Below are 57671 nucleotides of genomic sequence, written 5' to 3'. Positions count from 1 at the left end.
CCTCTCTGCTCTCTTCTATGCCAAACCAATCAGTAAGAGCCTCCAGTACCTTTCTTGCGATAGCTTGTTTTTCATTTGGATTTTTAATCTCTATGATCATTTTTCTATATCCTTTCATACCACTTTTTCATAGTTTTTCTTCATCTCTTTAAGATTCTCTATGATAAATTGAAGTTCAGGTAAAATCTATTTGGATTCTTTGAGCAAACCCTGTCCCCATCAAACCTGGCCTGATTATGAATTATATAACTCTGTCCGATTATTATCATCATGATAATAGCAATAACTGCTATTAATATCTCTTTCTTTCTATTCATGCCACTCCTGTAGATTCCCCTCATAAAACAGTTAACTGATATACTATCATCGCAGCTATTCCAATAAGTACACTAAACACCATAGGAACATTCAAAAGGCTGTGTACTCTTACGCCTGCATCAGTGGCTGCATCTAAATTGTCCTTTCTGGCAAAAGAGCTCTTGAAAGCCTCAAGGTTTCCCTGATTATTGGCAATTGCCTTAAGCAGTAGCCAAACCAGAAATACACATATTACTGAAATAAATCCATAAAGTATTACTGAATATAGCATGATGCCTGTCTGGCTTCTTACGGCCTCCTGTTCCTGGACAATATCTATATTCTGTGCCTCCAGGCTAAGCTGCATAGCTAAAAAGATCGATACATTTACAAAATTGAAAAGGGAATGCATTATAACAGAAGTCCAGGTGCTGCCACTGGCATGATTGGCAAGGGCAAAAATCACCCCAAGCACAAAAGCATAGCAAAACTGATTAAAGTTTAAGTGCATGATTCCAAACAATAGTGCGGATACAACAGCAGCCTTTATAATCGGGAAAATACCTTTTAATCCGTCAAATAAAAAGCCTCTGAAGGCAATCTCTTCACAAATCGGTGCCATAACTGAGACAACTATAAGTGCCAGTATGGCTGGGCCCCCTAACATGTCACTGGAATTCTGGACAACAGTATTTTTAACAAATAGCTGAGAAAATAGATTTGTAAAAATATATATTGGTGTAGTTGCCAGTGTCAGAAGAACTGAAAGCAAAACCGTAGTAATTTTAATTTTATGAAAGCCAAGTCTCTTAGAGATATTATCACCCTTGGACTTTATATAAATGATAGTTGGCAAAAGTATTGCAATCTCGCATAAAACAGTACACATTGTAGATGGCAGCTGGATTCCCATATTGGGGAGAATCAGACTCAGTGTATATATTACTATATTTCCCAATAACAAAATAACATATACCACACCCATTGAATTTATTTCATGTTGCTTCTCCATCTCAGTTTCCTCCTATATCGTATCTCTTTTATTTAATATGTATATTCTTATAGCTACTCAATAATTTTCTCAGGCCATTTACATATCCCAACCTCAAGAGCACGTTCTTCTTTAAGGTGAAAATCTGCATATTTGCAGTACCAACAGCCTTGTATTGAGGGTATGGCATCCTCTCTTGGTGTATATGCAGGACAGATATCCTCCGGCCAGACGCTTCCATCTCTTTTGGGTACTTCATATCTATTTGAATTTATTTCCATTTACCGCTCTTTCCTCCTCATAAATAGCACTTACTTCTTTGCTCATATACAATCTAACACGCATAAAAAAACAGACCCTTCCGAACACGGATAAAGGTCTGTTTTACACTGTATTGTTTTACATGGCGTCACATTTAAGTGCCTCAATGATACTGTCATTCCTACCGTAATGTTTTTCTCGAGACCTTCTGAACTCTGGCTGCAGCTGCTTCCGGAGAGATGTCGCCTTTTGCCAGATCTTCAAGGGCATCACGAACGGCTATATAAAGGTCTTCATAAGGTATTATCCTTGATCCAGCAACATTTGTTTTACCGTTTTCAACGATGTACTCAAGGTTCTTTTGCCCATCCTCATTAAGCCCCTGTACATTCAGTTCCATGTCAGTTCTGGAGGGCATGTACTCAAGATACTGGTTTACAAGAATCTCCTGCCCTTCATTAACAAGATAATTCATCCAGCGAAATGCTGCTTCCTTATCTTTTGACTCTGGATTCATACAAAGAATCACATCTGTAGCAGCTGTTACCGGTGCTACTACGCCATCACTATTCCAATCTATAAGGAAAACTTCATGATCCGCCCCTTCGCCATTAAAATTGGCGTAGGTCATCTCATCGGTTCGTGTATACATATTCATAGCCCAGGAACCATTTGCAAACATTGGGATACTACCCTTGAGCTGAAACATATCATTAACGTCGTCATACAGCGTCATTTTTATGGCTTTGTCCTGAAACACTCCGTTACTGAAACTCTCCTGCCATATCCTGAAGGATTCTATAATAGGCTCTGTTTCAAAGGATGCCTTGCCCTCTATGGCATCATATAATGCATCCATGTCACAGTCAGCTGCTATAGACATCCACATATCCTGATCAAGCCATGCGTCCTTAGCTCCGATTGCCAGCGGATAACTTCCGTTTTCGCGAAGTTTATTGCAAGTATCCAACATTTCTTCATAATTTGTCGGTACTTCGCAGCTGTATTCCTTAAGCATATTTATGTCTGCCCACATATACCCTGCATAGGTCTGTCCCAATGGCAGTCCGTAGATACAACCATTTTCATCACTTATATCTTCTATGCATGAACTAAAGAACTTATTCTGCCAGTCCTGCCCCCAGGCCTTAACACAATACGATGTAAGTTCTTCCTCAAATGCTCTGGTTGTATCAAAATCTGTACCGGTAGAGATACCAAAAACATCAGGGCCACTGTTTCCCATCAGTTTTACCCTGAGGTGATTTTGGTAATCCCCAGCACCCTCAAAAACATATTTGATCTTTATATCAGGGTTTTCTTTTTCAAATGATTCTATAATTTTGAAGATAGGACTGTTAGGGCCGACATCAGCAGGGTTCCAGGTCATAAAGGTTACCGTAGTTACTCCTTTACCGGTGCCTGCTCTGCACCCGGCGATAAAAGCTGCACATATGACTATAGATAATAAAAACAATGCTACTCGTTTCATATGATCATTCTCACCTTAAACTTATTGTCCTCAGCAATATATCTTATTTCACTGTTTGTCTTCTGTACAAAATCCAGAACGCTACGGGTTCCGATGCCATGTCCAACCTCGGTTGTGATCGGGTACCCCTCCTCGTTGAGTGTAATCTTTCCATCACAGGAATTGACGATTTCAAACAATAGCTGCTGCTTAAACCTGGCTGTAATCTCGATAAAACGGTCATTTTCCGGAACCTTTTCGCAGGCATGGATTGCATTCTCAAAGAGGTTACTAATAGCAATAGCAAGCTGCATCTCATCTACGCCCGGCTTATAAGGTATGTTCGCTGATACCTTTACCTTGATGCTTTTTTTCTCTGCAACTGCTACATAATGCATGATAGCTGCATTGACTGTTGGATTCTCGCAATAGCGCTGTCCTGTGCTTGGCTCCTGAGACAGCCTTTCCTCAAGACATTTTCTGGCCTCATCCACTTTACCATCCTGGATCAGAGATAAAATAAGAGCCTCAAAATGTCTCCTGTCATGTCGCATTGCCCTGTCCTGACTGAGCATCTCTTCTGTGGCACCAAGACGTTCCTTCATACTGTCTGCCGCCATTTCCAGCATGGCAGCATCAGCCTTCAATTTGTATTCCCGTTGTTTAAGAACAGTTGTATCCACCAGGGCATATAGCTTTCCAATTAGTTCGCCATCTGCATAAAGTTCTTTTTCTTCCGGAGAAAAGAACCTTTCACCTATTGCCAGGGTATCTCCTTTTACAATAGCCTCCTTAAGACGCTCCACAACACTTTCTGCGTCTTTTGTTATCTCCGGGAACAGCTCTTTTACATGCTCGTTATAGTACTGAAGCCTTCCGTCCGGTTCCATGGCGATAACTCCTTCAGAGAGCCTGTCCACAATGTATTCCCTTGCCATGTCAATAATTCCCAAAAGGTTATATCTGAATATTGCAATGAACATGGAAATCGTAACTGCCACATTTCCAAATACAGATATGTCAAAAAAGTAAGTGACAAAGAATATATGCGTGATCTGGCAGATAAAAAGCACAGCCTCAATGAGGAACCCTGAAATAATTATCAGGGCACGCTTTTTCGCGATTTTTCCTCTGTAGCTTTTAAGGCTCTTAAACAGCAGAAAAAATACGGTGATGATAACAGCCACCTGAACCTGCATAAACACCTGATGTACGATTCCGCTTCTATGCAAAAGAACTGGGAAAAGCCCATCCTTATCAAACCAAGTCTTTGAATAATACAGATTGTGATTTTCCAGTGTAAATACTGTCACATAAACCAACACGTTAAAAAGCACAAATGCCCTTACCAAAAGCTTTGGAACCCTTAGATGACAGAACTCTACTGTAAACATAAAAAGAGAGAATATGATCCATACTCTCCCGGCATACGAAAATTTCAGCGCAGCAATATATTCATCCTCGGTCTTCGCTAAAAGCTCTAATAGGTAACCTGTATTATTTACCAGCATCACCATACAGTTAATGAACAAATATCCATGAAGTTTATTCTTGAGGTTCTTAAATACAATGAACCCTTCAAGGAGCATGGCAAAGATACTGATAATGATGGCATATAAAAGAAAATCATGCATATATCTTTACTCCAATCTGTAATCCATATATTTGTCAGCAACCTCGGCATATCTGCTCTTGGAAACAGGCACCTCTTCCTTATTTCGAAGAGTTATGTCTGCCTTTGTAAGCTTATCAATGGCTCCGAGATTTACGCTTATGGACTCATGACACCTAATAAAATCTTGGCTGGCGTGATTCTCATCCATATATTCAGAAAAGCCTATCCTGAGGGTTGGAGTCGAAACCACCTCACCGTCTGCCATATGATAGCTGACCACATGGTTGCGGTAATCGATATACATTATGTCATCATGCCTTAAGGAGCACAGACCGCCCTTTATTTTCACCGTTACAGATCTTTTATCATCTGCCTGAACCCGGGACAAAGCAAGGTCAAGGGTTGAAAAAAGCTTGTCCTTAGCCACGGGCTTTACTATATAATTTATGGGATTTACATCAAAAGATTCCAGAGCGTATGAACTCTCAGATGTGGCGAATATTATCTGTGCATCCGGCTGATTCCATCGCAGTTCTCTCGCCGCCTGGATTCCTGTCAACATAGGCATTACTATGTCTAGCAGATACACCTGCGGTCTGAAACTCTCGCATTCCTGGATCAGTTTATCCGGATGGTCGAATACCCTGACTTCCGCATGGATTTCTTTTCCCTCAAGATATTCAGATAAATAGCCATGAATTCGCTCTCTGTCGGATCTGTCATCATCACATATTGCTATACGAAGCATTGTGAATTTTCCCCCTGTATTTCCATTCCATCATTTGTAATTATATCACCATAGCCAATAGTGCAGCTGTTTTATCCCAATCATTGTTCAGGCATGATCTTTGTGGGATGGGCCTTTGATATATATATCATACCATCATAAAGAGTCTCAGGCGATTGCCAAATCCTGTATGCCATGGGAAGAATCGCCATAACCGGGGAATATCAGTCACTATAAAGGCTGTAATTATGATAATTGGCAGCTTATTCTTTTTAGTCTTTGTTTTCATCTCAATTTTTTCCCCTTATATCGTATCTCTCTTTGTGAATATGAACGTTCCCATGACAGAGTATAATATCAGCCCTATCACAATAACCACGATTATATTCACATAGGAAACAGATACTCCGCTAATTCCAAGGTCTTTAGTCTTAGTCACAATAAAGTTCCTTGAAAGACCATATTTATCCATAAAGCCCGCAAGGGCCGGGATCCTGGACACGAGCTTTGTTTCAAGAAAACTAATAAGCATTCCGTGAAGATTTGCTGAACCAAAGATAGTAATAATGGTTGGTATGATGGTATTTCTGGTAATTTCATAAAGAGCCATCATAGCGATGCCAAATACTGTATGAAGCATCACTTCGAATGTTATGAAGCTTATAAGTGAGTCAATACGGCCAAAGTAAATACCCGGTGCCCAGAAAAGACTTCCAAACCATGATGCAACAAGTTCCCCCAGAAACATAAAAAGGGAGTACAGAAACACCACCGGGATCTTAGCAAAAAAAATGTTCTTCTTCCCGCTGCGGGTCGTCAGAAGGTTTTTTAAAAATCCGCTCTTTCTCTCTTCTTCTGAAAAAACAATTGCGAATACACCTACCATGATCAGAACGTATCCGGAAGATGCAAAGCTTGCATAGAACTCTCCGAAGGTTGAAGCAGACTCGGTTTCCATTCCTGCCAGAAGTCCGGTCAAAATTACAGTGGTTAAAAGCATCACATAAAAAACTCTTGTTTTAAATAATCTGTATAGGTTCATTTTTATAAGATTTAGCATGCCTTCTGTCCTTTCCTGATAATATCCAAATAGAATTCTTCGAGAGAATCAGCCTCGCCAATATAGCTGTTCTTTAACTCCTCAGCAGTTACCTCTGTTACAAGCTTTCCTTCTGAAATGATGCCAAATACCGTCGCAACCTTCTGAAGTTCTCCAAGTATATGGCTTGATATCATAATCGTCATGTTCTTTTCTTCATTAAGCCTCTTTATAAGCTCTCTCATCTCGATTATTCCCTGGGGGTCAAGTCCATTAATTGGTTCATCCAGTATGAGAAACTCAGGGCTTCCCAGTAGAGCCATGCCAATTCCAAGCCTCTGCTTCATGCCCAGGGAAAACTTTCCTGCCTTCTTTTTGGGTTCTCTTGACAATCCTACAAAATCAAGAATGTCCAGTATTTCTTTCTGGTCATGTAATCCCATTGAAATTGCTCTAAGTTTCATGTTGTCAAAAGCATTGAGATACCCGTATATTCCCGGACTCTCAATAAGACATCCGACCTTTGTAAGGTAATTATCGCCTGCAGTAACTTCAATCTCTCCACTGGTCGGAGTTGCGAATCCGACCAGCATCTTCATAAGTGTTGTTTTTCCTGCTCCGTTGGGACCAATGAGACCGTAAATCTCACCTCTGTCAATGTGAATATTCATATCCTTAACAGCCTCAAAGGAACCGTATTGTTTAGTCAGATTTTTTGTTTCCAGATAACTTCTCATTTTGTTCCTTCCTTTCTCTGCGAAAACAGTCATTTCTTCATATGCCTACTCTAACACGCAAAGAAAAACAGGCCTTAGCGTACACCGCATTAGGCCTGTTTTACACTGCATTCACCTACAACATTGAAGCCCACGTCTTCATCTATCTCTATGGAAATTGCAGCTATGATTGCATCATTCTCTTTCATGACAAACAAAGCATCTCTTGAAAGATCAAAATCTATGGTTTCTGTAGAAGGATAGTCCTCATCCCATGCGCAAAACTCTCTTCCAACCTGCTCTTTGTATAAAGTCATTAACTGCTCTCTGTCACTGTCTGTAGCTAATACTATGTTATTGGACATTTTCTCAATCCCCTTGTTTTTGATAAAAACTGTAGTGGTATTTATTTCTGAAACCGAGTCTGGAATAAAAATCCATGTCTGATATTACAAAAGCTCTCTTAGCACCTAACCTTTTTGCCCTACTCAGCGCTTCATGAATTACAGCCTTAGCTACTCCTCTTCCCCTATAGCTTGGGATAGTACAGACAGGCTCTACATACACGTAGTCCGTCTTGGGGTTATACCATAGACCGCATATGGAAATGAGTTCTCCCTCCTCATTGCATGCAGCCACACAGAGATCCCTGTTAAAGTGCCTACGCGCCCTTGGGGTAGCGATCCCTTCTTTTTCAAACTTTTGTTTATCTTCTCCGTGATCAAACCCTTGCCAAAAAAGCCATGATAGCTCATAAATATCCTTAACAGGATTCGGGTTCACAAACTTAAGGCCCTCTGGCAAAGGAGCTCCAAATTCCCTTTCCAGGTCCAGCTCCATGATATTTTCTGTTTGCTCATTCCTGATAAAGCCCTTGTTTAAGACCAAATCTATTTCATCTGTGTTGTCATCGCAGACTGCAAGGGAAAATCCAGAATCATCCATGAGATTGGTGCAGGCATAATCTAATATTTCAGGATATAACTGCTTATAATCAGGTAAGACTCCACAAAATCCCTCACCGAAATACATATCATAGATTGCTGCACCAACAACGTTACCATCATCAAGCCAAAGCCCAATGGACTCAATCAATTCCTTATTGAATTCCGGATGCTCATACATCCACTCAAATCTCGCCCAGTTCCAATTAATATGGCTTGTATCTCGAGCATTTAGTTCTATAAGGAAATCACATACTGCCTCATAATCATTATCTGCATATTTCTTGAAATACATTATTCCTACTCCTTATACACAATAAACCTGGGACCCTCTTCTCCGATCTCTCCACTCACTTCAAATCCACATTTCATCAGCACCCTTTGAGACGCCGAATTGTCAGGATCTGTCTCTGCCTCAACCGCCACTATTTCCGGATGTTTAAATGCCCATTTTATTGCCAGGCTCACAGCCTCTGTTGCATAGCCATGTCCCTGAAACTCATCTAAAATTCCGTATCCGATTTCAGGATTTTTCTCCTCAAGCCCCTTGAAACACAGATCTCCGATATGTGTTCCATCTGTCTTTTCAATCATCCACATGGCATACCAGTCCCACTGATCCGGATGCGTAAGGCACCCCTCCAGCATTTCACCATATGCCTTCTTAAGCTCATCATCCTTTTCCGCCTGGATTATTCTTTCCATCTGCTCCCTACTAGCGGGATATATCTTTATTCTTTCTGTTTTTATCATCATTCTCCTCTTTATTTCTCCTGATTTCATATTATCTTAAAACCAAAAACAGACCTACCTTTACACGGATATAGGTCTGTTTTACACTACTTTTAATTCTGCTATAGCATCTGACAAAACTCGCTGAGTCTATGCGTATTATCTTCTGAAGGTTTATCTTTCGGATCAATGAAAATCGCAGTCGCGGCAAAGCTGGTGATTCCAATGCAGTCCTTTAGCTTAGAAAAAGCTCTCTCTGCCCCGGAACCGCTTTGGCAGGCAAATGCAGCTATAGTCTTATTTTTCAAGTTCTCTTTATTCTCCAAAATAAACGTCCGAAGCGGAGGCGTGAACGTTCCTGCCCAAACAGGAAATCCAAGAATAATCTCATCATAAGCTGACACGTCCAGATCGTATGCCTCAAGCTCGGGCTTTTCTGCCATAACAGCACTCTTCCCACCCCAGAAAAACTTTGAGAATCCACTGGTCGAATACGCTTTCTTTGGAACAAGTTTTAATTTATCTGCTGGAAGTACCTTTGCCAGTTCATCTGCTATATACTCTGTGTTACCTTCTAATGAGAAATAAATTATAATCCTTTTCATGCCAGAACCTTTCTTGCTTTGTTGCACCATTTCAAATATGCCTCATAGGTTTCTATTCCAAACAGTATCGTAAGATAGAAATAAACATGATCTTCTTCATCAAGTGCTTTTTCAATATTAGCCTTATATACCTGTAATACCTTAAGGTCAGCCTTTATCTGTTCTTCAAAGACTTCTATATTCCTAAGTGCTGTCTCTTTACTTTCAACCCCTCCGAAAAACAGTTTCATCAAAGTCTCATATTTAAGATCGTTGCTTGCCTTCTCGTCTCTTACCCATGCTCTGAGTATCTCTTTTCCCTGACCGGTAATGCTGTAAATGATCTTCTCCCGGCCGCCACTGTCATTACCCTTAAGGCGCCTTACGCTGCCCTGTTTTTCCAGTTCCGCAAGAGCGGGATAAATGCTACCAAAGCTTCCCTTCCAGAAGAACCTTATACTTCCGTCGATCTGTTTTTTTATATCATATCCGGTCAGATCATCATGGGATAACAAGCCCAGAATCACCATGTCTATCTTTCTGTCTTTGGCCATTATTTCCACCTCCAACAGTATTTTAGAACTTTTTTCGGACATTCATCAACACAAGCTCCGCACAATATGCACTCGGTGCACTTTGAATTGCTGCCTTCCTTTGCCATATGTGCGACGTCAAGCCCCATTGGACATGCCTTTGAACACCTGTTACATGAAATACAGTCCGCTGCAGATGCTTCAACATGAAGCTGGGGGACATGAAGAAAACGACCTATGCTGCTCCCAATCACCATAAATGGCGCCATCCAGCAAAGATAATGGCATGTTGCTCTCCTTCCATGTATCAGTGACGGAAGAACCAATATCAGAAGTACTCCGTAATAGATAATATAGTTATGTATTTCTGTCACTGAAATACCGTGATCTGTCATGAAAAACGGATCTATGGTTACATGGTTTTTCCCGAGGATGAAAGTCACAACTATAGCGGAGATCCACAGTATCCAGATAACGTATTTAATCTTATTCCTCCAGCCCTGCTTCGCGGACTTATCATTGCATCTTGCTACACATTCCTGTAGCCCTCCTGCAGGACAGAGATATCCGCAAAAGGCACGTCCAAAGAACACCGAAAAAATAAGCAAGCTCATAAAGACTATAAAGCTTCCGTTCATGATATGTTCTGATGCTGCCATGATTATCAGGTATGGTGAAAAGTACCACGCTGTTATTGGAAACAGCAGGAATGATATGAAAATAATCGTTCTTCTTATTGTCTGACGCTTCATTGAACACTCCTTCGCATATATCAATTAGATATATCATTTTGATATATATTATACCTCAGATTACTGAAGCTTATCAAGTTCTTCTTCAAAGCTCTTTAAAACTTTGAGCATATCATCCTGCATTTCTTCAGAGATTCCATCCATGATTTCAGAAAACTTTTCTCCCATTGTCTCGTGTTTTTTCCTGTGTTCTGCCCTGGCCTTCTTCCCAAGCTTTGTGAGATACAGATTAAGCTCTGAATCAGAGTTTGGAGAAACTCTTTTCTCCACAAGTCCCTTATCAACCAGTTTGTAGACCATCTGGGATGCAGCACCTTTGGTAATCCCACGCACCTTTGCAAGACCTGTCACACTGATTCCTTCCTGATCACCTATTATCGCCACTGTATGAATCTCAGGCTGAGTCAACATAAGCCCTTTGCAGTACTTCTGAGGTTTCTTTTCAAACTGTGTATATTTATGGATTATCCGTTCCATTTGCCATGCAAGCTCTCTGTAATCCTTCATATCAACCCACTTCTTTTTGGTTATTAGTAAATATGTCTCTCACAATTATACCCGGGTAATAATCGCCTTACAATCTACATATACTCCTTATAGTATTCCAAAAACTCCGGAGTTTTTGACCAGTATTTTATTCCCCAGTTCTCGAAGTTCCACTCTTCCATATAATCATTGCACTCATAATCAATATAGAAAAGCTCTCCATCATGAACAACAAAATTCGTCGGGAAATAATCAATATTGGTCTTTGCAGGATATAGGAGTTCACACATTGCTTTTACCTGTCTTAATAATCAGGGTCCATCTGATCTTAACTACCAGATATATGCAATACGCCAGAAGCACTGCAAACTGGATAGTTCCAACTATTATGTTCAGTTTCATATTACCTTCATTCGTGATGAAACCGCAGAAATCATGAAATGCATGTAGCAAAATGCATGGCCAGATACTCTTTGTCCTGAGGATCACAAAAGCCATTACAACTCCGTAGGTAAATGCAAACGCCATCTGCAAAAGTGTTTCTGCAAGTCCAGCCCCACCCATTACATTCAGCAGATGACTCATTCCAAAAAGAACTGATGAAATAATGATGGCCTTTGTCTCCTTTTCATTCCACATATTGCAAATGATGCCCCTGAAGTATAGTTCCTCTGTCAGTCCTATCCCCAGTGTAAATATAAGATTAGGAATAAACAGTCCGCTGTCATCAGACATGATTCCACCGGCAAAAGCAGCCAGGGCTACAATTATAAGTGGAACGTAATACAAAAACCTTGTAGCCATACCGCTCACGGGCTTCTGAAAGCCAAGCCCTCTAAGACTGTGATCCTTGACAAGAAAAAATGCAATTGCTACTAATGCACAGCTCCATATAATAGCCGCCTGTGCTGTAATAGCCTTAAGACCCTCAAGCTGTCCCATGACCACCGCAGCCCCCTGGGCAAAGTAGAACAAAAGAACCGTAACTGTTGCTAAAACTGTATTCCTTACTAAATGCTTTGACATAATCCCTCCTGAAACACATGATTTATCTCATTTTGTAGATCACAATTCCCTTTGCCACAATCATCAGAAACAGCATTGAAACTCCATAGGCTTCCCTGCCCATTGCGAGAAGAAGTACTGCGGTAATTCCCACTATCACTGATATGGCTGTAATTATCCTGCTTCCCCTTTCCTGCCTCAGTCTTGTCAAAAGAATCTTAACTGCTCCGATGATTACCAACAAAATAAAAACAGCCCAGTAGAGCATACACTTCAGTCTTCCTGCCTGAACATAATCAGGAAGACTCACCGCATAATAGACACCATCGATCCTATTGGGATATATGGGCAGGACAATCATTATCATCGCAAGCACATCTATGATTCCAAGAAGCATATCGCAAATATATCTGATATTGTCCCTATTCTCTTTTTCGGCAATCGATACCATCTTTTCTGCCGACAAAAGTTCGTCTATAGATACTGAAAAGAATCTCGATATCTCTTTTAACGAATCTATGCTCGGGTACCCACGACCTGACTCCCACTTGGAAATTGCAGTCCTTGAAACATATAAAGCCTCTGCCAGCTCTTCCTGAGTCATATCTTTATTCTTTCTAAGTTCCTGCAGTTTTTCGCCAAACTCCATTTTACCCCCTGTCAGGCTTTTGCTTTGTCATCAATGATAAGAACAACAGCCCTGTATAAAAGAAATAATCCCGTACTCAAGAGAATTGATCCCATGATATCTGTCAGCCAATGAACTCCAGCTACGGTTCTTCCTACAACCATAAAAATGGAGAACAACGCAGAAAAGACGCATACATATTTCAGTACGACTTCATTCTTCATCTTTCTTTTCGCCTGAAACCAGAGCGTAGGCATGACGCTTAATACCAAGAGTGTTGTAGACGATGGATAAGATGCCTCCATAAATCCATCTATCAGGACCGGTCTGTAATTGATTGGGATCATTTCAAATATCAGATATCCAAATATCACTATAATATAGTATATCCCAAGTACTATTATGTCGTAATCGACTCTAAACAGGCTCTTCCTTTGTATCAACTGGGTAAGACCGATACCTGCAAATATCAGACATATGAATATAGGCACAAGTCCCAACCAGTCAGTTATGGTGTATATGACCATATGAACCCCGGTCAATTTGTGAAAATAGCAGTTGATCGTGGCAAAACCTATGTCTGTCCCATTTTGCCCGACAGGCTGAACATCAACGATTTGGATCAGTAATGTCCAGACTACAAATACAATTAAATACAATGCTCCAAATAATAAACTCTTAAATCCTTTTCTTTTCATTTCTCATAATCCTTTCTGTTTTGTTCGCGAGGCTATATGAACCGTAACAAGAATCATGAAAAAACTAAAGAAACGCTTGGTGACATGTATGACACGATTCGTATCATCTGCATAAACAAGCATATCACACAATAAAAATATGGTCGTCATCTACACGGATAACGACCTAAAAATCACTGATATTATATTTCTTGATTTCTCACTCTGTTGGAAGTGAGAGTGCTTTTTCATTAAACTCCATCTCTGTGACATAGTTACATCTTGCTTTAGAATCATAATCGCCAAGATAATCCTCCCACACAGGAGCTTTTCCTTTGCATCCGGACTTTACAAACTTTTCAATATCGCCGTAATAATCTATCTTTCTAAGCAGATGAGCATAAGATGCCATAAGTAGTCGAAACTGTTCTCTGACCTTTATTTCTCTGTCTTTAAGCAGTTCCATCATATTATCTATCGCCTCGTATCCGGTGTCCTCATATTTGAAAAATGCCACTATATCAGACATCGTCATTCCCGCACCTTTAAAACACTTGATCGCATTAAGTCGATCTATATGCTCACGCTTATAGACGCGCTTACCTGAAGCATTACGCGCTACTCCTTTTAATATCCCGATTTCTTCATAATATCTCAGCGTGGATGACGGAATCCCAAGATCTTTTGAAACATCCGAAATCGTATATTCATTCATATTCTTCTCCTCCCTAAAAATTTTAAAATACCTATTGACTTAAAGTATGCTTTAACTTGTATGATTTGAAAAGAAGAAAAAAAAGGAGGTTGCTTTATGTATATAGCAAAAGAATCAAGATACGACCATATGATCTACAATCGCTGCGGCTTAAGCGGCTTGAAACTGCCGGCAGTATCCCTTGGTCTATGGCACAATTTCGGAAACACATCTCAGTTTTCCAACATGAGAGAAATGTGCTTCACAGCCTTTGATAACGGTATTACACATTTTGATCTTGCCAACAATTACGGTCCGGAGCCGGGAAGTGCAGAAAGTAATTTCGGTAAGATCCTTAAAGAAGATCTTAAGCCTTACAGAGACGAACTTGTTATTTCTACCAAAGCCGGATATGCTATGTGGCCGGGTCCTTATGGTGACTTCGGAAGCCGAAAATATCTTTTAGCCAGTCTCGACCAGTCTCTCAAGCGTATGGGCGTGGACTATGTTGACATCTTCTACCATCACAGAATGGATCCGAATACTCCACTCGAGGAAACGATGGGAGCCCTTAAATCAGCTGTTGATAGCGGCAAGGCTCTCTATGTCGGAATATCCAATTACAATGGCCCTACACTCGAAAAAGCCACAGCCCTTCTTACCGAAATGAAGGTCCCTTTCATCATCAATCAGAATTGCTACAATATTTTTGACCGTACGGTTGAAAGAAACGGTCTTAAAGAAACTGCTCACCGTTTGGGCAAAGGTATCATCTGTTTTTCACCGCTTGCTCAGGGACTTCTGACTAACCGCTATCTGAATGGTATTCCGGCAGACAGCCGTGTAATGACAGACGGACGCTTCCTTAAGGCTGAACACGTTTCCGAAGATAAGCTCCGCCGTATCAAGGCTCTGAACGAAATTGCAGAAAGCAGAGGTCAGACTCTCGCAGAGATGTCAGTTTCATGGTTACTTCACGACGGAATCGTAACAAGTGTACTTGTCGGTGCTTCTAAACCTTCACAGATCCTTGACAATATTGCCGCACTCAAGAATATAAGCTTCACTGACGAAGAACTCCGCCGTATAGATGAGATTGCTTTATAAACCAATAACCAATAAAATTATGAGCCTCAGTCCTGATCGGGCTGAAGCTCATTTTTTGAAAAAGCCACCGGCAGGCATATATATGAAAATTCCGGTTGAACTGCACGAGCATTCAGATTTGAACTGCATGGTCATTTAGTGTAATTCAAAAGCGGTATCAAGATGGCTGTAGAACGAGTTCCTGGTTCATAGTCGTATCAGTTTATATCAACCGAAACATGACCCTTGCTATTTCCCGGAACCTTTAAGCCGCATCAGTGATTGGCTCAGCTACAGGTTCCTCAGATATTTTTTTATTAAGTTCCTTCAATGTTATAGCGGACATGATCACTACAGCGATAAGTGTTCCAACATCTGCAATAGGTGCAGAATATAATGCTCCTTCTACACCGAAGAACATGGGCAGGACTATTGCAAGAGGAACACTAAGGATAAATTCTCTAAGGAGTGAGAGCCCCATTGCCATAGAAGGTTTGCCAAGTGCTTGCAGGAAAACGCTTACCGACTTCTGGATGCATGTGAAGATTATCATTGACAAGAATATCCTAAATGCCTTTACAGCAAACTCGTTGTATAGTCCGTCTTCGCTTCCGAATATCGCGGTTATCTGAAGAGGAAATGCCTCAAAGAGGACAAGTGCGACCGCTCCTACTATTGCCTCTGCTTTTACTATTGTGGTAAACAGCTCTTTTACCCTATTATACTCTCCTGCTCCATAGTTATATCCTATGACAGGCTGAGATCCTGCTGCTATTCCGATGCATACAGAGATCACTATCTGGAATACCTTCATGACTATTCCCACAACTGTGAGAGGAATATCTGCACCATATTTGCTTCTTGCACCATAGGTGACGAGAACATTGTTCATTACTCCCATGATAACCACAATCGAAATCTGTGTAAGAAAACTGCTGATTCCAAGAGGCATAAACTTTGAAATAATATTTCTGTCGGGGATAAAGCTCCTTTTATCAAGCTTCACAGACTTTGCTCTCGTAAGATATACAAGGCCGCAGACTGCCGTCACTATCTGTCCGGTTATCGTTGCAAGGGCAGCTCCCATTATCCCCCAGCCAAGAACAAATATGGCAATCGGATCTAGGATTACATTAAGAAGACATCCGATCAGCGTTGTTATCATTGCGAACTTAGGACTGCCGTCCGCCCTGATGATCGAATTAATCCCATTTCCAACTACAAAGAAAGGAATTCCTATTATTATGAAATTAAAATACTCGTCGGCAAGAGCAAAATTGTTTTCTGTTGCACCAAATGCTGTTAGAATCTGATTCTTAAACACTGCAAAGACAGCTGTCATCACTATACCAGTAAGTACAAGCAAAGTCACAGCATTGCCAACACTTTTATTTGAACTCTCAATATCTTTTTTGCCCTGGCAGAGGCTAAGGTAAGCTGCACATCCATCACCTATCATAAGTGCGATAGCAAGTGAAATGACTGTTATCGGGAACACAACATTTGTAGCGCCATTACCAAGATAACCCACACCTCTTCCGATAAATATCTGATCCACTATGTTGTAGAGTGCAGATACGAGAAGCGACATGATACACGGGATTGAAAATTTAAGCAGAAGTTTTCCTATCTTCTCTTCTGCAAGATATCTGTTTGTGTTCTGATGCATTGTTTTACCTCCATAATCAAATAGGATTTCGCTTGCGAAATCCGCGCGCGAGCGGTATTGCGCAGCAATTAACTTTCATCTCCGCGAGCTGCGCATCCCACGGAGTGTCTTTTTATATCATAGGAAGCAATTTCCTATGATATAAAAAAAACGCATGCAAAGGTCTTCACTTCACACGCGTCCAGTTACAACCTGATTGCCGGAGCACCACCGACAACCAATATTCTATTTTCTTTAGCTCTGTTTTTTATTTTACTCATTTTAAGATTTGAAGTAATAGGCAACAATCACAAATAATCCTGAAGATTTTCAAAATCCATGCGCATTATAATAATATCATGCTTATAATCGGATGACATTTTCAAGAATCATTGTTCTTCAACCACTTTATCATGGAAACTTATAGCTTCTATATATACTTGGCAAAAGATTTTCTAGAAAGCTTCAGGTCAGCAATCAGTTGATACTATGTTCCTGACTTACCACTTACTCAAAGCTCTTTTCTTATTCACCCCATCAAACTTATGAACAGTCCTACAATCGCTGCCGGAATTAGTGCAAACAACAGCCCCGGGAATATAGCACCTTTTAAATGAAACCACTTCTGATGGTAAGCCTTGTCCATGTGCTCTGTTCCTTCCAGCCTGAACATTTTCATATTTGCAAATAGCACCCAGTCCAGAAAGAGTGTGTCATAGGCTCCAATCCATACCATGAGTCCAAAAGCGATCGCGAATCCCTGCCAAAATGTAACTGCCCCGGCAATCTTCGCGCATATGGTAAGAATAACTGTAAACATGATTATTCCACAGGACTTCGCCAGTACTACCTTTTTTGATTTATATGAAACATCCACTCTTTCATGTGTTTTGAAGTATTCTTCTTGAATATCAGGCGGGTAATTATGGATACAAGCCGGGCTGTACATTCTGTCTCCGTGAAAAGTCACAAAAAGAATTGTTGTAAATAATACTGCAAATACTATCGCTTCAATTACCAATACATACCAAACCATGTTACCTGCTTCCCTCCCTCATAATACCTGCACATCTTTTTCATACAAAAAGGCTCCCTGTTCTGTTCCATTTGCTATAACAACAACGCAGGGAAGAAATAGTATAAAGCAAACCACAATGCACTCTAATATTAGAACCATAGTCACCCCCGTATTACCCTCAAACTGCCATTTCCATAAATTCATCTATAGCGCTCAGTACCAGCTCCGCATATATTTCTCGATTTTCTCTGTTACCGTAATCATATCAGGAAAGATACCATCACTTCCATCAAACCCATCATAGTTCACGCATATAAGATGATATTTCTCTGATAACCTATCGATTACTGTTCCAAAGTTTGTCTGCCAGTCACAGCATTTCCCGGGAAGCAGCATAAGCGTCTTTCCTGACATATTCCCAATTTCTTCAAATTGCATTTTTCATACTCCTCTGTTTTGTAGTATTTCTGATTAAATCCACCATCTTATCCCAGCCTTCCTTGGCCTCTTTCACTATTGGGAATGCCGGATAGCAGTGGAACATGCCTTCGCCTACGATCATCTCATAATCCACTCCATATTTTTGCATGACTTTTTCGAAAGATGGAGCGCAGGCATACAACGTTTCTTCGGAGCCATAAACAAAAGTCACTTGCGGACAATTGGTAAAATCGGCCTTTTGAAGCCATATCATGTATTCAGGAACTGACAAATCGCCATGTCTCATGATATCCACAGCGGTTCTCATATAGCTTGCCGGAATTGCCACATCTTTTTTATCCAGTTCAAGCATTCTCTGCCACTCTTCGTCCGTTTCAACACAGGTTCCGGGCGAAATTGCGAGGATATATCCCGGCATTGGGGTGTCATCATGTCCATCATTGATGTATGGGACTATTCCAAGCGCAAGATTCCCGCCTGATGATGTGCCTAAAACTGAGATGTTCTCAGCATCATAATCCCTTAGCATCACTTTATATGTCTCATGGATCATGGCGTATGCTTTTGTCAGAGGATAATCGGTACAAAGTGGATAATATGGCACATACACATCTACGCCTGTTTCCCTGGCAAAGCGCAGTGCTTTCTTGACAGCGTCAGGTCTTGGCGCCATTACCATTCCACCGCCAATGATAAAAAGATTTGCATGAACTGCCTTAGCTTTGTGCTTCATTCTGATCACTGTGAAACCCATTACTTGGATCTTATCTATATCAAAATCAGAATCTTTCAGTTCAGGAATATAGTTTTTGGCATTTGTTTTTTTCTTCTCAGCAACAATTTCTGCGGCAGATTTTCCCTCCCACATCTTTTTGAGTCCTGCAGTTTTTACTACCCGTTTAAGAATTTCGTATTTAACGCTCATTACTTCGTTCCCCACATAAAAAATCTTATTTTTCAAAACAATGTACATATCCAGGCTGCAAGTACTGATGCTGCCGGGAATATGATCAACAGCTTTAATAACTGCCTCTTGATGTTATAGCCATACTTTCTATTCGCATACATACTTTCCACCTCAGGATAGTAATACTGGAAAAAATGGAACTTCATAAGCAGGAAGTAATCAAAAAAGACCATGTCGTAGATTTTGTAGGCAGCGAATATAAAGACGAATCTGAAAAAGAACTGTCCAAACGTGTAACCACTCCTGAAACCGTCCCAGATTGAGATAAAGCCTACCCCCAGTATCATCAGAAAACTGAATATCATTAAAGTCCAGCCGATTGTCCTGGCACCGTAGAATAATTCTTTTTCCCTTGGCAAAATAGCCTCCTGCGCCTCTTTCGGTGCTGAAGAAAAGAACTTCTTATCCTGAATAAATGCTACGGCAGAAAACATCATCAGTGTTATAGCCACGCAAAATATTATTGTCAGAAATATAGTTAGAATCATCTCTTATCCCCCTGCCTTATGATCTTCTCAATCCCCCTCACAAACTTTTCCGGCTTAAATGGAGCCAGCCCTCCGTGGCCTGTGTCCTTGATCTTTCTAAATATTGTATGTGGAAAGATCTTTTTTATATATTCCACATCCCACTTTCTATCTTTTACCTCTTTTTCTGCAACCCAATATTCTATGTATTTACAGTCAGTATGGATATACTTCGGCATGGAATAATTGTTGCAGGATTCAAATGTCCTCCAGATTGTTTTAGCGCTAATCATCTTAAGGACCTTTGCTGCGTACTGCACATCTTCCTCTGACAGTTCATCAGTAGAAAAAGCTTTTTCCAACAGCTCTGTTCCACCAAGTTTTCCTGTGTATATCAACAAAAAATCCTTTATTGCTATCAATCTTGTAACGATCCAAGGAAGCTGATATGGAGTAATACCACCATCGATTACTGCACTCTGTATTGTCACTTTGTTGCCTGCAAGCATCCTGACTACAATGCTTCCACCCATGGAGCAGCCGTAAAGACACGTCACATTGCTCAGTCCGTTCAGGTTCAGCCATTCTTCCAGTTCTGCTGAGATCTCTTCAACATTTGTGAAATCGCTCTTGTTGTCAGGGTCATACCCCGGAAGTGCAGGAATTATCAGATGGTATTTCTTTTCCAAAAGCGGAATCACATACTCGAAGTAATCCCACATAACCACGGACGGATGTAGCAACACTATGACCTTATCATTATCTTTTCCAAATTCATGTATCGTCATTTTTCCTATCATTCCTCTCTTTTAAAGGTCACAAAGATGAGCCCTGCAAACAGAGCACATAATACTGCTCCTGTCAGCATCCATAGGGATAATCCCAGATAGCGCAAACCACAAGCCGCTGTACATCGGGTTCCGTACCCATGAATAAATGCCATTGGTCTGAAGCCTGTTCTCTGTTATAGAATCATCCATATCTGACCGGACAGCTCCTATATACCATACACCGATTCCCATTATTATGAGTAATGTACCAACCACTCGGAAAATAAGTATCCATGAATCATACAGAATTCCTATCTTAAGCACATAGCCAAACAAGATAATTCCTATTACATTGACCATAGCAATTCCATAAACAATATATGGCCCGACTCCAAAGAGAGGGAGTTTCTGCCCTTCTTTCATGTAGTTCTTTAACATTTTCTGATCACCTCATCATGACATGCAGGCCCATCTGATAAATCCGAATGTCTGATAAACTCTACATGCCGTGTAAGTCCCGAATAGGCTTTTATCTTTCTGTCCATCCCTTATCCTCCAACTTTACTGAGGATTCGCTATCTTATCAGGTACGATCCAGTAATCACAGATATGGCCTCTGGTGGCCAAAGTATAATCTCTATGCAGCACCCCGTGAGAAGCTTCTACAGAAAGATACTCTATATCACAGCACATTGGCAGTACTTCCAGATATCCATTTTCCCTGGCAAATTTTTCTAAAGGACACCGGGTGAAATGATAATAACTGCCATCTTTATGCTTAGTATCATCAAAGTTAAAATCCCAGGTCTTATCCTTATACTGCGGATGTGCATCAGCCCAGTCCTGCATGGCATGAAATTTATCTTTTGCTTTCTTAAGATCTTCCGGTCTGTTTAAGTCTGCTCTGCCCATGATTTTACTGACCATCGGACTCTTTATGAATCTCTTTATCACAGTCCTGAAGCTTTCGACATCGATTTCTCCCTCAGCAGCTTTCCATATGGCCAGAAACACAAAGCAGGAATAGATATTACTCGCCATGGGATTATCTGCCCCAATATCATCCACCTTTTCAAGCATTTCTTTATATATTGTCTTTGATTCCTTAAGAGCTTTCTTTGTTACTTCAGATCCATATTGTTCCTTCAGGTACTTCTTAAGCATTATCGAAAAGAGCTTCAGATAAGTTCCTTTATACTTCATCATAACCGCGCCATCTACTCCTTATTTCTTTGCAATGACTGTAATCCACGGTTTACTCTCATGATGATCTGACTTAACCTTTGAAAAACCCGCTTCTTTCAGAGCCCCTTCGATTTCTTCTACTGTATGACACTTCATGCCATCAATGATGCTCTCAAACTGTAGACTCGCCTTATCAGTTCCATCAGACTCATTTACAATCATGAAGATTCCACCAGGCTTAAGTGCCTTGTTTACCTCTGAAAAGCATTTCTCAAGTCCCGGCCAGAAATAAATGGTCTCAAAAGCTGTTGCAAGATCATACTGCTCATTCATGTTCAGATTAGAAACGTCGCCCTGCTGAACCTTGCAGCGTCCCTTGCCTCGTACAATACAGCAGATATCCTTGCAGCAGGCTCCGTCATTATCCGCAATGACATCTGCAACTATCATTCTCTGTCTGGTTATTCTCATACCGCTCTCTTTTAAAGCCTCAACAATCTGCTCATTATTCATCATGCCATCACTTCCAGCCAAACATTATTTCGTTAGTTTAAGCTAACCCATTCTCAAAAGAAAAGCCCGCACTAACCGGGTGTTTTTAATAGATATTTAATATCATGAAAATCATTATCAGTTATCTTAAATGTTAGCATTCACTAACTCCATTTTCAATAGTACTGCAGTATTTTTCTGTCTCATCTCCTATCCTTATTCAGCAAGATCTATTGCCCCACTCATCAAGGAACTTCAATATTAGCTTAAAGCTGTCCTGTCAATCCCATGCTTTTACTCATAGGAAGGGGGATCTCGATGTCTTTACAGGAATCCGGAGAAATGTATCTGGAGACAATCCATGTGCTTTCCAAGAAGTCAGCAAATGTACGCGCAGTAGATATAGGCGAAGAACTCGGATATTCAAGACCATCCGTAAGCCGCGCCATGCACATCCTCAAAGCTGAGGGCTTTATTACAATAGATGACACCGGCTTTGTCAAACTCACAAAAGCAGGGCAGAAAATTGCGTCTCGGATTTACGAAAGACATACTGTCCTCACTCGTCTTTTCATCAATCTCGGGGTAAATGAAAAAACTGCTTCCTACGGCTCGGGAGATGGCCAATGGATGAGAGACTGGCAGGACAGGCTGGTTGCTGCAGGCGCATCCATCATTGGTGGTGAAGGCGTAATTGCGAACAATGCTCCGGATGATGATGCCGTTTCACAATGTGAGGATCTTGGAAGACAGCTCGCACAGGCGTAAATCTTTGCCCCTATAAAAGGCATTGGTACAAACGCCAATGCCTTTCTGTTTCTATTCACGTTATGCATCATAATGCATGAAATATACAGATTGTTAAAAATCTATAAGTAAATTATTCTGGAATATATTCCGAGTTATTGTTTATTCGTTTCCTTCTTAAATATCAAATGATTAAAAAAAGCAATCTTTTTAAATTCTTCCATAGTACTTGTTTTGATTTCCAATGCAAGCATTGATTGATACCATTCATTTGTATGCTTGATCTCATTATTCGAAGACAGTCCGAAGAATGTCCTTATTCCATAGCTATCGGAAAGTTTCATATCATGAGACAATGTTTCAATAAGTAACTCGTTACTATAAACACTTCTATTTCCAAACATGCTATCCTCGGAAATATTGTTCAGCAGTTCCAATGCTACGTTGGGATCATCAGCAAGCACAGCACTTCCCATAACTCTACCAAGAAGATTATGTTTGACTATAGAAAGAATTCCTTCCGGCTTTACTACTCTCACCAATTGATCTAAAACTGCTTCACTGTTTTCTACGTATTCCAAAACATTATGACAAAGAACAACATCGAAATAATTATCAGGAACGGCCTTAAGATAATCCACCCCTTGAGTAATCAGAGTATACTCATTATCTTCCGCTCGCAGATTGTACATTTCCTCATTCGGCTCAACAGCAACAACTTCGTGATTCTTTGCATAATAATTTGCTGTTATACAAAATCCTGCTCCAAAATCCAGGATTCTTACTCTTTTTTCTTCTGAAATATTCAGTTGTTCATAAATCAATTCGTAGAACATCTTTCCCCAGGGTTGTTCCACCATGTTTCTATAGTCCCTAATTGTTCCCATTTTTCCTACTTCCTTAGCATGTTTTACAGTAATTTTATATCTCTACCTCAAAAGGTGATTCGTTGTCAAAAATATCACTGTAGAAGCCAAACCAACTAAGCCCCTCCACAAGGCACTCCACATTGTAGCTTTCTTCCTCATCGAAAACTAATTCTTCACCGGAAGCCTTCTTTACCTCAAAGACATCAATGATATTTTCCATCAATACTGCATTGACCATCATTTCCAGATGCTCAAGTTCTTCATCGGTTATGGTACACTCAGTCCGGTATCCATTAATGACCATCTGCATATATTTTTCCATATATGCCCGTCTTTCATCTGCGTCTTCATTCCAGGCAATCCACCCAAGACCATGGGACCATAAATTGGCAATATCATATAAATACCAGCAAGTACGACAATTATCAAAATCAAATACATTGATTTTCCCTGTATCATACTCAATGTTATAGTTTCCATCGCTATAGTCAAAGTGAACCATTCCGTAGTTTTCGGAGTTCTGCGGAAGTTTGCGCAGTTCCTCCAGAATTTCATGCAGTCTGTCTTTAACTCGACGCCCCCTCTTCATATGTAAACAAAAGAAATCATCCGGAATAAGGCTCTCGAAATAGTCTTCATTGTACTTCTCGAAGAAATCAAAACGCTTATGAATCGGTCTGTAGTTCTTTGAAAGTGCATGTATTTTCCCTAAAACCTTGCCAGTAAGAAAGAAGTACTCGTCTATCGAAACTTCTTCAATATACCGGTAACCATGATCGGCTATCTGATCACCTTTTGCAGTCTCGAACATGGTAACTGCCTTCTCATCGATAATTTCAATACGATTACCTTTCACTGAGGGAATGGAATCTGCCACACTGGCTCCGCCTGCAGAAAGATAATGTACATACTCGATTTCCGCCTCATAATCTTTAATGCTTCTATCTGAAAGAGAAGACACTCTGAGTACCGAATCAGTCCCAATCATAAATACCAGATTCCTTCCGCCTTCATGCCCGGGGACTTCCTTGGCAGAGGCAGTATCGAATCCGTAAAGCTGCGCCGCTTTGACTAAAAAATCTTTTTTCATCATATGATTATTTTTTATCCTTTTCTTCTTGGTCGATTATCCAGGAATTCAAAGGTTTTTATCCGGAGATATCGCCGTACAACTCCCGCTGAATTTTTGCTGCCTCCTCGGAAAATGAAATCGTATGCCAATAATCCTTGACAGCAATCTCAATCACTTTAATTGGCTTTACCGGTGTTCTGGAAAGCCATTCCCATTCATCGACAAGTTCAAAGGAATCCGACGGCAGAACATATACATAGCCTTTTCCGTTTGGATTAATGGCCCCGTAGCGCAGGTAGCTTTTGATCCCGTCAGAATCAAATGATAATTTTCCCTCAGGACAGTCCGGGTAGAAGCGAAACGGCAGTGCAAAAGGAATTACTTCCTCCATCGTTGCTGCCGCGTAAATCCCCATTTGGGCTTCAACCTCACATTGTCCGTTCGCCTGTCGCGGCATCAGGATGTCAAATAAATACTGGCTGCCGTGGTATACCACCTTCGGTTTCTCCTTCATAGACAACCTCCACACTTTGCTTTAATTCTTCGTTCATTAAAACTGAAAGTTATTTTAGACTTAAGATTTACACACTATTGTCTATAACAACTTCCTCATAACAGCTACACCATTTTGCTCTATGATTTGGGAAAATCCAGCCTTTTCGTAAAGATGGATAGGTCCCGTAAAATCATACTCATCACGATGTTCAATAACTTTGGCATAACCTTCTACAGCAACATATCCCTTTGCCTTTGCATCTACACATACTTGTTCAATAAATGCTGAAGCTATACATTGGCCCCTATATTCAGGAGCTATTTCAAAACACACAATCGAGATTGTTTTTCCGCACATATTATCTCTGGCAAAATCCGGCACAAATCCTTTGTAACTATCAATATCGGCTGCATTACACCAGCCTATTGATATATCACCATCAAACGCCAGATATCCTCTTATATTACCTTTATCAAGCATCTCTACTGCATATTTTCTAATGGTTTCTTTTACACCATTCGCTTGGAACTCACTAACCATTTGCTTTATAGCTTTTTCATCTTGATTCGGCGAAGTACAATAACAAGGTCCATTGGGATTATTATCAGAAAATGCTCGATTATCAAAAAAATCAAGGTAATCGTCTTTTAATTCTAAGGACAATTTCTTTATAGTCACGTTTTTCATAACAATCTCCATCAATCGTAAAACTGGAACATATAACTTATAAATTCATTCTCATAGAAGCCACGCCATCAGTACAATTTACTTCTTCAAATCCCATGCGCTTGTATAATCCATATCCAACACTCATCACTTCTGGTTTGGTAGTAAATGTGACCTCTTTAAAGCCTAATTTTCTGCTTCTATCCAGCATCTCATTCATAAGAACTCTTGCATAACCTTTGCCGCGAAAATCTGGCTTAATATACAGTCTTTTTGCCTCACATGTGTCTTTATCAATACGCTTAATTGCTATAGTAGCTATAGGATTCTCATTTTCAAATCCGATCAACAATGCGCCATCTTTATAATATGTATCAAGATCAGCTAATTCTTTATCCAATGATACAAAGCAGCTCTCAGCGCATTTTATCTCAGAGTATTCCCTTATAAGCTTCTTCGCTTCTTCGTAATCCCCACAATCCTTTATTTCAAACATACCGCGCTCCTCCTCTGATAGTAAGTTTATACTGAAAGTTAATATGTTCTACTCGCCATATCCTTTTTTAAATTATATATATAAAATATTCCACATCCTTAGTACACTTATTTCAATCAAACAGAATGACGTTTGATACCTGTACAATTTCCTAACTCATCAAAACTAAATTCCACAATCCAGGGCATCAGAAATCTTATATTTTCAAAATCATCATAGCCAAAAGATTTATCATAAAAATTTATGATGGTGCTTAAGGCTGTACCATGACTTCCAACTACTATATTTTTCCCTGAATACTGTTCCAGAACATTATTAAGCGCAGATATATTTCTTTCCTGAACTTCTTTAAGACACTCTCCATCTGATAACTTGAAAGAAAAATCGCTCCATTGCTTTTTGGAAAAAGAAGTAAAATCTTCTATCCAACCACTATCGACCTTTCTCTCTCTAAAATCCTCAACTATCTCAACAATCATTCCATTTTTATCTGCAAAATCCTTAACTGTATCAACAGCTCTCTTAAATGGGCTTGAAACAACTATATCTATATTTTTATCAGCTAAAAACGCTGTAACTTTTTTCCTATCTTCCATTCCACGAGGACTCAACTCGCGAATTCTGTCATCATGATTTTCATAATTTGGCTCTGCATGCCTTACAAAAAATACTTTTGTCATTTTATCCCCTTAGTAATTTATGCTGGAAGGTTAGTTACATCTGGTCAGCGATATTTGTTCTCCTCTGTCTTATCTTGGGTAACAATATTCGCATATACAGACCATTATATCAGAAAAATCGTGAATCTCACCGGGTTGAAACAACTCTGAAATAGTTGTATTATCTAATAGAACATATATTCGATTAAATGATTTTTGGATTATTATGAGTAAGATTATTGAAGAAGTTTACTTTATAACCTTATTAACCTTCCTTATAGTCTGTCTCTTCAACCTCACTCCCACAGGAAGGACAATGCTTTACATCACTTGGCGTACTCTCGCTATATATAAAGCACTCATTGTAAGCCATCTGATAAAGCCTTGCTAATAACTTCTCATCTTTATTGTTCTCATAAAAACCTATTGGAGCGGAGGAATGGGTTCTGCGGTTCTTTTATGGGGGAAAAGATATCAAGGGCGGCTTATGCTTCACCCAGAGGTATCAATATAAAAGACATCTACAGCGGCGGCGATTATTTTTCACCTACGCCAAGGGATACGACACTGAAATAAGCCGGCATATCATCAATGTCCGGCTTTTTCAGTGTTATTATTGTATGAGATAAACCTTAAGGCATCCGTAGACATACCATGTATTCCTTCCTACTGTGCTGCTTCCTCCTTTATTTCAAGTAGAATCTCTTTCTATAACATCAGGGTAGGTAATGTAGCTCTGAATATGCAGATTAGGCTTATTTATCTTCTGCAAGATCATCTTCCCAGCTTCCTGTCCAATGTCATAAACATCTATATTTACTACTGTAAGCATAGGATCAAGAAGCTGTGAAAATGGATAATCATCAAAGGTTATGACGCCTACATCCTTTGGGATTGATAGCTTCATATCATGAAGTGCCTGCACGCATCCATAAGCAAGGTAGTTGTTGGCACATACTATCGCATCAGGTCTTTTCTTCTCAGTCATAAGCTGCTTTGTCATTTCGTAGCCATCCTTAGCAACGGATTTACCATACTGCACATAATTTCGTGGCTGCACCACGTCATGCTCTTTTAGTACGGAAAGAACACCTTCCAGTCTGTGCATAGATATTTTATCGTCCTCTGTTCCTCCGATAAAGGCAACAGACTGATATCCTTTTACCAGAAGGTGCTTTGCAGCGGCCTGACCGGCATGCCTGTTGTCGACATCAATCCAGCAAAAGTCACTTTCAAACTCGGGAACACCTATCACCAGATGCGGGATTTCCTCCTTTGCAATAAGATCATTAAGTTCAGGTGAAATCACAGAAGCATGGATGATGAAACCATCTGCCATCTTTGTCTCAAATGCATCCTTTACATAAGCAGGTGCATCATTACGGCTTATGCTCTTCACTATGAAGGCATATCCTTTTTTTGCCAGCATATGCTCCATTCCTGACATCATCTCAAACATATGCGGGTTCTGGAATCCTGCATTTCTCTCTATTTCAGTAATAAATGCCACGGATCTGTTTGTCTGTTTGGCAAAATTCCTTGCCCTCTGGTTAGGATGATAGTTAAGCTTATCCATCACCTGTAAAACCCTTACCGTTGTTTCCTCAGAAATAGAGTAGGAACCGTTCATTACTTTTGAAACTGTCGCTATTGATGTGCCTGCTTCCCTGGCAACATCCTTAATAGTTATTCCCATTTAAATTATCCCCTGCTTTTAAAGATCACAAAACCTTTGCCTTCAAGTTCTTTTCCTGCTAATCCTTTTTCAAGTAATACATTGTCAGGCTCAGCATCAATGCTCATTTTCTTTTCTGACATATTCAGATAGATTACTATTTTTTCATTACCCAGCATTCTCTCATAAGCATACAGCTTACTGCCGTTTTCTGCTGACAGGGTCCTGAAATCTCCGGCTCTTAAAACCTCTTCTGCCTTCCTTAATTCTATGAGAGCCCTATAGAATAAGAAAAGCTCATCTCTTTTCCCATCCCAGATCATAGGATGTCTGTAGTCTTTTTCAAGGATGCCCTGTATGCCTTTTTCATCTCCATAAAAGATGGACGGCATGCCGGGGAAAGTCATCTGGAAGATAACAGCAAGCTTATACCTGTCCAGATCTCCATCACATAATGAAAGGAATCTGCTGACATCATGGGTATCAAGGACATTCAGCTGACTGTATACTGTCTGCTTTCTGTATCTCGTGATCATGTCCACGACTCTGTTATTGAATTCCTCGGAATCAATGCTCTCTTCTGCAAAGAACCTTCTGCAATGCTTCCTGAAATCGTAGTTCATCGCAGAATCAAATATTGTTCCATCAAGCCAGTGGCAGGCAGTCTCCCAAACCTCACCGATGATGATTGCATCATTCTTTTCACTTTTTACCGCTTTGTAGAAGGCTCTCCAGAAACCATCATTTATCTCGCTGGCAACGTCAAGCCTCCATCCATCAATATCAAACTCTTTGACCCAGTATTTTCCTACATTTATGAAATACTCAGCTGTTTCAGGATTATCGAGGTCAAGCTTTGGCATCATTCTTTCATAGCCAAAGCATTCATAAGTAGGATATTCCTCAGGATCTTCCGGTCTTATGACAGGATATTTCAATCCGTAAAACCAGTCTTTGTATCTGGAATCCTCTCCATTCTGGACCACATCCTCAAAAGCAAAGAACTTCCAGCCGCAGTGATTAAATACTCCATCAATTATTACTTTTAAGCCATTTTCATGAAATGTCTCTACAAGCTGTTTGAACTCTTCGTTGCTGCCAAAACAGGGATCCACGTGATAGTAATCAACAAGGTCATACTTGTGATATTCGCCGGCGGCAAATATAGGGTTGATATATATAGCATTTATGCCAAGGTCCTTTAGATATGAAACGTTGTTTTTTATTCCCCTTATGGTTCCGCCAAGCTTTCCTTTTACCTCTATGCCGTTAAAGTCTGCACTGCTTTCCTGCTCACTGATATACTCTTTATCTGTGGCAAAGCTGTCCGGAAAGATATTGTAGATAACAGCATCCTTTGCCCATGTAGGGGGATTTACGATATCAGCCCTGTGGTTAAATGGAAGCTGGAAATATTCTGATCTGTCATCAACAAGTCCCCTGCAGAAGCAGTCTCCATAGTAATAGATCTGTTCATCTCCTGATCTAAGATTGAAGTAATAACACAATCTCTTATATGGATTTTCCAAGGTAACTTCAAAATAATCATACAGAGATGTGCTGTATACCTTTTCCATCTCCTGTTCTGAGAAAATGACCGGTGTCTGTCTGCATGCCCTGTCTCCAAAATAGAGCGTGCACCTGTCTATATCATCTCTTTTGGCTCTAAGCCTTATAGTTACATGTGTCTCATCCACCCCATAGGCATACTGAGACATCGGAATATGCAAAATTGCACTCTTGTCCATCGTTTATCCTTTCACTCCACCTGATGTAAGTCCTGTTGTCATGTTCCTTTGTAAAGCGAAAAATACAATCAGTATCGGGATAGATACAACAATCGATGCTGCCGCGAATATGGGCCAGCTGCCATTCATCTCCGTTGCCTGAAGCGAATACAGTCCTGCAGCAAGGGTATATGTATCTGATCCTGTCATGAAATTAATCGCAAATATGTATTCATTCCACACATAGATGAGTACCATCATTGCCGTAACAGCTATAGTAGGCTTCGCAAGAGGCAAAACCACCCTTATTACTATCTGTAAAGGTGTTGCTCCATCTATCATTGCAGCCTCCTCTATCTCATGCGGAATGGTGTCGAAATAGCCTTTCATGTTCCAGAGTGCAAAGACAGCCTCCGTTCCGGTATAGACTATTATCAGACCAACTTTCGTATTTATAAGTCCCATGGGGCTTAAGAGTTTATAAAGTGCTGTCATGGACAGCAGGGATGGAAAAGCATATAAAAGAATCAGAGTCCTTAAGATCAGCTTTCTCCCCACAAAACTTTTTCTTGAAAACACATATGCTGCAGGAATGCCTGTACCCAGCGCTATAACAAGTGTGCTTGTCGCAAGGATGAGACTGTTTTTAAGCCACAGCATAATCGGTTTTTCAACAAAAACAGCAGCATAGTTCTGCAGCGTAAAGTTCTTTGGTATAAATGAAAAGTTAGAACTAAGAAGACTGTTGTTTTCATTGAGCGACACGGATACCGCATATAAAATCGGTACCAGTGTCAAAAAGCATAAGATTATAAAAAATATGTTGAGAAAGATAAGCCCTATGGTCGTTTTGGTTTTTCTGGTCATCATTTATCTTTCCTCTTTCGGTTTCATGTTTGTCATAAATGAGAACATAATGAGTATTATGAATATGATCATTGAAACAGCTGAACTATAACCATAATTGTTAGTGATAAATGCCTTTTCATAGGCATATGTCATTATGGTGTGAACATCTGAACCGGTCTTTGCTCCGACCTGCTGTGTCAGAAGGTATATTACGTCAAACTGTTTAAATGTGGTAAATACCGTTATTACTACTGACGGACCGATGATGGGTCTTATCATCGGAACGGTTATGTAAAACGTCTTCTGAAGCCATCCTGCCCCGTCGAGGACAGCACTCTCGTAAAAGCTTCTGTCGATGCTCTGAAGAGCCCCGTCTATTATCGTTATCATAAACGGCAGTGCCAGCCAGAGATTGACAAGTGTACAGCAGGCGAAAGCCATGCCGTTACTGTTTAGCCATCTCACAGGCTCAAGTCCTCTTTGTGAAAGCCACTGGTTTAAAAGTCCAAACTGCGAGTTGAACATTCCTGTCTTCCACAGAAGTATGGATACATACCCGGGCATTGCCCATGGAAATATAAGAAGTGTCTTATATATGTTCTTAAGCCTTAATCCTTTTACATTAAGAAGGCTCGCAAGAACGAATGCCACCACAAGCTGCAAGACCATGTTTACTATGGTCCAGAGCACTGTCATTATGAGCGCCTGGATAAAGCCGTTATCAAAAACAAGAAGTGCATCCGCATAGTTCTTAAGCCCGATGATCTCAAAGCTATTCCAGTGATATACGTTCATATTTGTCAGTGAAATATATCCCGTATACAGTATTGGAAAAATAACTATAAGGCATATGAGAAGGAGTGATGGAAATGACCAAAGGTATGCTTTTAATGTATTTGTTTTTCTGTTTTTCACTTCTTCCATCTCCGATCACTTCATGCTCTTAATAAGATCCTCTGCCTCTTTTTGTGCGGCATCAGCACTTTCACTGATATCTTTTCCGCTCATGTTTACATCCGTAAGAAGATTTCCCATGACTGTCCACATAACATCCATTTCAGGGATATTAGGCATGGGCACTGCATTTTCTGCCGTTTCCTTCATCATCATTACGACTTCATCACCTTTGATATCATCATTTTCGTAGCAGCTCTTCATCGCCGGTGCACAGCCGCTTGCTTTTGCAAGCTTTATCTGAACATCAGGATCCATGAACACTTCCAGTACTTTCTTTACGGATTCAGGCTTGTTTTCTGCAGCTGCCTTGAGGACCTGGATTCCCTGAACTCCCATATAAGGTGCGATAGGTGTGCCCACTTCATCGATAACAGGCATTGAAGCCACGCCAACATCCATTCCGCTCTCTCTTACTGTCGGGATGATCCATGGGCCTCCGATTGTAGTATGCGCCATTCCTTCGTTAAACAAAGTGTTTACTGTGGCATATTCTGTCTCGCCAGGCATCATGTCTACAAATTTCTTATGATACTCAAGTGCCTTCTTAGCAGTGTCTGTATTAAGACCGGGAACACCATCCTTGCTTAGTATCTCAGCACCATAGCCGTTCATCCAGCCTGCTGCATAGTATGGTGTGCTGTGCTGTTCAATGAATCCATAGTGTCCACCGGCGGTATTTTCCTGCATGTATGCATACAGCTCTTCCGTTGTCTTTGGGACCTCGTCATCCTTAATATATTTTTTGTTATATAAAAACAGGAGTGTCTCATAATAGATGGGAAGCTGGTATACTGTTCCCTTGTAGGTTGCAGCCTCTATTGTAGTATCCATATATCCGTCCAGCTTCGTGCTGTCTATTATGTCAGTGATAGGAGCAAGTATGCCCATCTCTGCATATACACCGATCTTGTCATGAGCAAAAAGATACATGTCAGGGGCAGAATTAGGGTCATTGCCAACCATCTTAAGTGATTCCGTAACATCACTCTTTTTCTCAAGGACTACCTTTACGTCAGGCTCAAGAGTTTTCAGTTTTTCTTCAAGAACCTCAACAACTGCATCTTCCTTGTCATGCCATATGACAATCGTATTGGGATCTACTTTTCCCTTTGCGGATGTACCCCCGCACCCTGTAAGGGTTCCGATTGTAATTGCTAAACCTAAAACGATTGAAACAAACCTTTTCATTCTGCCCTCCAAAAATCAACCTTTTTTCTTTTTTGCAATTCCTACGCCTGCACCGGCAACAGCCAGTAATGCCAATCCTCCAACGATAGGAAGTGCTGCCTTCTTTGAACCTGAGCCTTTTGCGCTCACACCTGCAGGTTCTTCATAAGTAAGAGTGTATTTTTCTCCATCTTCAACAACCACCCATATATCCTTTTCCTTATCTACTGAGATATCGGTTGTCTGTATGTTTCCTTCATTTGCATTTACGATGATTGAATTAACCCATCCGGGAATTACGATCGTGTACCAACCATTCTCATCCTGAGTCATTGCTTCTCCGGGCCATGTGGTATATACGTTTGTTCCGTCAGGAGCTGACCATGCCCAGAGGCAGGGAGCCTTCCAGTCTGAAGGAACAATAGCATGTACTGTCACATCCTTTGCAGCAGCTTTTTCCGGATCAACATAAGAAAATGTGCTGTTACCATCTGCCTCTACTGTAACCCATACTTCTGAAGGATCGATCTTCATAGCCTGCGTCTTATCATTGCCATCATTTGCTGCGATTGTGATCGAATCAGCAGTAACAGGAACTTTAGCTGTGAACCATCCTGTTTCTCCTTCTGCCATAGCCTTTCCATTCTCGTCATCAAATACAGCGATTCCTTCACTCTCTGCAATAAGTGTTGGATTCTTCCATGATGCATCTGCCTTTACATGTACTGCGAATTTCTCGACATATTCAGGGAACTCTCCCTCTGTTGCCTTGTCTTTTGAAACGCTCACATCATCAGCAGCATTTATTGTTACCCATGAATCCTTACCTTCTTCAAGAACTACTTCATCTGTCTGGACTCCTGCATTGTTTGCGTTTACTATTACGTGGTTTGCCCAGTCAGGAAGATAGATGTAATACCATCCCTCATTTGCCTTATCAGCATCCATTTCTTCGCCCGGCCATGCATCAAATGCATTGTCGCCGTTTTCATTCCATGCCCAAACGCAAGGACCGCTCCAGTCAGAAGGGATCTGCGCATACAGGACCATTTTTCCTTCTGTGTCTGCTGCTTTTACATTGCATGGTATGAGTAAAATAGTCAGAATCAGAGTCATAACAAAAGCAAAGTATTTTTTAATCATATTCAGTTGTAACCTCCCAAAAGAATGTTTTCTGGTTTAAGAAAGTGCACTTTTCTTTTGTTAGGAAAATCATATTCCTTTGAATGAGCTGAAACAACAGGAAATTAGTTAAACGGTTTCCCTGCTTTCTGTTTATTTTTCACAATACTATGATAGTGGAAACTAGTAGATATATACAGAATTTTTGTCATTTTTAGAATTTTTGTAAAAAGTGTACAAGAAATACTAAGGAAAATTTTCGCGAAAACACTAAACGGTTAACCATGAATAATATCTGTGCATCTATATCATTGCCAGGGTCCTATTTAAGGTTTTTTGAATTAAGATATTGCAACATTCTGCTGCTTTAATAGTTCTACAAACTTAAGATCTCCGGTATTTCCTATATGTTTATCTGGCAGAACACTTATAAAGCCTTTGGAGCAGATCCCGTAACATGTTTTGTCTATATAGATTGCGTCATCTGCCTCTCTCCTTTCAGAAATCCAGGTATAATCATCTTCAATATAGTCTTTTATCGCCTCAACAAGAAATCCAAGATCTTCGTACCCTGTCCTGCAGACATGACGTAAGTGTTCCAAAGTGATGCTTTCAGAACATCCTCCAAAAAACCTGCCGGTGAAAAATTCCGAATATTCGGCTACAGCCGTAGTGTACGCGCATAGGTTCTTTCCTGAAGTACCTTCTTTATACAATATTTTCTCGCCATCATCATACGTTACCATCATGCAGGAGTTGGGATGACCTTCAGGATATCCTGCTCTTGAACATTCCGGGATGCGCTCGCACAGGTCTTTAAACAGCTCTTCTACCCTGCTAATGTCATAGTAAAGAGACTGGCCTTAGCAAGAAGGACACAGAGAAGGCTTTAAAGGCTTTCATCGATGTTGTTTCAAAGCAGCTCAAGAAGAAGGACAAGGTTCAGCTTGTTGGCTTCGGCACATTTGAGACATCTAAGAGAGCAGCAAGAAAGGGCAAGAACCCTCAGACTGGTGCTGAGATCAAGATCCCTGCTTCTGTAGCTCCTAAGTTCAAGACTAGTAAGGCTCTTAAGGATCTTGTAAACAAAAAGTAATTTGATACAACCCCAAGTAACTATTAACAGAAATTTTATCATTACATATAAAATAAGCGGCCCGGAAGTGTTCCCAGGTCGCTTATTATTTCGTTGTTATTAGGAGTTTTATGTTGTTATGCCTTTAGGCAATCATTATATGTTTCTTTTCAGGAAGCTTTTGCTGCTCCTTCTTAGGTATCGTCAATGAAAGAACTCCATGTTTGAAGGATGCTTTTACATCCTCTTCTGTGATCTGGTCACCTACATAGAAGCTTCTCTGCATCGATCCGCTGTAACGTTCCTGTCTGATAAGACGACCTTTTTTATCGTTCTTGTCATTGTTCATGTTTTTGGAAGCACTGATCGTAAGATAACCTTCGTTTAATTCAAGGTTAATATCTTCCTTACTAAATCCAGGAAGATCAATGCTGACCACATACTGGTTATCCTCTTCCTTTACATCAGTCTTCATCAGCCTGTCGGCATGACGTCCATAAAGCTTGCGCTCCATGTGGTTCACATCCCTGAAATCCGGGAAATTGAACAGATCATCAAAAAGTCTCTCTTCAAAAATACTGGGTGCTAACATAGTTTTTTCCTCCTTTGCATCAAAAACAATTATTTTTGAGCATTGGGACGGAGGGTTTAGATCTAGGGAACTTCAGTCCTTATGGTCTTCTCTGTTCCTTTGTTCTATATATGGTATAACACCAAATTAGCACTCTGTCAAGTAGAGTGCTAATTATAGATAGACATTTAATAATCTTTTTAGAAAAAAGAGCATTAGAAGGGGGAGCAGTTGGACGAACCGCTCCCCTAATGTGTTGTGAAAGATACCTCCAAGTTTGGGACGTGGAGGTCTTTACATATTAATTGTATCACATAAATATAATCGTGCATTGATAAAATAAGGCTATCAAGTAATATACTGTCAAGAAAGCTAAGCCTTTTGTTATAAAAGTATTTGTTATACTGCTAACTGCTTATATCTTTCCCATAAATCAACAGGATTATTATTCTTCTTCCAGTAATTACGCAGCTCTTCTATCAGTTCCGGACGCTGTTCATAGTAATCTATAGATTACTGTTTTTCCTCAGAAAAACGGGAATCGTATTGGACCAGGTCCTCGCGAAGCGAGGGGCGTGTCCTGCCGAAGGCAGGATTTTTGCGGGCGATTTCCGCTTTTGCCCACAAAAAGTCATGATTTCTTGCCTACTGACAACTTGGAAAAATCCGATTCGATATATTCTAGGTATTCACTGAGCTCCCCAAGCTCTCTTTCCATAATTTCGGCTATGAACATAATAGCATTACTTGCAATGTCATTCTCGCTTAGTGCAAGACCATCTGACACCAGATGAAGGTTATTACTCAAACACATCAGAGTATGCATCCACTTCGATACTTCCTGAAAAATTGTTTTATAATCGGCATTCTTCATGCCTGTATTATTGTGCATTTATAGTTGCCTCCTAAGATACCATCTATCAGAAGATAAGAATCTTATTTGACTCCCCGGTAACTTTTTTCATTCCCCAATGAGATCCCATGAGAAAAATTTAGCGAAACCACTGTCTAATAAAAATGACAGATGATATTGTATAATGAGCATTTATAATCATAGCTGATAAGTCTTCCGCAGGAATCATTTTTATTCTTCATCCACATATGTGCATAGTAATCAAAAAATGATATGATGCTATATGGGCGTTCACTCCATCTCTACGTTCAAATATCTAAATATTATAAGGCTGGTGCACAGCTACACTTTTAGTACTATTGAAATATTCTCAAAGACGCTAATCGTATACGTATGAAAGGTCAGCGCCAAAGACTCTCCGACATAATTCGGAAAAATGCAAAAAAGAAAATGCTCAATACACCGCAAACAACACTATATTGGAGGGATAAAGATGTCGACTTTAAGAATAACACTCGCTGAAGAAAATCTGAAATACTTCGAGGATTAAGATCCCAAGACTATATTGAAACGTTTTTTATTCCAAACATTATTAGATTCATAAATAATAAACACTATCGAAACAAGTCAATAAATATGTTGATGCTGAATTCAAAGAATATTTCTATAGGAATTAAGGTTTGTATATTTCATGCATTGTAAAAAAAATGCATAGACTCTTAATAAATTGAATCCCTTATATAAAAAACATCAAAAGCTAATTAACAAAACACCTGGAGGTATTATATAAATGGCTAACAATGACTTATCCAACGCACAACAAAATAATGGATTACCTACCTATAATGATATTGAAACACTAAAGAACGAATTGAAAGATTTAGATGAAAAAATATCTGATTTAAGAAGTCAGGAATTGTATTATGATTATCCAGAAGCTTATGAACCAGCATCAGAGCCCCCAACTCCACCTAATGAAGAATATAACAAAATAATAAATGATAGAGAAAAAGCGGAGAAGCAGAAGATTGAGAAAGAAGAAGCTTTAAAAAAATCGTTATCACTTCAACACAAATATGCTGATTTGCTAGATAACAAAAATATATCTTTTGATGAAAAAAAATACGCTTTAAAAAGCATGACTTCTAAAGAAGTTAAACACGATGAACTAAATCGAGAAAAGGATGCAGAGTCAATAGCAACTCATCTGCTTAAAAATGAAATACAACGTGTAGGCGTATTTGGTAAGTGGGGAAGCGGCAAAACTACATTTTTGAACATTGTTGGAAAACAAATTGTAAAACTAAACAAAAAATATAACTATGATATCTGTATAATCAACATCGATTCATCTGAGTATAGCGACCAAACTCAAATATGGGCAAATATTTATGAATGTATAAAAAAGGAATATTGTAATAGGTTTAAAACAGCTTCAATCCGTTTATTGTGGGCACGACTGAAGAAGCATCCTATAAAAGCAATCCTAAATACGTTGTTCTTTATATTACTTTTGGTTGTATTTTGCATATGCTCATATTTAAGTGATTTGCAAATAGATTCGGCAGGTATTTCCACACTATTTCCTGAGTGGCTAACCTCGTCTATCGGTATCACAGCCATTCTTTTGTTTATAGGCAAATATGTCATACCATTAGCATATAATAGTGTGCCTGCAATAAAAAAAATAATGAACTACACTGGTAAGCTTTTTGAGCTCCCGACCATGAAAGAAACCCTAAAAGAAAGAGAAACTATAAAATCCTATTTAAAGCAAGTACTTGAGTGTTGGAAAGGTGTGAAGATTTTCCTCTTTGTAGATGAGCTCGATAGAAGTAACACCCAAACGATGCAATCTTTTTTTCAGGCAATACAATTATTTGACAAAATAGATAATCTTCACATAACGTATGCCGTTGATTATGAAGTATTAGAAAAGGCCCTGTCAACAGAAGACGAAGAGCATACATATATTACAGAAGAAAATGTAGGATTATTTCTCGAAAAATATGTAGATATAGCAATCTATCTTGATCGACAAGAGGCTTTAAAGGACTTTTTCATGACACTCGCGGATAAGGGGCCTTTTACAAAGAGAGAACTTCAAAGGCTGGATAAAGCATTAAAATTATGTAAGAACCTGACTGCAAGAAAATGTGTAAAACTGTACAACATTCTAGTTTTATCGAAAAACGAATGGGTGAAAAGTTTGCCAGATTTTGATGAAAACAATATCGATGATTATTTCTTATTTGAGGACTATATTTATTGGATTCCTTTATACTTTTTTGAACATCTGGATTTAATAAAAGCACAAGCTCTATATTATAGTGATAGCTATAGCACATTAAGTGACTTGAGCATATTGTTTAAAAATGATCCACAAAATTACGGACGTGCTGACGAGTATCAAGAATCCTATGAATATATTCTGGACGAGCAAACAAAAAAGTATCAATTGAATGATATATGTATTCATGATATCTCACTTTTTGAACAAGAATTTGAAAAATTCTTTGTGCAACACGCAAATATTCAGAGCAAGAAAAAATCCCATGAGCAGTTGGATTTTTTAAATCCATAAATTGTAAATCATAAAATGACAGGCAAGGCAAAAAAAATACTGCTGGGAAAGACAATCACTTCCCGGCGGTATTTTAGAGAATGCTTGCAACTCTCATCAGTTGTCAGCATTCTCTCATTTCACTTTTTATATCCCATATGGCCAGATTTTATCTGCCAGAGTCTGTCTGTTTTCTTTATCTGATCGTTCTTCCATATACATATCATGTCCTAAAAAGCCTATTTGTATCGCTTCAAGATCAAGCGTCATGTTCGCCCCGTCTTTCTGACCATAATCTATCAAATAAAATATGCCATCTTCCCTTAATTCAACATCCCTTACCATGTAATAGTCTACTTCACCAGACAGTAACTCATCGACTCCTGCTAAACCAGCGGCACCATCCTCATCTACAGCCCATTGCTGCTCCCATCCGCTTCCAGACCAGGTATAAAGTTCACAATTCGATGCTATTGGGCCTCCGGTCGAATCAGTGATGTGTACTATCAGTATCTCGTCAACGTTATCTTTATCAAAATCCCTAAATGAGATCAGTTCCCCAGTGTTTGGATACATTGTATATGGAGCAGAAACAAAGCTGATTCCATTACCAAAAGAAAAACTATATATGCATCCATCCCCGGTATGGCCTATAACCCTGGAAATATGATCTGTCAATCCATCTCCATCCAGGTCAATATCCTTGTATTTTTCAGGAAAAGCTTCTCCAAGATTCACTCCACCATTGTGCGCATATTCTTCATTTTGATTTACAGTACAGTTAAACAGAGCCTCTGTTATGCTTTGATCCTTGCAAAAGTCATAAACCTCGCTGGGTTTATATGTTCCTATTATGGCTGGTTTATTTTCATCCTCCTTATAAGGATCTTCCATTTCTGATTCAACCGTCTCCTCTTCAGTAGTGACATCAGACATGCTTTCATTACTTTCTTCAAGAGCGACAGAATCCTCTTCTGTAGGTTCTTCATTTTCCACTATAGATTCTTCAGTTTCCGCTGTAGTTGCTTCTTCTGAAGTATCATTAACAGTGTCCGTTGTTTCGCTGGATTCTGTGGATGCCTCGGAACCTTCCACGCTGCTTCCTATGCCACACCCGCTTAAAGAAAGCATCAATAACGGCACAGCCGCTAGTTTCAGAATAAATGTCCTGTTTTTCATATATACCCCCACATAAATTATGTTTATATCACATGCTCCTTTCAGAGCACTTATCAAATAAAATTATTACACATTAATATCAAATACACCAATGATTAAGAATCGTGCATTTATAATCTGCTACATCATCCTGTAATAGGTATGACGCATATTCATCCTGAAGATTTTTCTCACGATATGATACTGCTATTTTCTCATTAGCAGTCATACTATCCGTTCTATATTTATATTGAGAAAGTTCAGAGTCCTGATCGACAAATTCAAACTTTTCACCATACTTCTTTTCCATATCACGGGCTACCTGTTTCTCGCTTGGCGCACCTATACTGCATCCTGCCATCCGCAAAACAGCTATCAGTGATAAGCCTACGGTCATCATAGTTTCATATACTCTTTTCATTGCACTTCAGTTACCCCAATAAGAACTACTGCCACATCATTCACATTTGTCCCGGTCGGTCCTGTAATTATAAGCCCTTCGGTCTCCTTAAGAGCGTTATATGCATCATTGTTTGAAAGAACATCATGAATATTTATTCCTTTATCGGACAGTTCCTTCATAGTATCTGTATCCGCGTAACCCCCGGCAGCATCAGTAGGACCATCCGTACCATCGCTCCCAACTGAAAAGATAGCTATACATGACTCCAAATTCCCGATTCCCTCTGCAGAAGCAAGGGCAAGTTCCTGGTTTCGTCCACCTTTTCCTGAGCCTGTAAGGTGCACCACAGTCTCCCCTCCTGCAATGAACGCCAGCTTTTTCCCAGTCTTTGCATTAGTCCTTGCGATGCTTGCAAGAAATCTTCCCGCTTCTTTTGCTTCGCAGCATAGTTCATCTGTAAGTATTAAAGTCTCGTAGCCTAACTCACGGCAGTTGTCCGCTGCAGCCTTGCATAATTCACGAACGGACCCTGTAATGTATGTGTCCACATTTTTTATTTCTTTTGGGGTTTCAACTTCCAGTAGTTTTAAGGTGGTATCAGACAGAGTAAGTCCATATTTTTGAACTATAGCCTTTGCCTCATCGCATGTAGAATTATCAGGATATGCAGGACCACTCGCTATCATATCCAGCGGATCGCCTATTATATCGCTTAGCACTACACTGAATACCTTTGCGGGAGCACAGGCCAGCGCAAATCTCCCACCTTTTACGTGACTAAGTCGCTTTCTTATTGTATTTATAGAAGAAATGTCCGCCCCGGATGAAAGAAGCTGCTTTGTGATATTCTGAAGCTCGTCCCCGGGTATAAGCGGAAGCTCAAATAATGCACTGCCTCCCCCTGATAACAGGAAAATTACTGTGTCTTTTTCCGAAAGATCACTGACCATACCGAGAGCTCTCTTTGTGGCATTAAAGCTATTTTCATCAGGAACAGGGTGTCCTGCTTCATAACACTCTATTCCGGAAATTTCCCCTTTTATATGTCCATACTTTGTAATGACAATGCCTCTGTCTACATGATTCAATACCTCGACAGCGGCAGCTGCCATCTGCCATGCGGCTTTTCCCGCTGCAATAAGAACTACTTTTCCATTTGTATGTGTAAAATTACTGAGTGCCTTTTTAACAGCTGCATCAGGCAAAACAGCCTTTATCGAATTTTTTATTATGAATTCTGCATCCTTATGTAATCTCTCAATCATGATATCATTACTTCACTTTAGTATTCTTTGAAAGCCCTTTCTTGACAAATAACTTAGAATAAGCTTTTTTCTTGCTTTTAGGAACTTTCACGGTTGCATCAGATCTTAATCCTTTAAACGTATTCTTTGAAAGTCCTGATTTATTGAGCTTCTTGGACTTAATCTCTACTTTTTTCACACTACTGCCCTTGAAAACTTTATCTCCAAGAGTTGTAAGATTTTGAGGAAGTACAACTTTTTTAAGTTTTGAGCAATCAGAAAAAGCCTTATCGCCTATCTTCGTTACATTTGATCCAACCTTTACAGACTTAAGAGCTGTACATCCATCAAATGCATTGTCGCCTATCTCTTCTATGCTGTCACTCATGGTAACTGTTTTTACCGTCTTATTGTCTTTAAAAGCATTATCTGCGATAGAAGTAACTTTGTAAGTAGTTCCATCAATATCAACTGTCTGAGGAATTGCTATGTTCTTTGAATCTGCTAAAATGTTAGCCTTATATTCTACTGAAGCATCTTCAATAGCAGATGAGGTTACTATATATTCTGCATTCGAATTTGTATCCTTTAAAACAGTTCCATTTGCAGCAGGTGTAGCTTCTTCAATTCTTGTTACCTCTTCATGACTTTGTGAAGTTACCTCTCTTTCAGATGAAGCCTCGGTGTTAGGTGCAACTGTTTCATTCCTTCCAGCTGATGCTTCACCATTTTCAGCGGATATATTCTCATTCCGGTTTACTGCTTCACCTGAATCTGCCGAAGGTATTTCTGCCTCTGATGAAGGAGTATTGTTTTGATTTCCGGATTCTTCTGTTCCTGACTCAGGCTCATTGTTCTGGCTTTCGATTTCTCCTGTTCCAGCCGCTGGTTCCTCTGAGCCGGATTCAGGCTCAGTATTTTCAGAGGCTGTCTCCTCTGTTGAAATAGACACCTCAACATAAGAGAGCTCAGTACCATTATGATTTTTATCGCCCAAAACCTTATACCAAACTTTATATTCTCCAGCTTCAGCAGCGCTTGGAACTGCCTCGCTCCAGTTTTCTTTATCCAGAGAATAAATAATTGTTCCACCTATAACAGTACCCGGATTAACAAGTGTCAGTAGCTGACCATTTGCCTTTAGTTCTGTTATTGCAGTAGGTGCTGTTACCATAGGATCGACTGTATTAATATCGAAACTCTTTGTAACAGAGCCACTATAGTTTCCCTTTGCGGTGATAATAACTTTTCCGGTTCCTGCATCTATATTATCGGTATATGAAACTGTATAGTCTTCATCCTTCTTTAAAGTTATCTCACCATCCTTTACGATAACTTCAGGAGTTATCTCCCTGCCATTATTGTATGTCTGCGGTGCGATATCCAAAATCATGTTATCGGAAAGTTCCCGTTTGTATGCTGCTGATACTTTTACATCCAGGTTAGGCATTACGAAGGAATTATTTTTCACATCCACTTCATTACCATCATCATCAGTGACTGTAAGGTAATCTAATATATAACCCTTATCAGGATCGGCAGAAATAGTAACTGTATCTCCACTCAGATAATAATTATTCCCGGCAATAGCAGCACTTGATGTTCCGCTCACCTTAATGGTTCCATTTTCGTTTTCAGTATTCACTTTGACAAAAGCTTTTAATGCTCCTTCAGATCCACCCCAGCTATCAGTATTTGTATATTTATTTTCTGCATAGTAATAAATTGCCGGAGAGCAATCCTTAAATGCATCTTTTCCCACTTTTCTGACACTCTTTGGAACAATCACCTCGTTGAGCTTTTTTGGTCCCTCAAATGCCGACTCGTCTATTTCGGAAATATTACCTGAAAGGACAAGTTTCTCAATGCTACAACAGCCATAATATACAGAAGGATTATATATTATAAAATCTCCGCTTCCACTGGTCGAAGGATCCGGGTCTTCAACAGGTTTTTTCTCTTCACTGAAAAATGCAAACTTTCCTATCGTCACTACATCTGTAATCTCAACTTCATCAAGAGATTCTACACTTTCAAAAGCATAATCCGGAATTGCAGAACTAATTCCATCCCCTATAATCTTAAGATGCCTTATTTTTGCATTATAGAATGTTCCGGGTGTCATACTATTAAGCGCATTTGATTCTATATTAACTGTCCCCAGTTTGCTTCCGCCAAAAACTCCTGAGCCAATTTTCTTTATATTTTTAGAGAAAGTAATATCCACAGGAGTTCCATCAGTGGGATTTCCATCTATCCAGCATCCGCTAAAAACTGCGTTTCCTATCTCTGTAAAATGCGTCAAATCAATAGGTTCAAGACTTTCGCATCCCGCGAATGCCGTATCAGGTAATGTTGTAAGGTTGGCAGGAAAATCAATCTTTTTCAGACTACTACATCCATTGAAAGCAGCTTCTTCTAATGTGGTAAGACTATTGTCAGTTATTTTGACAGTTTCAAGGGTAGCACACCCTGCAAAGCACCCTCTTCCAATTTTTTGAATTCCATCGATAGTAAGAGATACCAGAGGCGTCCTGTCATAAACATAATCCAAAGTAGTTTTACCAGTACCATGGATTGTTACATCTTTAAGTGAAGTACATCCGTCAAAAAAGGGTGCATATTGAAAATAGTCTCCAACATATAATTCTGCATACTCTAATGCAGAACAGCCTGTAATGATATTCCAATTAAACTCCACACCTTTTCGAAATTTAATGCTTTTCAAGCTTGTACAATTCGAAAATGCACCACCATCAATTCTTTTTACAGATTCAGGAATCTGTATTGATGAAAGCGATGAACAGTCTGAAAATAATCCATTGCTTATATAACCTAATTCCTTCGGCAAAGTGACTTTAGTAAGTGCTTTACAGGAAGTAAACGCACAACTATCAATATTGGTAACCGAATCCGGAATAACAACTTCTTCTAATTCACTACAGCTTGCAAAAGCCCCGGATCCTATAGTTTTTAAACCATCCTGAAGAGTTATTCCCTTAATCTTCAATCCGCTAAAAGCACCTGCACCAACTGAAGTGATTGCATAGTTTTCACCTTCAATATTAACCTTTTCAGGACACACTAAATCCCCTGTCTGAGGTATTTTATCTGCATCGAAACGCACAATCTCAGCTGTCATTGTCTCTTTTGATAAAATCCGGTATTTTGTTCCATCAACTGTAACCGTTCCATCATAATAATCAGCATACACCTGTATAACAGGCTCTCCTTTTGGAATAGGCAGCACTCCCGTAATAACTGCCATGGAAAAGAGCATGGAAACTGCTCCCCCAATAATAACTTCTCTTTTCATAAAACCCTCCTTATTAACCTCCTAAGAAAACTCTTTTTACAGTATAACACTACTGTTCATGTTTTGTTTCTCTTACTTCAGCTATCTATTTTCAATTAATGACTACCTCGTCTCTCCCATATATGTTACCTGTAAGAGTAAGTCTTGCTGTTCCCTTCTTTACGTTGTTAGAGAATGCAACAACTGCAGGAAAGCTGTTTGGCTGACAAATTTATAGGTTTAAGGTTCACTATGTTGCATGCAATGCAAATTTGGCTTTTTACAAACCAAGAAAGGAATTGATAATATTACATATTTTGTATAAAATCGTAAATGCGGTCATATGATAAAATAATATCAAGCAGGAATACACCCTGTTTTCGGTATCAAATGATATGACAAATAATACAAATGAGAAGGTTAATAACATGAACTCACCCGTTGAAATTGCAGCTAAATATGAATCTATAGGAAAGGGAAAAACGGAGTTCTCAGCTTTTAAGACATTTCTTTTAGGAATTCTTGCAGGAGTTTTTATTGCTCTTGGCGGTCTCGGAAGCCAGATAGCAAGCTGCAGCGCAGCTGATCCATCCAGTGCACGCATGATCAGCAGTGTTGTTTTCCCAATAGGACTTTTCATGGTTCTTGTTGGTGGCGCTGAGCTGTTCACCGGTAACTGTCTCATCATTATTCCTGTTTTGTCCGGAAAAGCTAGACTTTCAGGCATGCTCAGGAACTGGGTACTTGTTTACTTTGGAAATATGGTAGGCGGATTTCTTATTGCACTTTTAGCTTCCACCTCTCACATTTACTCATTTGCCAATAATGCTCTTGCAGAGTCAGTTATTGCAACTGCTGTTACCAAGGCAAATATTACTTTTAGCGATGGTCTGCTTAGAGGAATTCTCTGTAACATACTTGTTTGCCTTGCTGTATGGTGTTCGTTCTCAGCTGACGAAATTGCAGGAAAAATCCTTGCTCTGTGGCTTCCTGTAATGCTATTTATTATCTGTGGCTTTGAACACTGTGTTGCTAACATGTACTTCATCCCCGCCGGAATGCTGACATCAGCTATCTACAACCTTCCTGCAGATGGACTTAGCCTGTATGGATTCTTTGTAACAAATCTTATTCCGGTAACAATCGGAAATATAATTGGCGGATCTGTCTGCGTTGGCGCTATGTACTACACTATCTACTTAAAAAAATAATCATCAAAAGAAAAACAGTCTGTCGCAACAGGCTGTTTTTTTAGTCACATTTTTGTATATTCTTCTCAAACATTTTTTTTGGCAAAACTGTTCTGTAAAATGAAAAATAGAGTTCTTCTATTTCCTCCGTTTGTTTTCTTTGGTTCCCACAGGATAGAATCAGATAAGGTACACCAAAACAAAGCATTTTTACTCCCGTGTTATAGAAGCCGTTTCTTATATAAAAAGATAGCCTCCGCTGACACACAGTTTTATCCTCATCATTCATGGATGCATCAGGATCCTCGACTTCCAAAATGATATTATCAGCACAGCCAAGATATTCCTTTACAAGGTGCAACATTTCCCCGCCAATCCCTTTATTTCTATACTCCGGGTAAATTGCAAAATAGTCCAAAAGATAATCATTGTTCTTTTGAACAAGGAATGCGTAACCTATTATTCTCTCACCATCATTAAGTCCAAGGCATTCATATTGTCCCTGTTGAAGTGGTACAATGATCCTCACTAAGGGCCTTAGTTCATCTGGTGGGAAGTCATACACCATTCTTTCGTCATAGACCTTTTTAATTTGTTCTATATCTAATTTTATAAGATTCATTTCAATCCCAACTGCACAAAATTTATTCGCGTTACTTCTTTTGGCTTTGCTTCTACACAGACCCACCTTCTTTTAATGATACAGGTAGCATGGTCAAGTGTGGATGATCTTCAGATACATAACCTGAATTATTCAGTACACGTGACACTGTTGCCGGTCCCACATACGCCAATTTTGCTACATCTTTTATACTTGCAATATACTCACCAAAAATTGATCTTTTATTTTATTATACATTTTTTTATCACTTATATAAAATCCAACGGGAGCTATATGAAAAAAAAGCATGTTGCTTGCAACATGCTCGCGCCGAGCGCGGTTGCATTTATGCAACAATTACCATGCGCGCGAGTGCGCATCCATAGCGGAGCGTTTTTATATATTAGGGAATTCGGAGGAATTTCCTAATATATAAAAAAAGATTCCTGAATAATCTCAGAAATCTAATCCTATCGTTCTTAATCCATAATATATTCCATCATCATCATTACTTTTTGTAATATTCAAAAACCTCTCCTTTAAATCAGCAGGAGCATTCCCCATGATAAAAGGAAGTCCCACCGTCCTTAGCATTTGCTCATCATTATAATGATCACCAAATGCTATTGTCTTATCTGTCGTAATTCTCCATTTATCGCAAAGGTAACGAACTCCACTCCCCTTTGTGACTCCATTAGCCGTGATTTCAATTGATGTAGCGTCTACCCTGCATATGCTTAAATCAGAGAATCTTTGTTTTATTCCACATATTATTTCATCAAGATTATTACTGTCAAACATGCACCAGATTTTTCCCACAGGAACACTTTTTTCAAGAATACTTACACTACCTTCTGTAGATTTAGCATCTATGATCTCTTCCTCAGTTCTGATTCGTCTGTCATTTATATGGTTAACTATCCACATTTCTTCAGCATAGATATTCCATGTGCAATTAATTCTACAAGATTCTATATAAGAAATAACTTTAGTGGTAACTTCTGCTGATATTCCTTCTGACTTTAAAATATTGTTGTATTCATCAATGATTAGTGCTCCACTGTAGCATATCATGGGACATACAAAGCCATATTTTTTGAATAACGGTCTCACCCCAAATGGCCCCCTTGCAGTTACTATCGCAAACTTTATATTATTTTTTTGCAATGAGTCTATCACTTGTTTTGTACTTGGTAGCATTTTATGTTCACTATCAAGAAGTGTTCCGTCAATATCAAAAAAGATAGCCTTGTAGTCCATTATATATCTCCGAATTCTTATTTCATTATCACCTCACCATCTGATGGTAAGCTATATCCGGCTTCAGCCGGTTCGTTCTGATACTTTATAACATACACTAGTGTAATCATCATATCTGGGTCCTGTCCAGCCCAAATTATCAAAAGTCATCCGAAATATTACCAGTATGCAGCAGATAGTCTAAGGGATCATAAATATTCCAAGTGCTACCGGAATAAAAGGTTTTATGGAAACAAATTATATCTATCAATCTTCTCCCACAAGATGTACTATCTGTGGCTCATGTCCTGTAGCCGGCAGGAATTTATTAAGTATATCTGATGTCTCTATCTTCATGCTGGATGTGCAGACACATGGATGACAGCCAATAAACTCACCCGCTTTTACATCCTCATCTATCAGAAGCTGAACCTCATTATCCTTGTCTTTCATAAGTCCCATAACGCTAACAGCACCGGGCTCTATATCAAGATATTTGAGCATATCCTCAGCATCTGCAAAAGACAATCTGGCAGAACCTATCTGACTTGAAAGCTCTTTTGTCTTGAACTTCTTGTCCCCGGGCATGAGCAAAAGATAAAACTTTGTCTTTTGCCTGTTACAAAGAAACAGATTCTTGCACATGAGCGTACCAAGTGCTTTATCAATTTTCTCACAGGCTTCCATAGTTGTAGCCGGTTCATGATCAACTCTCTTAAAATCTATCCCAAGCTGATCCAGACACTCATAAACTCTTATTTCTCTATCCAAGCGACCTTCAGTTTGCTGAGGTCTTCCATTAAATATTTCCATAACTGATTCTTATTTCCTCCTCCATAAACGCCGGTTTTGCTATATCCGGAATTATAACAAACAAACTATATTTTACACTCTCTTCTTATATATCTAAACACATTGAATTATATAATTTTATATTGTATTATAGTGGTATAGAAAAATTATAGTGTATTATATGATATTATAGTCAACATTATTAATTATAGTGTTTTATACATGGAGTGTTTTTGATGAACAAAAATCCTTATGCAATCAGTTTTGGTCGTATTCCTACTCAATATATCAGCAGGGACGTAATAATTGATGAGATTACAACAACATTTAATAGTGATGTAGTTGATGAGCAGGCATTTAAAATGACCGGTATCAGAGGAACCGGTAAGACAGTCACGCTTACAGCAATAGAGAAGGCTCTGGCTGAAGAAAAGGATTGGATTATCGTCGATTTAAAACCCGGAGCAGATATTACAAATGATCTTATCGCTAAACTCTACACGGATGTAGCTTTTATTACAGACTTTATAGATGTGAACTTAAATCTTACTGCTTTTGGTATAGGTATAAGCCTTTCAAAAAAAAGTCCGGTAGCGAGTTTAGATGTAGCTCTGGAGAAAATATTGGCGGAGCTGGAAAAAAGGAACAAACGTATTTTAGTTGTAATAGATGAAGCCAGAAAAACCGATGCTTTAGTGGATTTTATACAGGAATTCCAAATACTTATAAGGCGAAATCTTCCTATATTTCTGATAATAGCAGGCCTTTATGAAGATATTGAAAGTATTGAGAATACAGACGGGCTGACTTTCTTTTTGCGCGCAACCAAATATGAGATGACTCCACTTAATATAGGAGTTATTAAGGAAGACTATAAGCAGACACTTGGTCTGTCAGATGATGTTGCGTATGAACTTGCAGTTTTAACAAAAGGATATGCATTTGCTTATCAGGCATTTGGCAAATATATGTGGGATGAAAAATGTAAGACAATCACTCCTTTAGTACTTGCAAAAGTTGACGATGTTTTAGCTCAAAAGGTATATGACAAGATCTGGAGTGAGCTTACCCCTAAAGACCAGTGGTATGTGCGATTTATAGCTGAGAAAGATGCTATGGATGCAGCTGAGTTACTTGAAATCACAAAGAAAAGTCATAGTGATTGGAGTGAACCAAGAAAGCGCCTTATCGAAAAAGGCGTAATAGATGGTAGTATACGCGGGAAAATAGTACTAAAGCTCCCTCGATTTAGAGAATATATTGCTAATAGAGATATTTGGCAATGATTATACTAATTCCAGGATGGGAGTTTTAGACTTCTATTATATTTTTATAAACTGTGTATAATAAATTTAATTGTATTTATTTTATTAACGGGAGAAGACAAAAATGGGGAAGGACCTTATAACTCTTGAACATATTACAAAATCTTATGACGGACAGGTGATTTTGGATGACCTGAACCTTCATATCTATGAAAATTCTTTTGTAACTCTTCTTGGACCTTCCGGTTGTGGAAAAACCACCACCTTAAGGATAATAGGCGGTTTTGAAAAGCCTGAACAGGGCCGGGTTATCTTTGATGGAAAGGATATTACTAATCTTGCTCCAAATAAGCGACAGCTCAATACTGTATTCCAGAAGTATGCTCTTTTTACTCATATGAACATAGAAGAAAATATAGCCTTTGGTCTAAGGATAAAAAATAAGCCCGAGAGCTATATTAAAGATAAAATAAAATATGCTCTTAAGCTGGTTAACCTTGAGGGGTATGAAAAGCGTAAGCCTGACTCACTCTCAGGCGGACAGCAGCAAAGAATTGCCATAGCAAGGGCTATTGTAAATGAGCCTAAAGTTCTTTTGCTGGATGAGCCTCTTGGCGCTCTTGACCTTAAAATGCGTCAGGATATGCAGTACGAGCTTAAAAGGCTTAAGGAAGAGCTTGGAATCACTTTCATTTATGTAACGCATGATCAGGAAGAGGCACTTACCATGTCTGACCACATTGTGGTTATGAATCAGGGATATATACAGCAGGAAGGCTCACCTGAGACCATCTATAATGAACCGGAGAATGCCTTTGTGGCTGACTTTATCGGTGACAGCAATATTATCCGCTCTACTATGATCAGGGATGAGCTTGTAGAGATTCTTGGCTCAAAATTTGCCTGTGTTGATAAGGGCTTTGGTGAAAATAAGCCTGTAGATGTAGTAATTCGTCCTGAGGACGTTGAGCTTGTAGCTCCCTCCGAAGGTACGATTAGCGGCGTTGTAACCGATCTCACCTTTAAGGGTGTACACTACGAGATGGATGTGGAAGCAGGTGGCTTTGAGTGGCTTGTACATTCCACAAAGCTTTCGGAAGTCGGAACACAGGTTGGTATAAAGGTAGATCCTTATAATATTCAGATCATGAATGTTCCTGAGTCTGAGGATGAGGAGGCCATAAGTGAAACTGTTTAAAAACTCAAAAACTGCTCCTCTAATTGCATCCCCCTATCTTGCCTGGGCAGTGATATTTATTCTGGTGCCCCTGGCAATGGTTTTCTATTATGGACTTACAGATGATCAGGGTGGCTTTACATTTGAGAACGTAGCAACGATTGCAGAATACGGATATTTTAAAGCGTTGATAAAATCTGTTAACCTTGCACTCATAAGCACTGCTATCTGCCTTGTTTTGGCATATCCGCTTGGTATGATACTAACGTCCATGAAGCTCACAAGAAACACTTATCTTGTAACACTTTTTATCTTACCAATGTGGATGAATTTCCTTCTAAGAACGCTTACCTGGATGACTCTTCTTGAGGGAAAAGGTGTTATTAATGCAGTACTGACTTTTTTGCATCTGCCTACTATTAACATTATCAATACACCATCAGCCATTGTGCTTGGTATGGTCTATAACTTCCTGCCATTTATGATATTGCCTATCTATAATGCACTTAGCAGGATTGATGATAATGTAATAAATGCTGCAAGAGACTTAGGGGCAGGAACCTTCCAGACCTTTTTGCGCATAATATTCCCATTGTCACTTCCTGGAATCATCAGCGGAATTACAATGGTATTTATTCCCGCCCTTACGACCTTTGCTATCTCGTCAATGCTTGGCGGATCCAAGATACTTCTTATCGGAAATATTATAGAGCAGCAGTTTACCCAGCTCTATGACTGGCATTTGGGAAGTGGACTTTCAATAGTTCTCATGATCTTTATAATTCTGAATATGATAGTTGAGAACATCACTGATACTGAAGGAGGTACACTGGCATGAAGAAAATTCTTAAAAGAGTTTATCTTGCTCTCCTTTTGGTATTCATGTATGCGCCAATTATTGCACTCATTGTGCTGTCCTTCAACTCCAGTAAGTCAAGGGCAAAATGGGGAGGTTTTACTCTTAATTGGTATATAGAGCTTTTTTCCGATGAAGCGATAGCCAGTGCCCTTGTTAATACCCTTTCAATCGCAGTGCTGGCAACGATTCTTTCAACAATTATTGGTACGGCCACCTGTATTGCAATGATTGGGTTAAGTTCGAAATTCAGGTCTGCAATAACTGCAGTGACCAATATTCCGATGATCAATGCGGATATTGTAACAGGTATTTCCCTGATGCTTCTGTTCAGATTTCTTCACTTAAGCTCAGGGTTCTCTACTATCCTGTTGGCACATATAACCTTTGATATTCCTTTTGTCATGTTAAGTGTTCTGCCAAGGATAAAGAATTTAAATTTTTATGTATATGAAGCAGCTCTGGATCTTGGAGCCACACCTGTTTATGGCTTTTTTAAAACAATATTTCCAGATCTTGTTCCCGGCATAATATCAGGTGCACTTATGGCATTTACCATGTCAATCGATGACTTTATCATCACATACTTTACCAAAGGTTCAGGATTCGAGACCGTATCAACTCTAATATATAACGAGGTTAAAAGAGGTATCCAGCCGGAAATATACGCATTATCTGCTATAATATTTGTAGTTGTGCTTGTTCTTCTTCTTGTGATTGACAGAGCTCAGAATAATATTGCCAGGGAGAAATGATCATTATGAAAAAGAAACTGATTTCAGTGGCACTTGTTGTCATGATAACTTGTGCTGCTTTAGCAGGCTGCGGGTCAGAGAAAACTGATTCAAACAACAAACTTTATGTCTACAACTGGGGCGAGTACATAGATGAAGATGTAATAAAGGAATTTGAAAATGAGACCGGTATCGATGTAATCTACGACATGTTCGAAAACAATGAGATCATGTACGCAAAGCTTGCACAAGATACTTCAGCCTATGATGTTATCTGCCCATCCGATTACATGATTCAGAAGCTCATTGAAAATGACATGATTCAGCCCCTTAACTTTGACAATATTCCAAATGTCAAAAATATTGGTCAGCAGTATTTTGAGACTTCAAAAGATTTTGATCCTGAGAATAAGTACTCCATTCCCTATTGCTGGGGAACAGTCGGAATCCTCTATAACAAGACCATGGTAGATGATGTTGTTGACAGCTGGGATATCCTTTGGGATGAAAAATACAAAGGTCAGATACTTATGCAGGATTCAGTAAGAGATGCTTACATGGTGGCTCTTATCAAAAACGGTTATTCACTTAATTCTAAAGATCCTGCTGAAGTTTCAAAAGCGACAGAGGATCTTATTGCACAAAAACCACTTGTTCAGGCATATGTAATTGATCAGGTAAGGGATAAAATGATCGGTGAAGAAGCCGCTCTTGGAGTAATCTACTCCGGCGAAGCAATTTATACCGCTAGAGAAAATCCTAATCTTGAGTATGTTGTTCCAAAGGAAGGCACCAATGTATGGATTGATTCCTGGGTTATTACCAAGGGATCCAAGCATGTTTCCAATGCTGAAAAATGGATTGATTTTATGTGCCGCGGTGATATTGCTCTTAAGAACTTTGAGTACATCACCTACTCCACTCCCAATACCGAAGCTCAGGAAAACATCGAAGATGAAGATATCAAGAACTCAAAGGTTGCTTTCCCTGATCTTTCTACTATGAATGTTGAGGCTTATCAGTATCTCGGTGAAGAAACCGATAAGCTCTATTCAAATGAATGGATGAAAGTTAAATCCGCTGATTAAGGATTTAAAACCAGAATTTCTTTTGAAATGGAAATGCCAGGAATCTAAACAGACTCCTGGCATCAGTTTTTTTTACGAACTGTATATTATTTCGTATATCGCTTTATAAAGATCGTTTTCAATATTCATTTGCTCAAGGCTCTCCATAATCTGATCCGGAGTATCGCCGTTATCTACAGCCCAGTAAATATCGTTTTTAAGAGCAAAAGAAATTTCAGCCTGATTAAGAAAATCAAATATTACACTTTTTACAGCATTCTTCTTTAAGCAGATGTCAGCAGGAATCGTAATGGTTATATCCTTATCCAAACTACACTCAGGCATGTTTACAATAAGCTGATTAAGCTTTTCATTGTAGGAAATCTCCGCACCTATTGGAGTACTTCCATCAGATACGGTAACATAACTTTGGAGACCACCCTTGTACTTACTCATATCTGCGCCATGAATTACAATTCGGTAATCTCTCTTCTTGGGAAGAAGACTGATATTACCTGTTGGAGCCTTGATGGTAAAACTCTTTTCATCAGACCACTTCAGGATAAATTCTGTAAATACAGCATCTCCATCCACATAACCCATACTTACATTGTCATCTTCATACATTGTGAAGCTGCCATTTTTTCCTGCATAAGCATGAATTACAAGTGAATCCGGATTAGTAGTTACATCCTTAGTTCCTATTTTGTCCGTCATTGGAATGATTCCTCCCTCCGGTACAAACAGAGGTATCGATTCCAGGGTGCGGTAACAGTCTATGTTTCTGCCTCCTGAGTATATGACATCTGTAAAGAAATCATAGTAATTACCTTCCGGCAGGTATGTTGTGGTCTTTGCCACATTTATGCCTTTGATACACTTACTTGTCACAGGGCTTACTATCATTTCTGTTCCAAAATAATACTCATTTTTTACTTGTTCGTATGCCTGCTCAAAGGCCTCATCCGGCATAATGTTATAGTACAAAGGCTGTATGATTGGCTCATCAAATTTATATGCCCTGTAATTCATGGTATAAAGATATGGCAACAACTCATGCCTTAACCTAAGGAATCTCTTCATTATTTCGCTTATATCTTTTCTAAAGCGCCAGGGTTCTTTTCCATTGAATTCATTTTTTTCCGAATGAAGTCGCATGATAGGTGAAAAGACACCAAACTGATACCATCTGCATTCCAGCTGATCATCCTTATAACCATGAGTGTGACCGCCTATATCATGACTCCACCAGCCATAACCTATATTTGAGGCTGTAGCTGTAAAATAGGGCTGAAACTGCAGTGATTCCCAGGTTACAACTGTATCTCCTGAAAATCCTATAGGATATCTGTGGGATCCGGGTCCTGCATATCTTGAAAAAGTAAGAGGCCGCAAACCATTCCTTCCACTATCGAGATAATGATAGTGATTTAATATCCAGAGAGGATCAAGCCCTTTTAGTCCCGTTTTTGTGCCTTGCTGCCAGTCTATCCACCAAAAATCAACTCCGTCTTTTTCATGGGGATGACAAACATACTCCAGATAATTTTCTATGAACCTGGAGTTTGCAGCATCAAATTCAACGGTCTCCTGGTTTTGAATATCTACTCCCATTTTTTCTGCTATATCGTGATAACAGTCCTCGTAAGCTCTTATCCCATCAGCAGGATGGAGATTCAGCGTGACTTTCATACCTCTGTCATGCAGATATTTCATGAATTTCGGGGGATCAGGAAAAAGCTTCTTGTTCCAGGAAAATCCGGTCCAGCCGCTTCCATACTTAGGATCAATATCAACAAGATGCCAGTCCATATCTATTACTGCTACAGAAAAAGGTATTCCTTCATCATCAAATCGCTCCATAAGCTCTCTGTAGCTTTTTTCAGAGTATTCATAATATCTGCTCCACCAGTTACCAAGTACGAATCTGGGAAGCATTGGCGTTTTGCCTGTAAGAGTATAGAAATCATGCAGGCATCCCTTATAATCACTACCATATCCAAACAGATACAAATCTGTTTCCGCATGCTCACGCAGAGCTACCCAGCCATCTTCCGTAATAACAAGCGATGTTGAATCATCATGAAGACCCCAACCGTCTTTTGAAACAAGACCTGCATCGATTGGACAACTTCCATTTACTTCATCGAGAGTTCTTATTGTTCCGCCAAGGTTACCCGCCATTTGAGCTTTTTTCCCATAGTACCAGTGACCGACATGAGATGTTTTACTGTCCTTTATTTCTACCTGAAGCCCTGTTTCACCAGGCTCCTTTTTATCATAATAAAGATGAAGATATCTTGTCTTAATCTCAATCCTTTCAGAAGTCTTATTCAGACTAAAAGACACCTTTGGAAAATCTCTGTTTAGCACAACCTGCGTTGCTCTGTCTTCAAATACCTGATCTTTACTGTATTCAAATCTTATGAGTCTTTCAGTTAAAATCGTAATCCTGTAATTTCCCTGGCATATTACATTCTCCGGTTTTGAAACAGGATGTCTCGTAATGTTCAGTGTTTTATTCATCTTAGTCCTCCAACTTATTCCTTAACCGAACCTATTACGATTCCTGTTATAAAGTACTTTTGTAAAAACGGATAAATGAGCATTAGCGGAATAACAGCCACTACGATTTTAGCAGCATTCAGGTTCTGCTCGGATACCTGCGAAGCCCTGATAATGTCTTCCATTGTACCGTGCTTTACTATCTCTTCCATGTTTATGGTCAGGCTCTGAATATAAGTCATAAGCGGATAGTTCTCTATTCTTGTGATGTATATAAGTCCGCTATAGAAATCATTCCAACTGCCTACGATACTAAAAAGTGTTACCGTTGCAAGAACCGGCACAGAGCAGGGAA

The 57671-nt window shown here is 39.5% G+C and carries 64 protein-coding genes and 2 pseudogenes (2 of these 66 cut by a window edge); 10 read left to right on the top strand and 56 right to left on the bottom strand.

Features of this window, described 5'->3' with window-relative positions; translation table 11 throughout:
• The 21 genes from T501_RS06955 to T501_RS06860 all read right to left on the bottom strand — a co-directional run.
• Positions 1-118 carry the 5' end (the start) of a GNAT family N-acetyltransferase gene (locus T501_RS06955; protein ID WP_242845493.1) on the bottom strand. Its footprint begins 359 nt before the window's first position, so only the first 118 of its 477 coding nucleotides appear in the window; it begins with the start codon at positions 116-118; the stop codon falls past the left edge of the window.
• Positions 119-158: 40 nt separating this feature from the next.
• On the bottom strand, positions 159-317 hold the full coding sequence (locus tag T501_RS21770) for a hypothetical protein (protein WP_197027931.1): 159 nt from the start codon (positions 315-317) through the stop codon (positions 159-161).
• A gap of 20 nt (positions 318-337) precedes the next feature.
• A complete protein-coding gene (locus T501_RS06950) occupies positions 338-1309 on the bottom strand; it encodes a type II CAAX endopeptidase family protein (RefSeq protein ID WP_026511951.1) in 972 nt (323 codons plus the stop codon).
• Positions 1310-1362: 53 nt separating this feature from the next.
• Positions 1363-1569 carry a hypothetical protein gene (locus T501_RS06945; protein WP_044913968.1) on the bottom strand — a complete coding sequence of 69 codons (207 nt, stop codon included), beginning with the start codon at positions 1567-1569 and terminating at the stop codon, positions 1363-1365.
• 161 nt (positions 1570-1730) lie between these two features.
• Entirely contained in the window at positions 1731-3041 is a 1311-nt protein-coding gene (locus T501_RS06940; protein WP_044913967.1) for an ABC transporter substrate-binding protein, read from the bottom strand.
• Positions 3038-4654, bottom strand: a complete 1617-nt coding sequence (locus T501_RS20090; protein WP_050008179.1) for a histidine kinase N-terminal 7TM domain-containing protein — start codon at positions 4652-4654, stop codon at positions 3038-3040. The genes T501_RS06940 and T501_RS20090 overlap by 4 nt, the downstream gene beginning before the upstream one ends.
• Positions 4655-4660: 6 nt before the next feature.
• Complete coding sequence (locus T501_RS06930; protein ID WP_044913966.1) at positions 4661-5383, bottom strand: LytR/AlgR family response regulator transcription factor; 723 nt, start codon at positions 5381-5383, stop codon at positions 4661-4663.
• A 283-nt stretch (positions 5384-5666) separates the two neighbouring features.
• Positions 5667-6404, bottom strand: coding sequence for an ABC transporter permease (locus T501_RS06925; RefSeq protein ID WP_207641183.1), 738 nt, complete (start codon positions 6402-6404; stop codon positions 5667-5669).
• An 11-nt stretch (positions 6405-6415) separates the two neighbouring features.
• Complete coding sequence (locus T501_RS06920) at positions 6416-7138, bottom strand: ATP-binding cassette domain-containing protein (RefSeq protein ID WP_049945966.1); 723 nt, start codon at positions 7136-7138, stop codon at positions 6416-6418.
• Between the two features lie 89 nt (positions 7139-7227).
• Positions 7228-7482 carry a hypothetical protein gene (locus T501_RS06915; protein WP_050008178.1) on the bottom strand — a complete coding sequence of 85 codons (255 nt, stop codon included), beginning with the start codon at positions 7480-7482 and terminating at the stop codon, positions 7228-7230.
• Positions 7483-7486: 4 nt separating this feature from the next.
• Entirely contained in the window at positions 7487-8356 is an 870-nt protein-coding gene (locus tag T501_RS06910) for a GNAT family N-acetyltransferase (RefSeq protein ID WP_044913965.1), read from the bottom strand.
• A 5-nt stretch (positions 8357-8361) separates the two neighbouring features.
• Positions 8362-8817 carry a GNAT family N-acetyltransferase gene (locus tag T501_RS20705; protein WP_242845492.1) on the bottom strand — a complete coding sequence of 152 codons (456 nt, stop codon included), beginning with the start codon at positions 8815-8817 and terminating at the stop codon, positions 8362-8364.
• 98 nt (positions 8818-8915) lie between these two features.
• Positions 8916-9398 (bottom strand): flavodoxin family protein, encoded by a 483-nt coding sequence (locus tag T501_RS06900; RefSeq protein WP_044913964.1) that lies wholly within the window; start codon positions 9396-9398, stop codon positions 8916-8918.
• On the bottom strand, positions 9395-9931 hold the full coding sequence (locus T501_RS06895; protein ID WP_022775675.1) for a PadR family transcriptional regulator: 537 nt from the start codon (positions 9929-9931) through the stop codon (positions 9395-9397). Before T501_RS06895 ends, T501_RS06900 begins: the two co-directional genes overlap by 4 nt.
• Positions 9931-10662 (bottom strand): 4Fe-4S binding protein, encoded by a 732-nt coding sequence (locus T501_RS06890; protein WP_022775674.1) that lies wholly within the window; start codon positions 10660-10662, stop codon positions 9931-9933. The genes T501_RS06895 and T501_RS06890 overlap by 1 nt, the downstream gene beginning before the upstream one ends.
• A gap of 60 nt (positions 10663-10722) precedes the next feature.
• Positions 10723-11169, bottom strand: a complete 447-nt coding sequence (locus tag T501_RS06885) for a MarR family winged helix-turn-helix transcriptional regulator (RefSeq protein WP_050008177.1) — start codon at positions 11167-11169, stop codon at positions 10723-10725.
• Positions 11170-11243: 74 nt separating this feature from the next.
• Complete coding sequence (locus T501_RS06880) at positions 11244-11438, bottom strand: BUD32 family EKC/KEOPS complex subunit (RefSeq protein WP_330377008.1); 195 nt, start codon at positions 11436-11438, stop codon at positions 11244-11246.
• On the bottom strand, positions 11431-12174 hold the full coding sequence (locus T501_RS22505) for a CPBP family intramembrane glutamic endopeptidase (RefSeq protein WP_050008176.1): 744 nt from the start codon (positions 12172-12174) through the stop codon (positions 11431-11433). Before T501_RS22505 ends, T501_RS06880 begins: the two co-directional genes overlap by 8 nt.
• A gap of 22 nt (positions 12175-12196) precedes the next feature.
• Positions 12197-12802, bottom strand: coding sequence for a helix-turn-helix domain-containing protein (locus T501_RS06870; RefSeq protein ID WP_026653972.1), 606 nt, complete (start codon positions 12800-12802; stop codon positions 12197-12199).
• Between the two features lie 11 nt (positions 12803-12813).
• The gene (locus T501_RS06865) at positions 12814-13479 is read right to left on the bottom strand and encodes a phosphatase PAP2 family protein (RefSeq protein WP_044913963.1); all 666 of its coding nucleotides are present in this window, start codon (positions 13477-13479) and stop codon (positions 12814-12816) included.
• Positions 13480-13678: 199 nt separating this feature from the next.
• Complete coding sequence (locus T501_RS06860) at positions 13679-14173, bottom strand: MerR family transcriptional regulator (RefSeq protein ID WP_050008175.1); 495 nt, start codon at positions 14171-14173, stop codon at positions 13679-13681.
• 96 nt (positions 14174-14269) lie between these two features.
• Between T501_RS06860 and mgrA the strand changes: the two genes are divergently transcribed.
• Positions 14270-15259 carry an L-glyceraldehyde 3-phosphate reductase gene (mgrA, locus tag T501_RS06855; RefSeq protein WP_044913962.1) on the top strand — a complete coding sequence of 330 codons (990 nt, stop codon included), beginning with the start codon at positions 14270-14272 and terminating at the stop codon, positions 15257-15259.
• Between the two features lie 244 nt (positions 15260-15503).
• Here the strand turns inward: mgrA and T501_RS06850 are convergent, their stop codons facing one another.
• From T501_RS06850 to T501_RS06810, 10 genes are all read right to left on the bottom strand, one after another.
• A complete protein-coding gene (locus T501_RS06850) occupies positions 15504-16907 on the bottom strand; it encodes an MATE family efflux transporter (protein ID WP_044913961.1) in 1404 nt (467 codons plus the stop codon).
• 508 nt (positions 16908-17415) lie between these two features.
• On the bottom strand, positions 17416-17922 hold the full coding sequence (locus tag T501_RS06845) for a hypothetical protein (RefSeq protein ID WP_044913960.1): 507 nt from the start codon (positions 17920-17922) through the stop codon (positions 17416-17418).
• Positions 17923-17940: 18 nt separating this feature from the next.
• On the bottom strand, positions 17941-18063 hold the full coding sequence (locus T501_RS22375; protein WP_255347424.1) for a hypothetical protein: 123 nt from the start codon (positions 18061-18063) through the stop codon (positions 17941-17943).
• A gap of 54 nt (positions 18064-18117) precedes the next feature.
• Complete coding sequence (locus tag T501_RS06840; protein WP_044913959.1) at positions 18118-18342, bottom strand: alpha/beta fold hydrolase; 225 nt, start codon at positions 18340-18342, stop codon at positions 18118-18120.
• Positions 18332-19270, bottom strand: coding sequence for an alpha/beta hydrolase (locus tag T501_RS06835; protein ID WP_044913958.1), 939 nt, complete (start codon positions 19268-19270; stop codon positions 18332-18334). The genes T501_RS06840 and T501_RS06835 overlap by 11 nt, the downstream gene beginning before the upstream one ends.
• Before the next feature lie 32 nt (positions 19271-19302).
• Positions 19303-19800 (bottom strand): hypothetical protein, encoded by a 498-nt coding sequence (locus tag T501_RS06830; RefSeq protein ID WP_044913957.1) that lies wholly within the window; start codon positions 19798-19800, stop codon positions 19303-19305.
• Positions 19797-20579 (bottom strand): alpha/beta fold hydrolase, encoded by a 783-nt coding sequence (locus T501_RS06825; protein ID WP_442856350.1) that lies wholly within the window; start codon positions 20577-20579, stop codon positions 19797-19799. The genes T501_RS06830 and T501_RS06825 overlap by 4 nt, the downstream gene beginning before the upstream one ends.
• 9 nt (positions 20580-20588) lie before the next feature.
• Positions 20589-20987, bottom strand: coding sequence for a methyltransferase (locus tag T501_RS06820; RefSeq protein ID WP_050008174.1), 399 nt, complete (start codon positions 20985-20987; stop codon positions 20589-20591).
• A 123-nt stretch (positions 20988-21110) separates the two neighbouring features.
• Entirely contained in the window at positions 21111-21755 is a 645-nt protein-coding gene (locus tag T501_RS06815; RefSeq protein ID WP_242845491.1) for an L-2-amino-thiazoline-4-carboxylic acid hydrolase, read from the bottom strand.
• An 18-nt stretch (positions 21756-21773) separates the two neighbouring features.
• Positions 21774-22268, bottom strand: a complete 495-nt coding sequence (locus T501_RS06810) for a methyltransferase domain-containing protein (protein WP_442856349.1) — start codon at positions 22266-22268, stop codon at positions 21774-21776.
• 276 nt (positions 22269-22544) lie between these two features.
• Here T501_RS06810 and T501_RS20080 point away from each other — a divergent pair, with 276 nt between their 5' ends.
• Positions 22545-22994 (top strand): hypothetical protein, encoded by a 450-nt coding sequence (locus tag T501_RS20080; protein ID WP_049945893.1) that lies wholly within the window; start codon positions 22545-22547, stop codon positions 22992-22994.
• Positions 22995-23128: 134 nt separating this feature from the next.
• Here the strand turns inward: T501_RS20080 and T501_RS06800 are convergent, their stop codons facing one another.
• The 13 genes from T501_RS06800 to T501_RS06740 all read right to left on the bottom strand — a co-directional run bounded on the left by T501_RS06800 (position 23129) and on the right by T501_RS06740 (position 35477).
• Positions 23129-23860, bottom strand: coding sequence for a class I SAM-dependent methyltransferase (locus T501_RS06800; protein WP_026511400.1), 732 nt, complete (start codon positions 23858-23860; stop codon positions 23129-23131).
• A gap of 34 nt (positions 23861-23894) precedes the next feature.
• Complete coding sequence (locus T501_RS06795; RefSeq protein ID WP_050008173.1) at positions 23895-24935, bottom strand: phosphotransferase enzyme family protein; 1041 nt, start codon at positions 24933-24935, stop codon at positions 23895-23897.
• A 55-nt stretch (positions 24936-24990) separates the two neighbouring features.
• Positions 24991-25428: a hypothetical protein gene (locus T501_RS06790; protein ID WP_026511398.1), complete on the bottom strand. Its 438-nt coding sequence runs from the start codon at positions 25426-25428 to the stop codon at positions 24991-24993.
• Positions 25429-25509: 81 nt separating this feature from the next.
• Positions 25510-26097, bottom strand: a complete 588-nt coding sequence (locus tag T501_RS06785; RefSeq protein ID WP_044913955.1) for a GNAT family N-acetyltransferase — start codon at positions 26095-26097, stop codon at positions 25510-25512.
• Between the two features lie 37 nt (positions 26098-26134).
• On the bottom strand, positions 26135-26572 hold the full coding sequence (locus T501_RS20075) for a GNAT family N-acetyltransferase (RefSeq protein ID WP_050008172.1): 438 nt from the start codon (positions 26570-26572) through the stop codon (positions 26135-26137).
• A gap of 116 nt (positions 26573-26688) precedes the next feature.
• Entirely contained in the window at positions 26689-27252 is a 564-nt protein-coding gene (locus T501_RS06775) for a histidine phosphatase family protein (RefSeq protein ID WP_044913954.1), read from the bottom strand.
• Positions 27253-27922: 670 nt separating this feature from the next.
• Positions 27923-28927 carry a LacI family DNA-binding transcriptional regulator gene (locus tag T501_RS06770; RefSeq protein ID WP_044913952.1) on the bottom strand — a complete coding sequence of 335 codons (1005 nt, stop codon included), beginning with the start codon at positions 28925-28927 and terminating at the stop codon, positions 27923-27925.
• Between the two features lie 5 nt (positions 28928-28932).
• Entirely contained in the window at positions 28933-30654 is a 1722-nt protein-coding gene (locus T501_RS06765; protein WP_044913951.1) for a glycoside hydrolase family 13 protein, read from the bottom strand.
• Positions 30655-30657: 3 nt separating this feature from the next.
• A complete protein-coding gene (locus tag T501_RS06760) occupies positions 30658-31503 on the bottom strand; it encodes a sugar ABC transporter permease (protein WP_044913950.1) in 846 nt (281 codons plus the stop codon).
• Positions 31504-32406: a carbohydrate ABC transporter permease gene (locus T501_RS06755; RefSeq protein WP_044913949.1), complete on the bottom strand. Its 903-nt coding sequence runs from the start codon at positions 32404-32406 to the stop codon at positions 31504-31506.
• Between the two features lie 6 nt (positions 32407-32412).
• Positions 32413-33627 (bottom strand): extracellular solute-binding protein, encoded by a 1215-nt coding sequence (locus tag T501_RS06750; protein WP_044913948.1) that lies wholly within the window; start codon positions 33625-33627, stop codon positions 32413-32415.
• A 15-nt stretch (positions 33628-33642) separates the two neighbouring features.
• Positions 33643-34749, bottom strand: a complete 1107-nt coding sequence (locus tag T501_RS06745; RefSeq protein WP_044913947.1) for a starch-binding protein — start codon at positions 34747-34749, stop codon at positions 33643-33645.
• Between the two features lie 320 nt (positions 34750-35069).
• Positions 35070-35477 carry a hypothetical protein gene (locus T501_RS06740; protein ID WP_044913946.1) on the bottom strand — a complete coding sequence of 136 codons (408 nt, stop codon included), beginning with the start codon at positions 35475-35477 and terminating at the stop codon, positions 35070-35072.
• A 98-nt stretch (positions 35478-35575) separates the two neighbouring features.
• Between T501_RS06740 and T501_RS20700 the strand changes: the two are divergent.
• Positions 35576-35824, top strand: a pseudogene (locus tag T501_RS20700) (HU family DNA-binding protein); the annotation flags it as partial.
• Between the two features lie 124 nt (positions 35825-35948).
• Here the strand turns inward: T501_RS20700 and T501_RS06730 are convergent.
• Complete coding sequence (locus tag T501_RS06730; protein WP_044913944.1) at positions 35949-36395, bottom strand: Hsp20/alpha crystallin family protein; 447 nt, start codon at positions 36393-36395, stop codon at positions 35949-35951.
• Between the two features lie 610 nt (positions 36396-37005).
• Positions 37006-37266 carry a hypothetical protein gene (locus T501_RS06725; protein WP_044913943.1) on the bottom strand — a complete coding sequence of 87 codons (261 nt, stop codon included), beginning with the start codon at positions 37264-37266 and terminating at the stop codon, positions 37006-37008.
• Between the two features lie 751 nt (positions 37267-38017).
• Here T501_RS06725 and T501_RS06720 point away from each other — a divergent pair.
• Positions 38018-39811, top strand: coding sequence for a P-loop NTPase fold protein (locus tag T501_RS06720; RefSeq protein ID WP_044913942.1), 1794 nt, complete (start codon positions 38018-38020; stop codon positions 39809-39811).
• 126 nt (positions 39812-39937) lie between these two features.
• Here the strand turns inward: T501_RS06720 and T501_RS06715 are convergent, their stop codons facing one another.
• The 4 genes from T501_RS06715 to T501_RS06700 all read right to left on the bottom strand — a co-directional run bounded on the left by T501_RS06715 (position 39938) and on the right by T501_RS06700 (position 45911).
• A complete protein-coding gene (locus T501_RS06715; protein WP_044913941.1) occupies positions 39938-40969 on the bottom strand; it encodes a hypothetical protein in 1032 nt (343 codons plus the stop codon).
• Between the two features lie 79 nt (positions 40970-41048).
• Entirely contained in the window at positions 41049-41369 is a 321-nt protein-coding gene (locus T501_RS06710; RefSeq protein ID WP_026511387.1) for a hypothetical protein, read from the bottom strand.
• On the bottom strand, positions 41366-42616 hold the full coding sequence (locus T501_RS06705; RefSeq protein ID WP_044913940.1) for a glycerate kinase type-2 family protein: 1251 nt from the start codon (positions 42614-42616) through the stop codon (positions 41366-41368). The genes T501_RS06710 and T501_RS06705 overlap by 4 nt, the downstream gene beginning before the upstream one ends.
• A 7-nt stretch (positions 42617-42623) precedes the next feature.
• Entirely contained in the window at positions 42624-45911 is a 3288-nt protein-coding gene (locus tag T501_RS06700; protein ID WP_044913939.1) for a leucine-rich repeat protein, read from the bottom strand.
• 374 nt (positions 45912-46285) lie between these two features.
• On the opposite strand from T501_RS06700, the gene T501_RS06695 reads away from it, so the two are divergent.
• Positions 46286-47101 carry a formate/nitrite transporter family protein gene (locus T501_RS06695; RefSeq protein ID WP_442856348.1) on the top strand — a complete coding sequence of 272 codons (816 nt, stop codon included), beginning with the start codon at positions 46286-46288 and terminating at the stop codon, positions 47099-47101.
• A 40-nt stretch (positions 47102-47141) separates the two neighbouring features.
• Here T501_RS06695 and T501_RS06690 read toward each other — a convergent pair whose 3' ends face one another.
• The 4 genes and pseudogenes from T501_RS06690 to T501_RS06680 all read right to left on the bottom strand — a co-directional run bounded on the left by T501_RS06690 (position 47142) and on the right by T501_RS06680 (position 49733).
• On the bottom strand, positions 47142-47702 hold the full coding sequence (locus T501_RS06690) for a GNAT family N-acetyltransferase (protein WP_081843064.1): 561 nt from the start codon (positions 47700-47702) through the stop codon (positions 47142-47144).
• Positions 47703-47811: 109 nt separating this feature from the next.
• Positions 47812-47901, bottom strand: a pseudogene (locus T501_RS22675) (LacI family DNA-binding transcriptional regulator); the annotation flags it as partial.
• A 236-nt stretch (positions 47902-48137) separates the two neighbouring features.
• Positions 48138-48941, bottom strand: a complete 804-nt coding sequence (locus T501_RS06685) for a Cof-type HAD-IIB family hydrolase (protein ID WP_044913937.1) — start codon at positions 48939-48941, stop codon at positions 48138-48140.
• A 246-nt stretch (positions 48942-49187) separates the two neighbouring features.
• Positions 49188-49733 (bottom strand): prolyl-tRNA synthetase associated domain-containing protein, encoded by a 546-nt coding sequence (locus tag T501_RS06680; protein ID WP_044913936.1) that lies wholly within the window; start codon positions 49731-49733, stop codon positions 49188-49190.
• A gap of 215 nt (positions 49734-49948) precedes the next feature.
• On the opposite strand from T501_RS06680, the gene T501_RS06675 reads away from it, so the two are divergent.
• From T501_RS06675 to T501_RS22495, 5 genes are all read left to right on the top strand, one after another.
• On the top strand, positions 49949-50998 hold the full coding sequence (locus tag T501_RS06675; RefSeq protein WP_044913935.1) for an ATP-binding protein: 1050 nt from the start codon (positions 49949-49951) through the stop codon (positions 50996-50998).
• A 103-nt stretch (positions 50999-51101) separates the two neighbouring features.
• Positions 51102-52175: an ABC transporter ATP-binding protein gene (locus T501_RS06670; RefSeq protein ID WP_044913934.1), complete on the top strand. Its 1074-nt coding sequence runs from the start codon at positions 51102-51104 to the stop codon at positions 52173-52175.
• Positions 52162-52992 carry an ABC transporter permease gene (locus tag T501_RS06665; protein ID WP_026511378.1) on the top strand — a complete coding sequence of 277 codons (831 nt, stop codon included), beginning with the start codon at positions 52162-52164 and terminating at the stop codon, positions 52990-52992. The genes T501_RS06670 and T501_RS06665 overlap by 14 nt, the downstream gene beginning before the upstream one ends.
• Complete coding sequence (locus T501_RS22500) at positions 52989-53765, top strand: ABC transporter permease (RefSeq protein ID WP_044913933.1); 777 nt, start codon at positions 52989-52991, stop codon at positions 53763-53765. Before T501_RS06665 ends, T501_RS22500 begins: the two co-directional genes overlap by 4 nt.
• Before the next feature lie 5 nt (positions 53766-53770).
• Complete coding sequence (locus T501_RS22495) at positions 53771-54832, top strand: ABC transporter substrate-binding protein (RefSeq protein WP_044913932.1); 1062 nt, start codon at positions 53771-53773, stop codon at positions 54830-54832.
• A 72-nt stretch (positions 54833-54904) separates the two neighbouring features.
• Here T501_RS22495 and T501_RS06650 read toward each other — a convergent pair whose 3' ends face one another.
• Together T501_RS06650 and T501_RS06645 are read right to left on the bottom strand one after the other, a co-directional pair.
• Positions 54905-57337, bottom strand: coding sequence for a glycoside hydrolase family 31 protein (locus T501_RS06650; protein WP_044913931.1), 2433 nt, complete (start codon positions 57335-57337; stop codon positions 54905-54907).
• A 14-nt stretch (positions 57338-57351) separates the two neighbouring features.
• On the bottom strand, positions 57352-57671 hold the 3' portion of the coding sequence (locus tag T501_RS06645; protein ID WP_044913930.1) for a carbohydrate ABC transporter permease. Its footprint extends 568 nt past the window's final position; the window shows 320 of its 888 coding nt (coding positions 569-888); its start codon lies beyond the right edge, outside the window; the stop codon is at positions 57352-57354.

The sequence above is a fragment of the Butyrivibrio sp. WCE2006 genome (genome assembly GCF_000701985.1).
Classification (GTDB): domain Bacteria; phylum Bacillota; class Clostridia; order Lachnospirales; family Lachnospiraceae; genus Butyrivibrio.
This window is presented reverse-complemented; position numbering and strand designations above follow the sequence as displayed.

Excerpts from the sequence above, each read along its gene's own strand:
- T501_RS06910 (WP_044913965.1), bottom strand. The coding sequence starts at position 8,356 with ATGTATTTCAAGAAATATGCAGATAATGATTATGAGGCAGTATGTGAT.
- T501_RS06775 (WP_044913954.1), bottom strand. The coding sequence starts at position 27,252 with ATGACAAAAGTATTTTTTGTAAGGCATGCAGAGCCAAATTATGAAAAT.
- T501_RS20075 (WP_050008172.1), bottom strand. The coding sequence starts at position 26,572 with ATGTTTGAAATAAAGGATTGTGGGGATTACGAAGAAGCGAAGAAGCTT.
- T501_RS06795 (WP_050008173.1), bottom strand. The coding sequence starts at position 24,935 with ATGATGAAAAAAGATTTTTTAGTCAAAGCGGCGCAGCTTTACGGATTC.
- T501_RS06745 (WP_044913947.1), bottom strand. The coding sequence starts at position 34,749 with ATGATTAAAAAATACTTTGCTTTTGTTATGACTCTGATTCTGACTATT.
- T501_RS06680 (WP_044913936.1), bottom strand. The coding sequence starts at position 49,733 with ATGGAAATATTTAATGGAAGACCTCAGCAAACTGAAGGTCGCTTGGAT.
- T501_RS06710 (WP_026511387.1), bottom strand. The coding sequence starts at position 41,369 with ATGAAAAGAGTATATGAAACTATGATGACCGTAGGCTTATCACTGATA.
- T501_RS06800 (WP_026511400.1), bottom strand. The coding sequence starts at position 23,860 with ATGGGAACAATTAGGGACTATAGAAACATGGTGGAACAACCCTGGGGA.
- T501_RS22495 (WP_044913932.1), top strand. The coding sequence starts at position 53,771 with ATGAAAAAGAAACTGATTTCAGTGGCACTTGTTGTCATGATAACTTGT.
- T501_RS06705 (WP_044913940.1), bottom strand. The coding sequence starts at position 42,616 with ATGATTGAGAGATTACATAAGGATGCAGAATTCATAATAAAAAATTCG.
- T501_RS06890 (WP_022775674.1), bottom strand. The coding sequence starts at position 10,662 with ATGAAGCGTCAGACAATAAGAAGAACGATTATTTTCATATCATTCCTG.
- T501_RS06835 (WP_044913958.1), bottom strand. The coding sequence starts at position 19,270 with ATGAGCGTTAAATACGAAATTCTTAAACGGGTAGTAAAAACTGCAGGA.
- T501_RS06895 (WP_022775675.1), bottom strand. The coding sequence starts at position 9,931 with ATGGCCAAAGACAGAAAGATAGACATGGTGATTCTGGGCTTGTTATCC.
- T501_RS06920 (WP_049945966.1), bottom strand. The coding sequence starts at position 7,138 with ATGAGAAGTTATCTGGAAACAAAAAATCTGACTAAACAATACGGTTCC.
- T501_RS06685 (WP_044913937.1), bottom strand. The coding sequence starts at position 48,941 with ATGGACTACAAGGCTATCTTTTTTGATATTGACGGAACACTTCTTGAT.
- T501_RS06845 (WP_044913960.1), bottom strand. The coding sequence starts at position 17,922 with ATGGTTTGGTATGTATTGGTAATTGAAGCGATAGTATTTGCAGTATTA.
- T501_RS06755 (WP_044913949.1), bottom strand. The coding sequence starts at position 32,406 with ATGGAAGAAGTGAAAAACAGAAAAACAAATACATTAAAAGCATACCTT.
- T501_RS06940 (WP_044913967.1), bottom strand. The coding sequence starts at position 3,041 with ATGAAACGAGTAGCATTGTTTTTATTATCTATAGTCATATGTGCAGCT.
- T501_RS21770 (WP_197027931.1), bottom strand. The coding sequence starts at position 317 with ATGAATAGAAAGAAAGAGATATTAATAGCAGTTATTGCTATTATCATG.
- T501_RS06870 (WP_026653972.1), bottom strand. The coding sequence starts at position 12,802 with ATGGAGTTTGGCGAAAAACTGCAGGAACTTAGAAAGAATAAAGATATG.
- T501_RS06715 (WP_044913941.1), bottom strand. The coding sequence starts at position 40,969 with ATGAAAAACAGGACATTTATTCTGAAACTAGCGGCTGTGCCGTTATTG.
- T501_RS06900 (WP_044913964.1), bottom strand. The coding sequence starts at position 9,398 with ATGAAAAGGATTATAATTTATTTCTCATTAGAAGGTAACACAGAGTAT.
- T501_RS06790 (WP_026511398.1), bottom strand. The coding sequence starts at position 25,428 with ATGAAGGAGAAACCGAAGGTGGTATACCACGGCAGCCAGTATTTATTT.
- T501_RS06830 (WP_044913957.1), bottom strand. The coding sequence starts at position 19,800 with ATGATTCTAACTATATTTCTGACAATAATATTTTGCGTGGCTATAACA.
- T501_RS06840 (WP_044913959.1), bottom strand. The coding sequence starts at position 18,342 with ATGCAATTTGAAGAAATTGGGAATATGTCAGGAAAGACGCTTATGCTG.
- T501_RS22500 (WP_044913933.1), top strand. The coding sequence starts at position 52,989 with ATGAAGAAAATTCTTAAAAGAGTTTATCTTGCTCTCCTTTTGGTATTC.
- T501_RS06880 (WP_330377008.1), bottom strand. The coding sequence starts at position 11,438 with ATGTGTGAACTCCTATATCCTGCAAAGACCAATATTGATTATTTCCCG.
- T501_RS06915 (WP_050008178.1), bottom strand. The coding sequence starts at position 7,482 with ATGTCCAATAACATAGTATTAGCTACAGACAGTGACAGAGAGCAGTTA.
- T501_RS06695 (WP_442856348.1), top strand. The coding sequence starts at position 46,286 with ATGACAAATAATACAAATGAGAAGGTTAATAACATGAACTCACCCGTT.
- T501_RS06825 (WP_442856350.1), bottom strand. The coding sequence starts at position 20,579 with ATGATAGGAAAAATGACGATACATGAATTTGGAAAAGATAATGATAAG.
- T501_RS06815 (WP_242845491.1), bottom strand. The coding sequence starts at position 21,755 with ATGATGAAGTATAAAGGAACTTATCTGAAGCTCTTTTCGATAATGCTT.
- T501_RS06670 (WP_044913934.1), top strand. The coding sequence starts at position 51,102 with ATGGGGAAGGACCTTATAACTCTTGAACATATTACAAAATCTTATGAC.
- T501_RS22375 (WP_255347424.1), bottom strand. The coding sequence starts at position 18,063 with ATGGTTCTAATATTAGAGTGCATTGTGGTTTGCTTTATACTATTTCTT.
- T501_RS20080 (WP_049945893.1), top strand. The coding sequence starts at position 22,545 with ATGTCTTTACAGGAATCCGGAGAAATGTATCTGGAGACAATCCATGTG.
- T501_RS06730 (WP_044913944.1), bottom strand. The coding sequence starts at position 36,395 with ATGTTAGCACCCAGTATTTTTGAAGAGAGACTTTTTGATGATCTGTTC.
- T501_RS06650 (WP_044913931.1), bottom strand. The coding sequence starts at position 57,337 with ATGAATAAAACACTGAACATTACGAGACATCCTGTTTCAAAACCGGAG.
- T501_RS06675 (WP_044913935.1), top strand. The coding sequence starts at position 49,949 with ATGAACAAAAATCCTTATGCAATCAGTTTTGGTCGTATTCCTACTCAA.
- T501_RS06740 (WP_044913946.1), bottom strand. The coding sequence starts at position 35,477 with ATGATGGTAACGTATGATGATGGCGAGAAAATATTGTATAAAGAAGGT.
- T501_RS06760 (WP_044913950.1), bottom strand. The coding sequence starts at position 31,503 with ATGATGACCAGAAAAACCAAAACGACCATAGGGCTTATCTTTCTCAAC.
- T501_RS06930 (WP_044913966.1), bottom strand. The coding sequence starts at position 5,383 with ATGCTTCGTATAGCAATATGTGATGATGACAGATCCGACAGAGAGCGA.
- T501_RS06690 (WP_081843064.1), bottom strand. The coding sequence starts at position 47,702 with ATGAATCTTATAAAATTAGATATAGAACAAATTAAAAAGGTCTATGAC.
- T501_RS06770 (WP_044913952.1), bottom strand. The coding sequence starts at position 28,927 with ATGGGAATAACTATTAAGGATGTTGCCAGGGAAGCAGGCACATCAATA.
- T501_RS06925 (WP_207641183.1), bottom strand. The coding sequence starts at position 6,404 with ATGAACCTATACAGATTATTTAAAACAAGAGTTTTTTATGTGATGCTT.
- T501_RS06885 (WP_050008177.1), bottom strand. The coding sequence starts at position 11,169 with ATGAAGGATTACAGAGAGCTTGCATGGCAAATGGAACGGATAATCCAT.
- T501_RS06820 (WP_050008174.1), bottom strand. The coding sequence starts at position 20,987 with ATGTTAAAGAACTACATGAAAGAAGGGCAGAAACTCCCTCTCTTTGGA.
- T501_RS06850 (WP_044913961.1), bottom strand. The coding sequence starts at position 16,907 with ATGCATCAGAACACAAACAGATATCTTGCAGAAGAGAAGATAGGAAAA.
- T501_RS06720 (WP_044913942.1), top strand. The coding sequence starts at position 38,018 with ATGGCTAACAATGACTTATCCAACGCACAACAAAATAATGGATTACCT.
- T501_RS06865 (WP_044913963.1), bottom strand. The coding sequence starts at position 13,479 with ATGAAAAGAAAAGGATTTAAGAGTTTATTATTTGGAGCATTGTATTTA.
- T501_RS06950 (WP_026511951.1), bottom strand. The coding sequence starts at position 1,309 with ATGGAGAAGCAACATGAAATAAATTCAATGGGTGTGGTATATGTTATT.
- T501_RS22505 (WP_050008176.1), bottom strand. The coding sequence starts at position 12,174 with ATGTCAAAGCATTTAGTAAGGAATACAGTTTTAGCAACAGTTACGGTT.
- T501_RS06860 (WP_050008175.1), bottom strand. The coding sequence starts at position 14,173 with ATGAATGAATATACGATTTCGGATGTTTCAAAAGATCTTGGGATTCCG.
- T501_RS06700 (WP_044913939.1), bottom strand. The coding sequence starts at position 45,911 with ATGAAAAGAGAAGTTATTATTGGGGGAGCAGTTTCCATGCTCTTTTCC.
- T501_RS20705 (WP_242845492.1), bottom strand. The coding sequence starts at position 8,817 with ATGATGATAAAAACAGAAAGAATAAAGATATATCCCGCTAGTAGGGAG.
- mgrA (WP_044913962.1), top strand. The coding sequence starts at position 14,270 with ATGTATATAGCAAAAGAATCAAGATACGACCATATGATCTACAATCGC.
- T501_RS06750 (WP_044913948.1), bottom strand. The coding sequence starts at position 33,627 with ATGAAAAGGTTTGTTTCAATCGTTTTAGGTTTAGCAATTACAATCGGA.
- T501_RS20090 (WP_050008179.1), bottom strand. The coding sequence starts at position 4,654 with ATGCATGATTTTCTTTTATATGCCATCATTATCAGTATCTTTGCCATG.
- T501_RS06725 (WP_044913943.1), bottom strand. The coding sequence starts at position 37,266 with ATGCACAATAATACAGGCATGAAGAATGCCGATTATAAAACAATTTTT.
- T501_RS06765 (WP_044913951.1), bottom strand. The coding sequence starts at position 30,654 with ATGGACAAGAGTGCAATTTTGCATATTCCGATGTCTCAGTATGCCTAT.
- T501_RS06785 (WP_044913955.1), bottom strand. The coding sequence starts at position 26,097 with ATGAAAAACGTGACTATAAAGAAATTGTCCTTAGAATTAAAAGACGAT.
- T501_RS06945 (WP_044913968.1), bottom strand. The coding sequence starts at position 1,569 with ATGGAAATAAATTCAAATAGATATGAAGTACCCAAAAGAGATGGAAGC.